Consider the following 57,187-nt stretch of genomic DNA (forward strand, 5'->3'; position numbering starts at 1 on the left):
GGGTTCCGTCGGGACGACCGCGGTGAGCGTCCGCCGTTCCGCCGTGACGACCGGGACGACCGTGGTGAGCGCCCCGCCTTCCGGCGCGACGACCGCAGGGACGACAGGCGTGACGACCGGCGTGATGACCGGCGTGGCGAACGGCGCGACGGCGACCGCGGTGGGTTCCCCCGCCGCGACGACCGGGACCGTGGCGGTTTCCGCCGCGAGGACAACCGCGACCGCGGCTTCCGCAGCGATGACCGGGACCGGCCGCGCGACGGCGACCGCGGCGACCGTGGCGGCTTCCGGCGCGACGACCGCGGTGGATTCCGGGCCCGTGACGACCGCCGTGACGAGCGCCGTGACGACCGCCGCGGGGATGACCGTCGTGGGGACGTTCGCCGCGGCGACGACCGTGGAGAGCGCGGCGGCTTCCGGCGCGACGACAGCGGCCGGGGCGGGCGTCCCGGATTCCGCCGCGAGGACGGCCCCCGTGGCGACCGCGGTGACTTCCGTCGGGACGACAACCGCGGCGACCGGGGCGACCGCGGTGGTTTCCGCGGCCGGGACGATCGCGGTGGGCGTGGTCCCCGGCGTGACGACCGCGGTGACCGTGGCTTCCGGCGTGACGGCGACCGCCGTGACGGCGACCGGGGTGGTTTCCGCGGCCGGGACGACCGGCGTGGTGCCCCCGGCCGGTTCCGTGAGGAGCGCGAGCGGGACAGGGAGCCGATCAAGCGGCTGCCGATCCCCGAGGACGTCACGGGTGACGAGATCGACAAGGACGTACGGCAGGAGCTGCAGAGCCTGCCCAAGACGCTCGCGGACGATGTCGCCAGGAACCTCGTGATGGTCGCGCGGCTCCTCGACGAGGACCCCGAGGGCGCGTACGGCTACTCCAGGGTGGCGCTGCGACTGGCGTCGCGTGTCGCCGCCGTGCGGGAAGCCGCCGGGTTCGCCGCGTACGCCAACCAGAAGTACAGCGAGGCGCTCGCCGAGTTCCGCGCCGCCAAGCGGATGACCGGGAACATCGACCTGTGGCCCGTCATGGCCGACTGCGAGCGTGGGCTCGGGCGGCCGGAGAAGGCGCTGGACATGGCCGGGGCGCCCGAGGTGCACAAGCTCGACAAGGCCGGTCAGGTCGAGATGCGGCTCGTCGCGGCCGGTGCCCGGCGGGACATGGGGCAGCTGGACGCGGCCATCGTGACGCTGCAGAGCCCCGAGCTGGCTGCGAACGCCGTGCAGCCGTGGACCGCGCGCCTGCGGTACGCCTACGCCGACGCGCTGCTCGCCGCCGGGCGGGAGAGCGAGGCGCGGGAGTGGTTCGCGAAGGCCGTCGAGGCCGACCGTGACGGCAGCACCGACGCTTCGGACCGGCTCGCCGAGCTGGACGGCGTGGAGTTCGTCGACGCCATGGTCGAGGACGAGGACGACGAGGCTCCGGTCTCGCCGAAGGCGGACGACATCGAGAACCAGAACGAGGTCGAGATCGAGAACCAGAACGAGGTCGAGGTCGAGAACGAGGTCGAGAACGACAAGGACTGACGTCCGTCCGAGAAGGGGCGGGACCCGGGCTGTGAGGCCTCGGGTCCCGCCCCTTCGTCATGTCGGTGCGTCATGTCGGCGTCGTGCCGGCGCCGGCTTACGTCCTGTCAGAGGTCCAGCGCCCGCAGTACCAGGCCCGTCGCCGGCTTCGGGCCGAACGACGTCGACTTGCGGGGCATCGTCACGCCCTGGCGGGCCAGCTCGCGGACGACCTCCTCGCGGACCGGGTGCATCAGGACGGCCGTACCGCCGTCGCGTTCCGCCTTCTCGACTGTCGCCGCCGTGTCGTGGATGTAGGCGATGTGGGCGGGGGAGTCCTCGGAGATGCGCCAGACGTGTTCGAGGAGCGTGGCGTGCAGGACCGTCGCGTCCAGGGTGCGCCAGGCCGCTGGACGGTCGGCGGGGATCGTACGGGCCAGCAGCTCCGGGTCCGGGTGGTCGACGAGATGGAAGGCGCCGTCGCCGGCCAGCAGGAACGCGTTGTCGGCGCAGGCGGCGTCGGCCAGTGTTTCCAGGGCCTCGGACAGCGGGACGTCGAGGCGGCGCACGCGGAAGTGGCCCTCGAGGGCGGCCACGGCATCGGCGACCGGCAGATCGTGCAGGAGGCGGTGGATGGCGCGGACCCGGAGGGGGTAGCGGGCCGTGTCGACGAGGAGGACCAGACCGTGGTCCCACGGGCTGGGGGAGGGGTGCTCCGCGCGGAGGCGGCGGTAGGTCGCCCAGCGGTGGTGGCCGTCGGCGATCAGGGCCTGGTGCCGACCGAGGTCCGTCTGGATCGTGGCCAGGTCCTCGGGGGCGGTGACCGACCACAGGCGGTGGTGGAAGCCGTCCTCGGTGGTGGTCGCCAGGAGCGGCGGCCGGTCGGCGGTGCGCTCTATCAGTTCCGCCGTGGCGGTCGTCGAGTCGTCGCCCCGGTAGGTGAGCAGGAGGGGTTCGAGGTTGGCCGAGGTGGCCCGCATGAGGGCCGCACGGTCGGCGACGACGTGCGGCATGACGTCCTCGTGCGGCAGCACGAGCTGCTCTGCCGGGTCCGACACGCGCAGGGCGCCGATGATGCCGCGTTGCAGCATGCCGTGGCCGTCCCGCTGCTCGTAGACATAGAGGCCCGGTTCCGGGTCGGTGGTCAGGACGCCCTCGGACAGCCAGCGGCGCAGGGTGTCGGCGGCCCGTTCGTTGCGGGCGCTGGGTGTGGCGGCCTGGGGGAGGATCAGACGGACGATGTTGTACGGGTCGGCCGACTCGAGGTGGTGCAGGCCGTCGGGGCGCACCACGACGTCGTACGGCGGAGATGTGACGGCGGCAAGGCTGCCGACCCGGTCGGGGTCGTAACGAAGGCCTCGGAACGGGGTGAGTTCCAGGCCTCGGTGCACCGTTGCCTCCGAGTGACCTGCTGAGTTCATCCCGGCATCGTACGGCTGTCGGTGCCATGGGGGATGATCGGGGGAAAGCCGTCGAACGAGGAGCGATGCGGGATGAGCCCAAGCGTCAGGACGAGGCCCGAGGCCAGTGGGCAGGCCCTGAGCGAGGCGTACGACACGGCGCTGCTCGATCTGGACGGTGTCGTGTACGCGGGCGGGAGCGCGATCGTGCACGCGGTCGAGTCGCTGGCCACGGCCCGGGAGGGCGGGATGCGCCTGGCGTACGTGACGAACAACGCGCTGCGGACCCCGGAGACCGTGGCCGGGCATCTGACGGAGCTGGGGATACCGACCGGCGCGGAGGACGTCATCACCTCGGCGCAGGCGGTCGCGCGGCTGATCAGCGAGCAGGTGCCGCCGGGCGCCCGGGTGCTGGTGATCGGCGGTGAGGGGCTGCGGGTGGCGCTGCGCGAGCGCGGGCTGGTGCCCGTGGAGTCGGCGGACGACGATCCGGCGGCGGTGGTGCAGGGGTTCGGCGGGCCCGATCTGCCGTGGGGCCGGTTCGCCGAGGCCTCCTACGCGGTGGCGCGGGGCGTGCCGTGGTTCGCCTCCAACACCGACCTGACGATTCCGAGCGGGCGCGGCATCGCGCCGGGCAACGGGGCCGCGGTGGAGGTCGTCCGGATCGCCACGGGTGCGGAGCCTCAGGTCGCGGGCAAGCCGTTGCCCCCGATGCACCGGGAGACCATTCTGCGGACCGGTGCGCAGCGGCCGTTGGTGGTCGGGGACCGGCTGGACACGGACATCGAGGGCGCGTTCAACGGGGAGGTCGACTCGCTGCTCGTCCTGACCGGTGTCACCGACGGCGCGCAGCTGCTGGCCGCGCCGCCGCAGCACCGGCCGACGTATGTGGACGCCGATCTGCGCGGGATGCTGACCGGTCAGCCGGAGGTCGTCGCGGCGGGCGAGGGCGGCTTCCGGTGCGGTGGCTGGACGGCGACGGCCGGTGCGGACCGGCTGGAGCTCGACGGGGAAGGTGACGCGCTGGACGGGCTGCGCGCGCTGTGTGCCGTGGCGTGGACGGCGGCCGGTGAGGGCGCGTGCGCACTGGACGGGGGGAAGGCGCTGGCACGGCTGGGCATCTGAGCGCCTGTCAGTGCCCGGGCCGGGTGTCCGAGGCGGCACGGGACACCGAATCTTGCCGGAATGCGAGGGTAGGCTAACCTAACTGCGTGTTGGTCGAGAGTCCCCCCGAACAGCGCGCGGAGACCGCCCCCGCGCCCCCGACCCGACGGGCGGTACGAGCCTTCGGGCTGCTCCTGTCCGTGGCGATCCTGGTGCTCGTCGCGCTGGCGAGTATCGCGATCGGAGCGAAAGAGCTGTCCCTCGGACAGGTGTGGCACGGCTTGTTCGAGGACTCGGGGAGCTACGGCGACGTCGTCGTGGCGGAGCGGCTGTCGCGGACCCTGCTGGGGCTGCTCGCCGGCGCCGCGCTCGGTCTGGCCGGGGCGGTCCTGCAGGCCCTCACGCGCAACCCGCTGGCCGATCCCGGACTGCTCGGCATCAACGCCGGCGCCTCCGCCGCGGTCGTCACGGCCATCACGTACTTCGGGGTCACCTCGCTCAGCGGCTACGTCTGGTTCGCCTTCTTCGGCGCGGCCGCGGTCGGGGCGCTGGTGTGGTTCCTCGGCGGCAGCCGGGGCGCCACGCCCGTGCGGCTGGCGCTCGCCGGTACGGCCGTCAGCGCCGCGCTGTACGGCTACCTCCAGGCCGTGATGATCATGGACGAGGCGGCGCTCGGCAAGATGCGCTTCTGGACGGTCGGTTCGCTGGCCTCGGCGACGAACTCGACCATCACGCAGGTTTTGCCGTTCCTGCTGACCGGTACGGTTCTGGCGCTCGTCCTGGCCCGGCCGCTGAACGCGATGGCCATGGGTGACGACACCGCCAAGGCGCTGGGCGCCAACCTCAACCGCACGCGTGCGCTGTCCATGCTGGCCGCGACCGTGCTGTGCGGGGCGGCGACCGCCGCCTGCGGGCCGATCGTGTTCGTCGGGCTGATGGTGCCGCACGTCGTGCGCTCCTTCACCGGGCCCGACCTGCGCTGGATCCTGCCGTACGCGGCGATCCTGTCGCCCGTGCTGCTGCTCGGAGCCGATGTCATCGGCCGGATCGTGGCCCGGCCCTCGGAGCTCCAGGTGGGCATCGTCACCGCGATCCTCGGCGGACCGGTGTTCATCTTTCTCGTACGACGGCGGAGGACGGCGCAGCTGTGAAGACCACCAACCGTGCCGTGCGGACCGGCGGGCTCTCGATACGCCTGGACGTGCGGGCCCTCACCGTCGTGCTCCTGCTGATCCTCGCGGCGCTCGTGGCGAGTGTCGTGCTCATCGGCACCGGCGACTTCCCGATCCCGGCCGCAGACGTGCTGCGGACGCTGGTCGGCGAGGGCAATCCGGGCCAGGAGTTCATCGTCAACGAGTTGCGGCTGCCGCGGGTCCTGGTGGGGCTGCTGGTCGGCGGCTCGCTCGGACTCGGCGGCGCGCTGTTCCAGGCCATCTCCCGCAACCCGCTGGGCAGTCCGGACGTGCTCGGCCTCGGGCAGGGGGCGACGGCCGGGGCGCTCGTGGTGATCGTGCTGACCTCCGGCAGTGCCAACCAGGTCGCCGCCGGGGCCCTGGTGGGTGGCCTGGTGACCGGCCTCGCCATCTACGTGCTCGCCTGGAAGCGGGGCGTGCACGGCTACCGGCTGGTCCTGGTCGGCATCGGCGTCTCCGCGATCGTCACGGCGGTCAACGGCTATCTGCTGACCAAGTCCGACATCGTGGACGCGGCCCGCGCGGTCGTGTGGATGACCGGGTCTCTCGACGGCCGGGACTGGGACCAGGTGTGGCCCCTGCTCGCGCTGACCGCCGTGCTGGTGCCGCTCGTCCTCGTCAACGCGCGCGGGCTGCGGATGATGGAGATGGGCGACGACGTGTCGTACGCCCTCGGGGTGCGGGTCGAGCGGGTGCGGCTGCTGCTCATGGTGGCGGCCGTGCTGCTCACCGCGTCCGCCACCGCCGCGGCCGGTCCCGTCAGCTTCGTCGCGCTCACCGCGCCGCAGCTGGCCCGGCGCCTGACCCGTTCGCCCGGGCCGAACCTGCTGCCGTCGCTGTGCATGGGCGCCGCCCTGCTGGTCGTCGCCGACTGGGTCTCGCAGCGGGCGTTCGGCTCCGAGCAGCTGCCCGTGGGTGTGGTCACCGGCGTGCTCGGCGGGGTCTACCTGCTGTGGCTGCTGGTCAGCGAGCGCCGGGCGGGCCGGATATGAGGGCGGGCATGCGCGCCGAGAGCAGTACCAGCAGCGGACTGAACAACCAAGGGAGCACCGTGAACCGCCTGTCCGCCGAGAACGTCACCCTCGCCTACGACCAGCGGGTCATCGCCGAGAAGCTGTCGGTGGAGATACCCGACCAGTCGTTCACGGTGATCGTCGGCCCCAACGCGTGCGGCAAGTCGACGCTGCTGCGGGCGCTGTCGCGGATGCTCAAGCCGAGCGAGGGCCGGGTGCTGCTCGACGGGCAGGTCATCCAGTCGATGCCCGCGAAGAAGGTCGCGCGCACCCTCGGCCTGCTGCCCCAGTCGTCCGTCGCGCCCGACGGCATCACCGTCGCCGACCTGGTCGGCCGCGGCCGCTACCCGCACCAGGGCATCCTGCGCCAGTGGTCCACCGAGGACGAGCGGGTCGTCCAGGAGTCCATGCGCCGGACCGGCGTGGCCGAACTCGGTGACCGCTACGTCGACGAGCTCTCGGGCGGTCAGCGCCAGCGCGTGTGGATCGCCATGGCCCTCGCCCAGCAGACGCCGCTGCTGCTGCTCGACGAGCCGACGACCTTCCTGGACATCCAGCACCAGATCGACGTCCTGGACCTGTGCGCGGAGCTGCACGAGGAGCAGGGGCGCACGCTCGTCGCCGTGCTGCACGACCTGAACCACGCCGCCCGTTACGCCACCCACCTCATCGCCCTGCGCGAGGGCCGGGTCATCGCCGAGGGCGCGCCGAAGGACATCGTCACGGCCGACCTGGTCGAGGAGGTCTTCGGGCTGCGCTGCCAGGTGATCGACGACCCGGAGACGGGCACACCGCTGGTCGTGCCGGCGGCCCGCAAGGCCCGGGTTCAGAGCACGGCAGGGAAGGCCGCGGCTACAGAAGCTTCCTGAGCTGGAGCAGGTCCCGCACCCCCGCGTACAGCTTGACCCGGCCGGAGCCCCAGGCCTTGGCGAAGTTCAGCTCGCCGCCCACCAGGGCCACCAGGTCGTCGCCCGTCATGGCGAGTCTGATCTCGGCCTTGCCGGGCGGCGGTCCCTGCACGGTGTCGTGCACCTCGATCCGCCCGCCCTGCATGCGGCCGACGAAGGTGACGTCCAGGTCCGTGATGTGGCAGCTCACCGAGCGGTCCAGGGCCGTGGCGTCGCGGACGTCCCCTTCGGCACGCTGCATGTTGTCCGAGAGCTTGTCGAGTGCGCTGCGGCACTCCTCGATCGTGGCCATCGCGGTCGACGGTACCGCAGCGGTTCGCGGTAGCGTCGGGGCATGGACGACGCAGTTCCCGAGCTCCCGCCGGCGGCGGAGGAAGAGCCGGCGTACGACCCCGCCGGCCCCGCTCCCCTGAACGTGCCCCGCACGCCCACCGGTGACGCCGAGGTGGACGCCGCACTGGACCGGCTCGGCGACGCGGACCACCTCGCCACGGACGGGCATCTCGAGGTGTACGAGGATGTACACCGGGGGCTGCGCGACGCGCTCACCGCGCTCGACGTACGCCCGGGACCTCCGGTTCCCGCCCGTCACCCGACCACCACCCCTCAACGAGACCCTTCGGGTCGCCCCCTCTGATCGCCGCACGCACCTAGGAGCTGAACCGAACGTGGCAGGAGTCGCACGTCGCCGTCTCGACGCGGAGCTGGTCCGCCGGAAGCTCGCGCGCTCGCGTGAGCACGCCGCGCAGCTGATCGCCGCGGGGCGGGTCTCCGTCGGCAAGACCGTCGCGACCAAACCCGCCACACAGGTGGAGACCGCGGCCGCGATCCTGGTGGCCCAGGACGACAGCGACCCCGACTACGTCTCGCGCGGCGGCCACAAGCTGGCCGGCGCGCTCGCGGTGTTCGGGCCGCAGGGGCTGGCCGTCGAGGGGCGCAGGGCGCTCGACGCGGGCGCGTCCACCGGCGGTTTCACCGACGTCCTGCTCCGGGCGGGCGCCGCCCACGTCGTCGCCGTGGACGTCGGATACGGACAACTCGCGTGGTCCCTGCAGAAGGATGAACGCGTCACCGTCAAGGACCGTACGAACGTACGCGAGTTGACGCTTGAAGCGATCGATGGGGAGCCAGTGGATCTTGTCGTGGGGGATTTGTCCTTCATCCCGCTCGGGCTGGTCCTGCCCGCCCTGGTGCGGTGCGTGAAGCCGGACGCCGACCTGGTGATGATGGTCAAGCCGCAGTTCGAGGTGGGCAAGGAGCGCCTCGGCAGCGGGGGAGTGGTGCGCAGCACCCAGCTGCGGGCCGAAGCGGTACGGGGGGTGGCCGAGAAGGCCTGGGGGCTGGGGCTCGGGGTGAAGGGCGTGACTGCCAGTCCGCTGCCCGGGCCGTCGGGGAATGTCGAATACTTTCTGTGGCTGCGGTCCGGGGCACCGGAACTGGACCCGGCAGAGGCAGACCGTGCAGTGGCGGAGGGGCCGCGTTGACCGAGAACCGAGCTCGTACTGTTTTCCTGCTGGCCCACACGGGCCGGCCCGCGGCCGTGCGCAGTGCCGAGCTCGTCGTGAAAGGGCTGCTGCGCTCCGGTCTCGGCGTGCGCGTCCTGGAGGCGGAGGCGCGTGACCTGCCGCTGCCGACGGAGGTGGAGCTGGTCAAGGAGGCCACTCCGCAGTGCCTCGACGGGTGTGAGCTGCTGATCGTGCTGGGCGGCGACGGCACGCTGCTGCGCGGCGCCGAGTTCGCCCGGGCCTCGGGCGTGCCGATGCTCGGTGTCAACCTCGGGCGCGTCGGGTTCCTCGCGGAGGCCGAGCGGGACGACCTCGACAAGGTTGTCGACCGGGTGGTGACCAAGGCGTACGAGGTCGAGGAGCGGATGACCGTCGACGTCGTGGTGCACCAGAACGGCGACATCGTGCACACGGACTGGGCGCTGAACGAGGCGGCCGTGCAGAAGGTGTCCGCCGAGCGGATGCTGGAGATCGTTCTGGAGATCGACGGACGGCCGGTCACGGGCTTCGGCTGTGACGGGATCGTGTGTGCCACGCCCACGGGGTCGACGGCGTACGCCTTCTCGGCGGGCGGGCCGGTGGTGTGGCCGGAGGTCGAGGCGCTGCTGATGGTGCCGATCAGTGCGCATGCGCTGTTCGCGAAGCCGCTCGTGACGTCGCCGGATTCTGTGTTGGCTGTGGAGGTTCTGCCACACATTCCGCCGGGCGTGCTGTGGTGCGACGGGCGGCGGACGGTGGAGTTGCCGGCCGGGGCCCGGGTGGAGGTGCGGCGGGGAGCCGTGCCGGTGCGGCTGGCGCGGCTGCATCACGCGTCCTTCACGGACCGGCTGGTGGCCAAGTTCGCGCTGCCGGTTTCCGGGTGGCGGGGGGCGCCTCACTAGCGGTTTGCGGGGGGTGGTTGCTGAGGGTCGGCGGGTGCGGGTGGATCGTGGTTGTTCGCGCAGTTCCCCGCGCCCCTGAAAAGGGGCGTTGCCACTCACGTGGGTGACAAAGGCAGGCCAGTCGCAATCCGCGGCCCCGACCTCGTAAGGTCGTGTCCGTGTTGGAGGAGATGCGGATACGGTCGCTGGGCGTGATCGACGACGCTGTCGTCGAGCTGTCGCCCGGGTTCACCGCGGTCACCGGTGAGACGGGTGCGGGCAAGACCATGGTGGTCACCAGCCTGGGGTTGCTGCTGGGCGGGCGGGCCGACCCCGCGCTCGTGCGGATCGGGGCCGGCAAGGCCGTCGTGGAGGGGCGGATCACCGTTCCCCGCGACGCCACGGCCGCGGTGCGCGCCGAGGAGGCCGGGGCCGAGCTGGACGACGGGGCCCTGTTGATCAGCCGTACCGTCTCGGCCGAGGGGCGCTCGCGGGCGCACCTGGGCGGGCGCAGCGTGCCCGTGGGCGTGCTCGCCGAGCTCGCGGACGAGCTGGTGGCCGTGCACGGGCAGACCGACCAGCAGGGGCTGCTCAAGCTGTCCCGGCAGCGCCAGGCGCTCGACCGGTACGCGGGCGACGCGGTCGCCGGGCCGCTGGCCAAGTACGGCGAGGCGTACAAGCGGCTGCGGGCGGTGGCAGCCGAGCTCGACGAGATCACCACCCGGGCGCGGGAACGTGCCCAGGAGGCCGACCTGCTGCGCTTCGGGCTCGACGAGATCGCCGCCGTCGAACCCCGGGCCGGTGAGGACGTGGAGCTGGCCGAGGAGGCCGAGCGGCTCGGGCATGCCGAGGCGCTGGCATCCGCCGCAGCGGCCGCGCACGCCGCCCTCGCGGGCAACCCGGAGGACCCGGAAGGCGTCGACGCCGGGACGCTCGTGGCGGGCGCCCAGCGGGCCCTGGACGCCGTACGGTCTCACGACTCGGCGCTGGCCGCGCTCGCCGACCGCGTCGGGGAGATCGGGATCCTGCTGCGCGACGCGGCGGGGGACCTGGCGGGGTACGCCGACGACCTGGACGCCGATCCGCTGCGGCTCGCGGCCGTCGAGGAGCGGCGGGCCGCGCTCACCGGGCTGACCCGGAAGTACGGCGAGGACATCGCCACCGTGCTGGCCTGGGCCGAGCAGAGTGCCGCGAGACTCACCGAACTCGACGGCGACGACGAGCGGATCGGGGAGCTGACCGCCGAGCGTGACGCCCTGCGGTCCGAACTGGGCGGTCTGGCACAGGCGTTGACGGATGCCCGGACAGAGGCCGCCGAGCGGTTCGCCGCCGCCGTGACCGCCGAGCTGGCCTCGCTCGCCATGCCGCACGCGCGCGTGTCGTTCGACATCCGGCAGACCGAGGACCCCGACGGCGTGGAGGTCGGGGGCCGTCCGGTCGCCTACGGTCCGGCGGGCGCCGACGAGGTCGAGCTGTTGCTGGCCCCGCACCCGGGCGCGCCGCCCCGGCCGATCGCCAAGGGCGCGTCCGGCGGTGAGCTGTCGCGGGTGATGCTGGCCGTGGAGGTCGTGTTCGCGGGGACGGATCCCGTGCCGACGTACCTCTTCGACGAGGTCGACGCAGGGGTCGGCGGCAAGGCGGCGGTCGAGATCGGCCGGCGGCTCGCGCGGCTGGCGAAGACCGCGCAGGTCGTGGTCGTGACGCATCTGCCGCAGGTGGCCGCCTTCGCCGACCGGCAGTTGCTGGTCGAGAAGACCAACGACGGGTCCGTGACCCGCTCCGGCGTCAAGGTCCTGGAAGGTGAAGACCGGGTCCGGGAGCTGTCCCGCATGCTTGCCGGTCAGGAGGACTCCGAGACGGCCCGGGCGCACGCGGAGGAGCTGCTCGCGGCGGCCCGGGCGGACGCCTAGTCGGGAGCGGTGCACCGACGGTGGTGCGGGAAGGGCCGGGCGGGTCACCCGATTTCACTCGTGTGGGTGACCCGGCCCGGCGCACACCCCCGGTGCCGCGCCCCGCTGCCGCGTCACGGGGGCTTCGGCGTTCCCGGAACCCCCGTATGTCCTGGCATCCTTGGCGGAGTACGCGTCGTGACCGCCCGACCCGAACCAGGAGCCCGGCCACGTGACCCCCGTGAGCAGCCACTCACCGCACGGCCAGTTGCCGCTGCGCACCGTGCAGGTGCTGGGCGGAGGCAATGCCGCCAGCAGTGCGCATGTGCGCTCGCTGGCCGCGGGGCTCGTCGCGCGGGGCGTGAAAGTCACGGTGTGCGCCCCTTACGAGGCCGATCGCGCCTATGACTTCAGCGGAGTCGGCGCCGACCACGTGCACGTGCCGCGCAGCAGCGACCCGGTGTCGGTGGCGGCCCTGCGCGCGGCCTGCGCCCATGCCGATCTGGTGCACGCGCACGGGCTGCACGCCTCCTTCCGTACGGTCCTCGCCCTCAGTGGGCGGCGCGTGCGCACACCGCTGGTGGTGACGTGGCACGACCGGGCGCACGCCGACGGGGCCCGAGCCCACATGCTGCGGGTGCTGGAGCGCAGGGTCGTGAAGGCGGCCACCGTGGTGCTGGGGACGACCTCGCCGCTCGTGGACCGGGCCCGGCTCACCGGCGCGCGGGACGCCCGGCTCGCGGCCGTCGCGCTGCCCGGCCCCCGCAGTCCCCGCGAACCCGACGACCCCGACCGGCTGCGGCCCAAGGTGCGCGCCGAACTGGGCGCCATCGGCAGGCCGTTGCTGATGGCCGTCGGCTCCCTGGAACGGCACCGCGGGTACGACGTGCTGCTGGACGCCGCGCGTGCCTGGCGCCGGCTCGATCCCGTGCCGCTGGTCGTGATCGCCGGGGAAGGGCCGCTGCGCGGTGAACTCCAGGGCCGGATCGAGGAGGAAGGGCTGCCGGTCCGGCTCCTCGGGCGGCGCGACGACATCTCCGACCTGCTCGCCGCCGCCGACCTCGCCCTGCTCCCGAGCCGCTGGGAGGCCCGCTCCGTCCTTGCCCAGGAGGCCCTCCACGCGCGCGTGCCGCTCGTCGCGACGGAGGTCGGCGGCATCCCCGAACTCGTCGGCGACGCGGCCGAACTCGTCCCGTACGGCGACGCGAAGGCCTTCGCCGACGCCGTCGTACGGTTGCTCGACGACCCGGCGCGCCGGGAACTGCTGACCGCCAAGGGCGCCCGGCAGGCCGCCACCTGGCCGACCGAGGACGAGACGGTCGCCCAGGTCCTCAGTGTGTACGACGAGCTGACGCAACCCCGCCCCCTCGCCTAGAGACGCCCGGCCCCTAGAGGACGTGCCTGCGGGCCCGCAGGGCCAGGCTCAGGGCGAGGACCGTCTGCGGGTCGTCGAGGTCCGTGCCCAGCAACTCCCCGATGCGGGCCAGGCGGTTGTACAGGGTCTGCCGGTTCAGGTGCAGCTCCCGGGCCGTCTCCGCCTTGCGTCCCGCATGGGCGAGGTAGGTCGTCAACGTGGGCAGCAGCGCCGGCCGGGAACGGCGGTCGTGTTCCAGCAGCGGGCCGAGGGCGCGGTCGACGAAGGCCGCCAGGTCCGGATGGTCGCGCAGCCGCCACAGCAGCAGGTCGATGTCCAGCCGACGGGCGTCGTACCAGGGCCGGTCCGCAAGCCCCTGCGCCGCCGTGGCCGTCTCGGCCGCGTGCCGCAGGCCCGAGGCCGCCGCCGGCCAGCCACCGGCCGTACCCACGACCACCACGGGTGGCTGCCCGCCCGGCCGCGGTATCCCGGCCCGGCCCACACCCGCCCGCAGCGCCGCCGCGACCCGGTCCGCGACCGCCGCCCGCTCCGACTCCGCACGCAGCCCGAGCAGCACCAGCACCCGGCCCTCCAGCGGCCGCACGCCGAGCAGTACCGGCACGCCCACCGAGGCCAGCTCCTCCGAGACGGCCCGGGCCGGAACGGCCCAGCCTCCCCCACCCGGGGACAGGGCTTCCCCGAGCCGCATGACCACCGGCAGCAGCGGCCCCTCGCCCGGCCGGAAGCCCAGCACGCGGGCCTGTGCCGGGGCGTCCTCGGCCGTCACCCGGCCCTCGGCGAGGTCGGTGAGGAAGTCGCCCCGCCCGCGGGCCGCCAGCTCCTCCTCCTGGCGGGCCTGCATCAGCACCACGGCCAGGATGCCCGCGGCCCGTTCGGCCGCCATCCGGTGCACCGGCGCCAGGGGAGTGCGCACCGGCAGCAGGACGAGACGCGCCCGGACGCCCCCGCTGCCGGGTCCGCCGCCCGGCACGTCCACCAGGACCGACCCCGCGAGCGGCGGCTCGTCCTTGTGCTGGCCGCGCAGCCCCTCCCACACCTGGAGCGGGTCCGCGCCCTCGGGACCGGCCCCGGCGGCGTACAGCAACTGTCCGTCCGCCGTCTCCAGGAACACGGGGTTGGCGGCGAAGTCGGCCAGGATGCCGAGGACCTGGGGCACACCGCCGCCGCCCAGTACGGCCTGCGTGCACCGCCGGTGCACCTCCTCGGCCCGCTGCAGCAGGGCGTAGTGGCCGTTGACGATCTCGGTGTGGACCTCTTCCGTGACCGTGACGAACGCCACCTCGCGGTGCAGTTGGACCAGCGGCAGCCCGGCCGCGCGTGCGGTGTCGACGAGGGCCGCGGGCAGCCGGGTGAAGCGTGGCCCGAGCTCCACGACGAGGGCCGCGATGCCGCGCTCGGCCAGGGTGCGCACGAACGCCCGCTGTTCGGCGGGCCGGGTGCCGAGACCGTAGCCCGTGGTCAGCAGCAGCTCTCCGCCCTTGAGCAGCGAGGCGATGTGCGGCACCTCGCCCGCGTGCACCCAGCGCACGGTCCGCCCGAGCCGCTCGGCGCCCGCCAGCACCTCCGGCAGCCCGCTGCGCAGCCCCGGCAGCTCCAGCGCCCGCCGCACGGTGATCCCGGCGCCCTGGGTGTCGTGCGCGCTGTCCGTCCCGCTGTCCATGTGCCGGACGCTACCCGCGTGGGTGCGTCCCGGACATCTCCGGCGGGGCTCCGAAACGATCACCTTCCGGATCCCGCGGGGGGATCTCCCCGGATTAGCGCGTGATCGACCGGGTACGGCGCCGTCATGGACATGAGCGTGGTGGCGGTAGGCCGGGAGGACGACAGTCCGGTCGAGGAGCCGTTGCGGGTCGCGGTGCTCGCCGACCGGCTCGGGTACCGGGAGGTCTGGGCGGGCGAGGGACCCACGTGGGATTCGTTCGTTCTGGCGGCGGGGATCGGAGCGGCCACCGAGCGGGTCGCGCTGACCGCCGGACCCGTGCCGGTGTCGGTGCGCGATCCGCTCACCATCGTCCGGGGCGCCGCCTCCACCGCGGCCGTCACCGGCCGGCCCGTCGGCGTGGCCCTGGGCACCTCCAGCAAGCGGGTCGTCGAGGGCGTGCACGGCCGGCCGCGGACCCGGCCCGCGGCGGCCCTCGCGGAGTCGGCAGCGGCCGTACGGGCGCTGATGGACAGCGTGCCGGGCGAGCCTGTCGTGCCCGGCAGCGGTTTCCCGCGCCGGCTGCCCCCGCCCGGAGGCACGGTCACCGTCGCGGCGTTCGGGGAGCGGGCGGTCGCCGCCGCCGTCGCGTACTCCGACCGGATGCTGCTCGACCTCGTCTCGCCCGAGCAGGTCCGGATGCTGCGCGGCCGGATGCTCGCGGCCGCGGAGAAGGCGGGCCGTACGCCGCCGCGGCTGGCCGCCTGGCTCCCCGCCGCGGTCGATCCGGAGCCGGAGACGCTCACGCAGGTCCTGCGCAGCGTCGTCGGCTACCTCGCGGTGCCGGGCTACAGCGACGTGTTCGTCGACGCGGGGTTCGCGGAGGTCGTCGAGCTGGCCGCCAAGGGCGCCGACGCCGACACGCTGCTGCGGGCCCTACCGGCCGAGGCCGCCGGCACGGTCGCCCTCGTCGGCGACGCCGACACCGTGCGCGCCCGTATCGCCGCCTACGCCGAGGCCGGACTGGACGAGATAGCCCTCGTCCCGGCCACGGCCGGCGACCCCGCGGGTGAGCGCACGCTCATGGCCCTCAGGCCGGAGTGACATCCGCTGGGGCACGCTCACGGTCCTCAGGTCGCAGTGACATCCGCTGGGGCACGCTCATGGCCCTCAGGCCGCAGTGACATCCGCGGGGGCACGCTCACGGTCCTCAGGTCGCAGTGACATCCGCTGGGGCACGCTCATGGCCCTCAGGCCGCAGTGACACCCCGGGGCCGCCCCGCTCAGCCGCCGTAGGCGCCCGAAGCGGTCAGACGCAGAGCCGTGTCGATCAGCGGCACGTGGCTGAACGCCTGCGGGAAGTTGCCGACCTGGCGCTGCAGGCGCGGGTCCCACTCCTCGGCCAGCAGACCGAGGTCGTTGCGCAGCGACAGCAGCTTCTCGAACAGCTTGCGGGCCTCGTCCACGCGGCCGATCATCGCCAGGTCGTCGGCCATCCAGAACGAGCAGGCCAGGAACGCGCCCTCGTCGCCGGGCAGACCGTCGACGTTCTCGTCCCCGCTGGTGGTCGGGTAGCGCAGGATGAAGCCGTCCGACGTGGACAGCTCACGCTGGATCGCCTCGATCGTGCCGATGACCCGCTTGTCGTCCGGCGGCAGGAAGCCCATCTGCGGGATCAGCAGCAGCGAGGCGTCCAGCTCCTTCGAGCCGTACGACTGCGTGAAGGTGTTGCGCTCCTTGTCGTAGCCCCGCTCGCACACGTCCCGGTGGATGTCGTCGCGCAGCTCCCGCCAGCGCTCCAGCGGGCCGTCCGCGTCGCCGGACTCGATCAGCTTGATCGTGCGGTCGACCGCCACCCAGGCCATCACCTTGGAGTGCACGAAGTGGCGGCGCGGTCCGCGCACCTCCCAGATGCCCTCGTCCGGCTCCTGCCAGTGGTCCTCCAGGTAGCGGATCAGCTTCAGCTGGAGCAGCGAGGCGTAGTCGTTGCGCGCGAGGCCCGTCATGTGGGCCAGGTGCAGGGCCTCGGTGACCTCGCCGTACACGTCCAGCTGGAGCTGGTGGGCCGCGCCGTTGCCGACCCGGACCGGGGTGGAGTTCTCGTAGCCCGGCAGCCAGTCCAGCTCCGCCTCGCCGAGCTCGCGCTCGCCGGCGATGCCGTACATGATCTGCAGGTTCTCCGGGTCGCCGGCCACCGCCCGCAGCAGCCACTCGCGCCAGGCACGGGCCTCCTCGCGGTAGCCGGTGCGCAGCAGCGAGGACAGGGTGATCGCCGCGTCGCGCAGCCAGGTGTAGCGGTAGTCCCAGTTGCGGACGCCGCCGATGTCCTCCGGCAGGGAGGTGGTGGGCGCTGCGACGATGCCGCCGGTCGGGGCGTAGGTCAGGGCCTTCAGCGTGATCAGCGAGCGCACCACGGCCTCGCGGTAGGGGCCGTGGTACGTACAGTGGTCGACCCACTCGCGCCAGAAGTCCTCCGTCGCCTCCAGCGACTGCTCCGGCTCGGGCAGCGGCGGCGGCTCCTTGTGCGAGGGCTCCCAGGAGATCGTGAACGCGATCCGGTCACCCGGCGCGACCGTGAAGTCCGCGTACGTCGTCAGCGACTTGCCGTACGTCTCCGCGGATGTGTCGAACCACACGGAGTCGGGGCCCGCGACGGCCACCGTGCGCCCCTCGTGCTTGTGCACCCACGGCACCACCCGCCCGTAGGAGAACCGCATCCGCAGCGCCGAGCGCATCGGCACGCGGCCCGAGACGCCCTCCACGATCCGGATCAGCTGCGGGGCACCGTCACGCGGCGGCATGAAGTCCGTCACCCGGACCGTGCCCCGCTGGGTGTCCCACTCGGACTCCAGGATCAGCGAGTCGCCCCGGTAGCTGCGCCGCGCGGCGGTGGGGGGCTGCTGGTCGGAGGCGTAGGCGGGTCCGAGCCGCCAGAAGCCGTGCTCCTCGTTGCCCAGCAGGCCGGCGAAGATGGCGTGCGAGTCGAAGCGGGGCAGGCACAGCCAGTCGACTGTCCCGTCCCGGCAGACCAGGGCAGCGGTCTGCATGTCTCCGATGAGTGCGTAGTCTTCGATGCGCCCGGCCACGTGCAACTCCAGTCGAACGGCCACGTCACCCCACGAGGGGGCTGTCGCTAGTGCGGTCAAGGGGGGTTTTCAGCAGGTCTTGCAATGCGTCATTGAGCGATGAAGCAAAACAGGTCGCTCAGCCGTGATGCAAAGCGCCAATTGTTGCTCAACGAACTGACGAGCTCACGTTGTTCCGGTGTTCACGGGCGGGGGGTGGTGCCGTTGGGCCGGACGGGCTCGGCAGCGAGTGTCCGAGCAGGATACGACGCACGCGGATGATCCGGGTGCCCGTCCGGACAAGGGGAGTACGTCGAACGAGTGAGCAACGGGTGAGGAAGCGGTGAGGGTGGCCGCCTCCGTGTCGGGATGTGTGCGGAGCGTGGCCGGAAGCCACCGTCCCGCGGCGCTGATACGCTGGTAGCCCGTGGACCGGTGGGCCCCTTCCCGACAGGGAACCCCCGAACCGCAGCGACGGCACCCCGGAGTTTTCCGGCGGGCAGCCGTACCGCACCCCCAGACCGCGACCACGGGAGCCCCGTCTTGGCCATGCCGCCCGCCGCTTTTCGTAATTCGACGACCAAGCACATCTTCGTCACCGGGGGTGTCGCCTCCTCGCTCGGCAAGGGCCTGACGGCCTCCAGCCTCGGCATGCTGCTCAAGGCCCGCGGTCTGCGCGTCGTGATGCAGAAGCTCGACCCGTACCTGAACGTGGACCCGGGCACGATGAACCCCTTCCAGCACGGTGAGGTGTTCGTCACCAACGACGGCGCCGAGACCGACCTGGACATCGGCCACTACGAGCGCTTCCTCGACCGCGACCTCGACGGCTCCGCGAACGTCACCACCGGCCAGGTCTACAACACCGTGATCGCCAAGGAGCGGCGCGGCGAGTACCTGGGCGACACCGTGCAGGTCATCCCGCACATCACCAACGAGATCAAGCACCGCATCCGCCGCATGGCGACGGACGAGGTCGACGTCGTGATCACCGAGGTCGGCGGCACGGTCGGCGACATCGAGTCGCTGCCGTTCCTGGAGACCGTCCGCCAGGTCCGTCACGAGGTCGGCCGTGACAACGTCTTCGTCGTCCATATCTCGCTCCTGCCGTACATCGGCCCCTCGGGTGAGCTGAAGACGAAGCCCACCCAGCACTCGGTTGCGGCCCTGCGCAACATCGGTATCCAGCCGGACGCGATCGTGCTGCGCTGCGACCGCGAGGTGCCCACCGCGATCAAGCGCAAGATCTCCCTGATGTGCGACGTCGACGAGGCCGCCGTCGTGGCCTGCCCCGACGCCCGCTCGATCTACGACATCCCGAAGACGGTGCACGGCGAGGGCCTGGACGCCTACGTCGTCCGCAAGCTGGACCTGCCCTTCCGTGACGTCGACTGGACGACCTGGGACGACCTGCTCGACCGCGTCCACAACCCCGACCACGAGATCACCCTCGCCCTGGTCGGCAAGTACATCGACCTGCCCGACGCCTACCTGTCGGTCACCGAGGCGCTGCGCGCCGGCGGCTTCGCCAACCGCGCCCGCGTGAAGATCAAGTGGGTCACCTCCGACGACTGCAAGACCCCGGCCGGTGCCGCCCAGCAGCTCGGCGACGTCGACGGCATCTGCATCCCCGGCGGCTTCGGCGACCGCGGTGTGCTCGGCAAGGTCGGTGCGATCAAGTACGCCCGCGAGAACAAGATCCCGCTGCTCGGCCTCTGTCTCGGCCTGCAGTGCATCGTGATCGAGGCCGCGCGCAACCTGGCCGACGTCACCGACGCGAACTCCACCGAGTTCGACCCGGCCACCTCCCACCCGGTCATCTCCACCATGGCCGAACAGCTCGACATCGTCGCCGGTGAGGGCGACATGGGCGGCACCATGCGGCTCGGCATGTACCCGGCGAAGCTGGCCGAGGGGTCGATCGTGCGCGAGGTGTACGACGGCAAGGAGTACGTCGAGGAGCGCCACCGGCACCGCTACGAGGTGAACAACGCCTACCGCGCCGAGCTGGAGAAGAAGGCGGGCATCCTGTTCTCCGGCACCTCGCCGGACGGCAAGCTCGTCGAGTACGTCGAGTACCCGCGCGACGTCCACCCGTACCTGGTCGCCACGCAGGCCCACCCGGAGCTGCGCTCGCGTCCGACGCGTCCGCACCCGCTGTTCGCCGGGCTCGTCAAGGCCTCGGTCGAACGGAAGATTTCGAAGTAACACACCAGTTGTACGGTGGCCGGGGTGCATCCCTTCAAAGGGTGTGCACCCCGGTTTCGTTTCGGCAGGTCGTGGCACGTGGAAGGACAGGCATGACGATCAAGGACATCCCGGAGGAATGGGAGATCCGGGCGACGGAGACCCCCTTCACGGGCAACAAGACCTCCGTCCGCACCGACGACGTGGTCATGCCCGACGGCACCGTGGTCGGCCGTGACTACCAGGTCCACCCCGGCTCCGTGGCCGTCCTCGCCCTCGACGAGGCCGACCGTGTGCTCGTCCTGCGCCAGTACCGCCACCCCGTGCGCCACAAGCTGTGGGAGATCCCGGCCGGTCTGCTCGACGTCCCCGGCGAGAACCCGCTGCACGCCGCGCAGCGCGAGCTGTACGAAGAAGCGCACGTCAAGGCCGAGGACTGGCGGGTGCTGACCGACGTCTACACCACGCCCGGCGGCTGCGACGAGGCCGTCCGGATCTTCCTCGCGCGGGACCTGTCCGAGGCCGAGGGGGAGCGGTTCGCGGTCGCGGAGGAAGAGGCCGACATGGAACTCGACCGGGTGCCGGTCGAGGATCTCGTGCGGGGTGTGCTGGCCGGCGAGCTCCACAACAACTGCCTCGTCGTGGGCGTCCTCTCCTTGGTCGCCGCGCGGGCCGGTGACGGGCTGGACGCCCTGCGCCCGGCCCAGGCTCCCTGGCCGGCGCGTCCGTTCGAGGCGTAGCGCTCCGCTGGGAGGGCCGTGACAGGCGGGTGCCGCGAAGGTCGTCGGTCGGGTGCGGCGTCGCCGTGGCCGGTCGCGCAGTTCCCCGCGCCCCTTTGAGGCGCGGCGTGGTTGGTCGCGCGGTTCCCCGCGCCCTTTTGAGGTGCGGCGTGGTTGGTCGCGCGGTTCCCCGCGCCCTTTTGAGGTGCGGCGTGGTTGGTCGCGCGGTTCCCCGCGCCCCTTTGAGGCGCGACCCCGAAGCCGGTCAGTCCTACGATCTGCTGATCCGATCGGGGGATGCGGGCGCCGTGCCCGCCGTGCTCTTCCGGGGGCGTTGCAGAGCGTGAACTAGGCTCTGGGGCACGCCCGAACCGGAGTCCCGGCGGGCTTGCGTGTGCGGTGGGACGGGAGTGTGGCCCGTGACGGATCAGGTCGTGGAGACAGGCGACGTGCGGCCGGCCGGGCCCGCTGCCGGGGCGAGCGAGTTCCTCGGCCGCACGCGGGAGTTGAAGGAACTGTGCGCCGACATCGAGCGCGCCGGACTGGACACCCTGGCCGGCCGCAAGGCGCCCCGCGCACGCGTGCTGCTCATCGCCGGCCGGCCCGGTTCGGGCCGCACCGCACTCGCCGAGGAACTCGTCCGGCAGGTCGCGCACCGTTACCCCGACGGGGTACTGCGCGCCGGCCTCACCGAACCCGACGGCACCCCCGTCCCCGCCGGACGCGCCGCCCGGGACCTCCTCACCGCCCTGGACGAGCAGGCACCGGCCGGGGCCTGCGAGGAGGACCTCACCCACGCTCTGCGCACCGCCCTGGCCGACCGCCGGGCGCTGCTCCTGCTGGACGACGCGGCCGACGCCGAGCAGGTCGACGCCCTGCTGCCCGACACCCCCGACTGCCTGGTCGTCGCGGTCTCCGAGGGCCCGCTCACCGGCATCTCCGACGTCCGCCCCTGCACCCTGGGCGGACTGGACGCCAAGTCCGGAGTGGAACTGCTGACCCGGCACACCGGCTCGGTCCGCATCACCGTCGACCCCCGGGCCGCCGAGGGCCTCGCCGAGGAGTGCCAGGGGCAGCCCGCCGCGCTGATGCTGGCGGGCGGCTGGCTCGCGGCACGCCCCAAGGCCGCCGTCTCCGACCTGGCCAAGCAGCTGCGCGCCGACGACTCCGAGGGCACCGCCCTGACCCGGGTCTTCCGGCTCGCCCACGCCGCCCTGAACCCGACCGCCGCCCGGATGCTGCGCCTGCTCGCCCTCGCCCCGGCCGGCCTCGTCGACCCGCAGACCGCGTCGGCGCTCGTCGGCTGCTCGGTCGACAGCGCCCGCACCACCCTCGACGACTTCGTCGCCCTGGGCTTCCTGCACGCGGTGGACTCCCCGCTGCCGCAGTACGAGGTGCCCGGCTGTCTGCACCCGCAGCTGCGGATCCTCGCCGAGCACCACGAACGCCCGGCCGATCTCCAGCTGGCCCGCGCCCGCATGCTGGAGCGCACCGTCCGACTGCTCCAGGCCTGCCGGGCGATCACCGAGACCGACAGCCCGCAGGCCCGCCAGAAGCTCCTCGACATGCCACGCGCGCTGCGCTTCCCCACTCCGCGGGCGGCCGCCGACTGGCTGCGCCTGACCCGCCCCGCCCTGCTGGCCTCGGCCCGGCTCGCGGTCGCCGACGGGGAGCTGGACACCCTGGCCCGACGGCTGATGTCCCAGCTGGTCCGGGCGATGGCGGCGCACATCGGCACCCAGGCCGCCGCGCCCGACCTCTACGACATCCACGGCATGGTCCTCGACGTCGCCGAGCGCCGGAACCTGCCCCGCGAGCGGGCCGCCGCCCTGCTGAACCTCGGCGACCTCGACGCCCGCACCGGCCGCACGGCCGACGCCCTGGTGCGCTACCGGGCCGCGCTGGACGCCGGGCGCGAGGTGAACGACCCGTACGCGACCGGCCGCGCGATGGAATCCGTAGGCGGCGCGCACCTGGAGCTCGGCGACTTCGACCGGGCCGCCGACTGGTTCGGCCGTGCCCTGGTCGAGCGACTCGCCCGGGGCGAGCGCGGCGAGGCCGCCCGGCTCTACGGGCGCATCGCCGCCGCACACACCCATGCGGGCCGCTACGGCGAAGCCCTGCGGAACTGGCGCGCGGCGATCGCCGGGCACCGCAAGAACGGCGACGTGGCCGCCCAGGCCCGGGCCCTGAGCGAGCTGGCACGGGTCCAGGGGTACGCGGGCCGTCCCGAGGAGTCGCTGCGCACCTGCCGGGAGGCCGTGGAGTGGGCGCGGCGCGCCGAGGACCCGCGGCTGCAGGCGGCCCTGCACCTGCGGGTCGCCGACACCCTCGAACGCCTGGGTGATCCCGCGTCGGCGGGGCTGCACCGGGGCGCCGCCGAGCGGATTCTCGGCGACTCAAACCTTCAAAACGACCCTGACGCCTGCGAAATCCGTACCACATCAGCTGAAGATTGATGCAATGAAAGGCTAGACAGCGAGAACACCTTCATTAGACTGGCTCTGCCGCACGTTCTCCTGCGGTCTCTCCCGGTGTGCCCGTGCGTGCCCGGGTATGTCTAAGTAAGACCCCCCGTACCCTCTGAGCCAAGGACCGTGATCGACGTGAAGGTCGGCATCCCCCGCGAGGTCAAGAACAACGAGTTCCGGGTGGCCATCACCCCCGCCGGCGTGCACGAGCTGGTGCGCCACGGCCACCAGGTCGTCATCGAGCGCGACGCCGGCGTCGGCTCCTCGATCATGAACGAGGAGTACGTCGCCGCGGGTGCGCAGATCCTCGGCACCGCCGACGAGGTGTGGGCCACCGCCGACCTGCTGCTGAAGGTCAAGGAGCCCATCGCCGAGGAGTACCACCGCCTCCGCAAGGACCAGACGCTCTTCACCTACCTGCACCTGGCCGCCTCCAAGGAGTGCACGGACGCCCTGCTGGAGTCCGGCACCACGGCCATCGCCTACGAGACCGTCGAGCTGCCGAGCCGCGCGCTGCCGCTGCTCGCCCCGATGTCCGAGGTCGCGGGCCGGCTGGCCCCGCAGGTCGGCGCCTACCACCTGATGCGCGCCAACGGCGGCCGCGGCGTGCTGCCCGGCGGTGTCCCCGGCGTGCTGGCCGGCCGCGCCGTCGTGATCGGCGGCGGTGTCTCCGGCTGGAACGCCGCGCAGATCGCCATCGGCATGGGCTTCCACGTGACCTTGCTCGACAAGGACATCAACAAGCTCCGCGAGGCCGACAAGGTCTTCGGTACGAAGATCCAGACCGTCGTCTCGAACGCCTTCGAACTGGAGAAGGCCTGCCTGGAGGCCGACCTCGTCATCGGCGCGGTGCTGATCCCCGGCGCCAAGGCCCCGAAGCTGGTCACCAACGAGCTCGTCTCGCGCATGAAGCCCGGGAGTGTCCTTGTCGACATCGCGATCGACCAGGGCGGCTGCTTCGAGGACTCCCGTCCGACCACCCACGCCGAGCCGGCCTTCCAGGTCCACAACTCGGTCTTCTACTGCGTCGCCAACATGCCCGGCGCGGTGCCCAACACCTCCACCTACGCGCTGACCAACGCGACGCTGCCGTACATCGTCGAACTGGCCAACCACGGCTGGGCGGACGCGCTGCGCCGCGACCCGGCGCTGGCCAAGGGTCTCAACACCCACGATGGCAAGGTCGTTTACCGCGAGGTCGCCGAGGCGCACGGCGTGGAGCACGTGGAGCTGACCTCGCTGCTCGGCTGAGCCGCCCGCCGCCCCTAGCCGGTAAGTCGGCTAAGTAACCAACCGGCAAAGGCGATACGTCAACACAGGTCGTCAACGCCGCGCACCCGGCCGGACCTTGCCCGACAAGGTCCGGCCGGATGTGTGTATGGTCACTTCGCGATTCTCGAGCAACTCGCCTCGAACGTAACCCTTCAACCGATTCGCACACCGGTGAAACCTGCCGTGCGACGGCCGTACGCCCTTGACAGCGGGATGTTTCATTGCCGACACATCGGGCCGGGTCCGGCGGATTGTGTTGCTGCGGACGCCCGACACGCCATAGAGTCGCCAGCTGTCGGCATGGTGCCACGCTGACCTGTCTAGAAGTTTCCTGGTCACCAAGGAGGTAAGACGACTTGTGAATGAGTCGACATTTACTCCCGGGGGTGGCCAACCAGGAATGCCTGCACGGGACCAGGAGCCCGCGGGGTTCGCGGCTGTCGGCTCCGTCGCTGTGCGCACCTTCGCAGCCCACCAGAGTCAGCAGGCGACTCACACTGCACACCAGAAGATGGATGGCCATCACGTGAACGCCATGGCCGGCGACGGAAGTGGCGCGCCCCACAACCACTTCGCCGACTACGACGAACTGCCCGAGGGGCACTTCTACGACCCCGACGCGGAGTACGAGCCCGACCCCGAGTACGCGGCCACTCTCGCGCCCGACGCGGCCAGACAGCGCCGGGAGCGTGTGGGCCCGACCGGGCGGCCGCTGCCGTACTTCCCGATCCCGGGACCGCTGCCCGAACACGGCCCCGCGAAGATCATCGCGATGTGCAACCAGAAGGGCGGCGTCGGCAAGACCACGTCGACCATCAACCTGGGTGCCGCGCTCGCGGAGTACGGACGCCGGGTCCTGCTCGTGGACTTCGACCCGCAGGGCGCGCTGTCGGTCGGACTCGGCGTCAACCCGATGGAGCTCGACCTCACCGTCTACAACCTGCTCATGGAGCGGGGGATGGCGGCCGACGAGGTGCTGCTGAAGACGGCGGTCCCCAACATGGACCTGCTGCCCAGCAACATCGACCTGTCGGCGGCCGAGGTCCAGCTGGTCTCCGAGGTCGCCCGCGAGTCGACGCTGCAGCGCGCTCTGAAGCCGCTGCTGCCCGACTACGACTTCATCGTCATCGACTGCCAGCCCTCGCTCGGCCTGCTCACGGTGAACGCCCTGACGGCCGCGCACAAGGTGATAGTGCCGCTGGAGTGCGAGTTCTTCGCGCTGCGCGGTGTGGCCCTGCTGACGGAGACCATCGAGAAGGTCCAGGAACGGCTCAACCCGGAGCTGGAGCTCGACGGCATCCTCGCCACCATGTACGACTCGCGCACGGTGCACAGCCGTGAGGTGCTCGCGCGGGTGGTCGAGGCCTTCGACGACCACGTCTACCACACGGTCATCGGGCGCACGGTCCGCTTCCCGGAGACCACGGTCGCCGGCGAGCCGATCACCACGTACGCCTCCAACTCCGTCGGTGCCGCCGCCTACCGCCAGCTCGCCAGGGAGGTGCTCGCCCGGTGTCACGCCGAGTGAGTCTGCCGGGGGCCGACGAACTCTTCCGTACGACAGGGGGTATGGCGCTTCAGTCGTCCCAGCCCAGGCGTCAGGCCAACGGCGACGCCAGGGTGCCCGCTCCGGCGGGGGAGGGCGACGCGGCGGCCGCCGCTGCGGAGGACGCGCCGCAGGCGGTGCCCGCGCAGGGCGGTGACGGCGAGGGTCCGGAGCATGTCGCGGCGGACGCGGAGCCGGCCGAGGCCGGGGAGGGCCACAGCCGTTCCGCGGCCGCCGAGCGCTCCGGCGCCGCCCGTCGGCAGGCGGCGCAGGAAGGTTCTGCCGCCGGTGCGGCAGCGGCCGCGCCCCGCAAGCGTGGGCGGAACCCCTCGCGCCGCCCCAGCGGTCGTGAGCGGCACGACGAGAAGATCACGGTCTACGTGTCGGCCGAGGAGCTCATGGACCTCGAACACGCCCGTCTCGTCCTCCGCGGCGAGCACGGTCTGGCCGTGGACCGCGGGCGCATCGTCCGCGAGGCGGTCGCGGTGGTCCTCGCCGACCTGGAGACCCGCGGAGACGCCAGCATCCTCGTACGGCGACTGCGCGGGCGGTAGCGGTAGCCTGCGGGGGCCATGACCTCGAACGCTTCCCCACCTCCCCCCGGCGGCCGGCCCGGCCGCCGGCGTGCGCTGGGGCGGGGAGCGGCGGCCCCGGCGACCGAGCAGCCCGGGGCTCCCGCGGCGGCGGACCGTGCGGGTCCGCCGGTTGAGCAGCGTGGGCCGGTAGTGGAGGCGGACCGTGCGGGTCCGCCGGTTGAGCAGCGTGGGCCGGTTGTGGCGGCGGACTCTGCAGTTCCGTCGGTCGGGCAGCGTGGGCCGGTTGTGGATGTGGACCGTGCGGGTCTGTCGGTCGGGCAGCCGAAGGAGGCGGTCCCGGCCGGGGTGGCGCCTGCGGGCGCCGCGGCCGGGCCGGGCGAGGCTTCCGGAGGCGCCCCGGGCTCGCAGCCCCCGGCCGACGACGCCGAAGCTGCGGACGGCGGGGTCTTCAAAGTCCGGCTCGCCAACTTCGAGGGGCCCTTCGATCTGCTGTTGCAGTTGATCTCGCGGCACAAGCTGGACGTCACCGAGGTCGCGCTGTCGAAGGTGACCGACGAGTTCATGGCGTACATCCGGGCGATGGGGCCGGACTGGGACCTGGACGAGACGACCGAGTTCCTGGTCGTCGCCGCCACCCTGCTCGACCTGAAGGCCGCGCGGCTGCTGCCCGCCGCCGAGGTGGAGGACGAGGGCGATCTCGCCCTGCTCGAAGCACGGGACCTGCTGTTCGCCCGGCTGCTGCAGTACCGCGCGTACAAGCAGATCGCCGACATCTTCAGCGGGCGGCTCGACGACGAGGCCCGGCGCTACCCCCGGACCGTCGGACTCGAAGCACACCACGCCGAGCTGCTGCCCGACGTCGTCATCAGCATCGGCGCGGAGGGCTTCGCCAAACTCGCCGTGAAGGCGATGCAGCCCCGACCCAAGCCGCAGGTCTACGTCGACCACATCCACGCCCCGCTGGTCAGCGTGCAGGAGCAGGCGCAGATCGTCGTCGCCCGGCTCAGGGAGCTCGGCGAGGCCGGCTTCCGGTCCCTCGTGGCGGACACCGACGACACCCTGACCGTCGTGGCGAGGTTCCTCGCCCTGCTGGAGCTGTACCGCGAGAAGGCCGTGGCCCTGGAGCAGGAGACCGCGCTCGGGGAGCTGCGCGTGCGGTGGACCGGCGGGGACGGGGACGAGGCACCGACCGTCACCGACGAGTTCGACCGGCCGCCCGAGCCGCCGAAGGAGGAGAAGAAGGCGTGAGCGAGCGAACGACCGACCTGCCGGCCGGACTGCGTACCGTCGCCGATCTCGACCTCAAGCCCGCCCTGGAGGCCGTCCTCATGGTCGTGGACGAGCCCGCGACCGAGGAGCACCTCGCGAAGATACTGGAGCGGCCGAGGCGCCAGATCGCGGACGCCCTGCGCGAGCTGGCCGACGAGTACACCGTCCAGGGCCGCGGTTTCGAGCTGCGCTATGTCGCCAACGGCTGGCGCTTCTACACCCGGGCCGCCTTCGCGCCGGCCGTCGAGCGCTTCGTCCTGGACGGGCAGCAGGCCCGCCTCACCCAGGCCGCCCTGGAGACCCTGGCCGTCGTCGCCTACCGCCAGCCGGTCAGCCGCAGCAGGGTCTCGGCGGTACGCGGAGTGAACTGCGACGGCGTCATGCGCACCCTCCTCCAGCGGGGACTGACAGAGGAGGCGGGCACGGAACCCGAAACAGGTGCGATCCTGTACAGGACGACGAACTACTTCCTGGAGCGGATGGGCCTGCGCGGTCTGGACGAGCTCCCGGAGCTCGCGCCCTTCCTCCCCGAGGCGGAGGCGATCGAGGCCGAGACCCAGGAGGGCGTACCGTCGTTCGACCCGGACGCGCCTGACGACGACGCCCCGGGCAGCCCGGTGAGCCCGGGGACCCACGACGAAGACGACCAGACGGAACTTTGATGCGAAGCAGCAGCGGCAGGAACAGCAGCGGAAACAACGGCGGGAGCCGTGGTGGCAACAGCGGCGGCCGCGGCGGGAGTGGTGGTGGTCGCGGCAACTTCCGCGGCGCCGGCAACAACCGCGACGACAAGCAGGGCAGTGGCCGTCCGAAGAAGCCGCGCCCGGAGGAGCGCCGCTACGACGTGGGCCCCGGGGCGACCAAGGACGGCCCCAAGGCCGGGCGTGGCGGCGCGGCCCGCGGTGGCGCCAAGGGCGGCCCCAAGCAGCCCCAGAAGCAGGGGCGTACGGCCCCGGCGCGCCCGCGTGAGTACGAGGCGCAGGTCGAGGAGCGCAACCGCGACCGGTACGCCGGGAAGAAGGAGGTCAAGCTCCCGAAGACCTTCCCCGGCGCCGAGCAGGAGGGTGAGCGGCTGCAGAAGGTCCTCGCCCGCGCGGGCTTCGGCTCCCGGCGCTCCTGCGAGGAGCTGATCGAGCAGGCCCGGGTCGAGATCAACGGCGAGATCGTCCTGGAGCAGGGGCGGCGCGTCGACCCGGAGAAGGACGAGATCAAGGTCGACGGCCTGACCGTCGCGACGCAGAGCTACCAGTTCTTCTCGCTCAACAAGCCCGCCGGTGTCGTGTCCACGATGGAGGACCCGGAGGGCCGGCAGTGCCTCGGTGACTACGTCACCAACCGCGAGACCCGGCTCTTCCACGTCGGCCGGCTCGACACCGAGACCGAGGGCGTCATCCTGCTCACCAACCACGGCGAGCTGGCCCACCGGCTGACGCACCCGAAGTACGGCGTGAAGAAGACCTACCTCGCACACATCGTCGGTCCCATCCCGCGCGACCTGGGCAAGCAGCTCAAGGACGGCATCCAGCTGGAGGACGGCTACGCCCGCGCGGACCACTTCCGGGTCGTCCAGCAGACCGGCAAGAACTACCTCGTCGAGGTCACCCTCCACGAGGGCCGCAAGCACATCGTGCGCCGGATGCTCGCGGAGGCCGGCTTCCCGGTCGACAAGCTGGTCCGGGTCGCCTTCGGGCCGATCACCCTGGGCGACCAGAAGTCGGGCTGGCTGCGGCGGCTGTCCAACACGGAGGTCGGGATGCTGATGCAGGAGGTCGACCTCTAGAGTCCGCGTCGCCCCGAGGGCTTGTGAGCGACCCGCACCCCCTTTTATAGTCGTGCTGACTATTAAAGGGGGTGTTGGTGTTCGCCATGGACGGCTACGACGAGTACGCCCACGAACCCTTCGCGGTGACCGTCGACCTCGCAGTGTTCACCCTCCGGGAGGGCGCGCTGCACGTGCTGCTCGTCGAGCGCGGGCAGGAGCCGTACGCCGGGCGTTGGGCCCTGCCCGGCGGGTTCGTGCAGCCGGACGAGTCCGCGGAGACGGCCGCCCGGCGTGAACTCGCCGAGGAGACCGGCCTGTCCGACGTCTCCGGGCTGCATCTGGAGCAGCTGCGGACCTACAGCGAGCCCGGCCGCGATCCCCGGATGCGGGTCGTGTCGGTCGCCTTCGCCGCACTGCTGCCCGACGCACCCGAGGCGCACGGCGGCAGTGACGCCGCGCAGGCCCGCTGGATGCCGTACGGGACGGCCGGGCCGCTCGCCTTCGACCACGACCGCATCCTGGCCGACGCCCACGACCGCGTCGGCGCCAAGTTCGAGTACACCTGCCTCGCCACCGCCTTCTGCCCGCCCGAGTTCACCCTCGGCGAGCTCCAGCAGGTCTACGAGACGGTATGGGGCACCGAGCTCGACCGGCCCAATTTCCGGCGCAAGGTGCTCGCCACCCCCGGCTTCGTCGAAGCCGTCCCGGGCGCCGCGCGACTGACCGGCGGCCGCGGCAAGCCCGCCGCGCTGTACCGCGCCGGGACCGCCACCGCCCTCCACCCACCCCTCCTCCGGCCCACCCGGGAAGGACGCCCCGCATGACCACGCTCGTCCACAAGCAGGCCGCCACCGGAGCGCTCACGGGCCTGGCCCTCGGGGATGCGCTGGGATACCCGACCGAGTTCCACGACGTACCGTCGATCCTCGCCACGTTCGGACCGTGGCGGCAGCTGGAGTTGCCGCAGCGCGCCACCGTCTCGGACGACACCCAGATGACGCTGGCGCTGGGCCGCGCGGTGCGGACGGCGATGGACCGGGGCGTGCTCGCCCCGCTGCGGCTGGTGCGGCCCCTGCGTGAGGAGTTCGTGGACTGGTACCAGTCCCCTGAGAACAACCGGGCTCCGGGCCGCACCTGCATGAAGGCCTGCTGTCTGTTGAAGGACGAGTCCCGCCCCTGGCAGGACGCCAGCCAGACCGAATCCAAGGGCTGCGGCGCCAACATGCGCGTCGCGCCGCTGGGCCTGGTGTCCGGCCTGAGTGACGAACAGCGCGCGGGCGCCGCCCAGTTGCAGTCCGCCCTCACCCACGGGCACCCCACCGCGCTCGCCGCGTCCGACCTCACCGCGCACGCCGTACGCCTGCTCGCGCAGGGCGCCGAGCCGACCGGGCTGATCGGCCTGCTCCGCTCGTACGCCCTGGAGAACCGCAGTCGCTACCACGAGCGCTGGCTCGGTGACCTGTGGCGGCGGGCCGGGGACCCGAGCCCCGAGCAGTTCATGTCCCGCGGCTGGGACGAGTGCCTGGAGGTCCTCGAACGGCTCCGGCACGCCGTGGGCACCGTCTCGCCGGAGACCGACCCGTGTCTGGCCACAGGCGAGGGCTGGATCGCCGAGGAGGCCCTGGCGACCGGGCTGCTGTGCTTCCTGCTCTTCGTCGACGAGCCGGTGACGGCCCTGCGCCGCGCCGCCTGCACGGCCGGCGACTCGGACTCGATCGCCTGCCTGACGGGCGCCTTCGCGGGCGCGTACCTGGGCGCGGAGGCCTGGCCCACCGAGTGGGCCGACCGCGTCGAGTACCGGAGCGACCTGCTCACCCTCGGGGCCCTGTGGGACGCGTGACGGCCCGGTGCCGGGTGCGGGCCCTCAGGCCAGACGGATCGAGTTCCCCTCCACGGTGATCTGCTCGGCGGGCAGCGGCTGGGTCGCCGGGCCGTGGGTCACCGCGCCGTCGGCGATCTTGAACTTGCTGCCGTGGCAGGGGCAGTTGATCGTGCCGCCTGAGACGGACCCCACGGTGCAGCGCTGATGGGTGCAGATCGCCGAGAAGGCTTTGAACCGGCCCTGCTCCGGCTGGGTGACCACGACCTCCTCGTCCTTGAAGATCTTCCCGCCGCCGACCGGGATCTCGTCGATGTTGGCCAGGACCTGCCCGGCGGGGCCGGCCGTCGTGTCCTGGCCGGTGGGGGAGCCCGTCGACGCGGAACCGCTGTCGTCGCCGCCCCCGCCGCAGGCCGCGACGAGTGCCGCGGCACCCGTGGCGCCGGTCGCGAGGAGAACCGTGCGGCGCGTGGTCTCGTGGGTCATGTCGTCACTCCGAACGTGCAAAAGGCTTGAATCGGAATTCATGTCATCTAGGCACTGAACTTACCCAAAGGTGTCGTTCCCGGCGTCTCACCGGGCGGGCGCCGCGCACCCGCGTCGCGCGGGCTGACTAGGCTGGTCGGACGTAGAGCGACACGCACGTCAGCAAGGAGCATCGCCGTGGCGGTACGAGCGGTCCGGGGCGCCGTCCAACTGGAACGGGACGAGGCCGGGCACATGGACGAGCAGGTCGGAGCCCTGCTCACGGAGATCCTGGAGCGCAACGATCTCGCCGCCGACGACCTGATCAGCATCTGGTTCACGGCCACGCCCGATCTGCGCAGCGACTTCCCGGCCGCGGCCGCCCGCAAGCTGGGCATCGTCGACGTGCCGCTGATCTGCGCCCAGGAACTGGACATCGAGGGCGCCATGCCCCGAGTCGTCCGCGTCCTCGCGCACATCGAGTCCGACCGGCCCCGGGCCGGCATCGCCCACGTCTACCTCGGCGCCGCGGCCGCCCTGCGCAAGGACATCGCCCAGTGAGGACCGCACTCGTCATCGGCACCGGCCTCATCGGCACGTCCGCCGCCCTGGCCCTGTCTCAGCGGGGCGTCACCGTGCACCTCGCCGACCCGGATCCCGAGCAGGCCCGTACGGCGGCCGCGCTCGGCGCCGGCACGGACGAGGCGCCGGACGGGCCCGTGGACCTCGTGATCGTCGCCGCCCCGCCCGCGCACGTGGCCGACGTCCTCGCCGACGCCATGCGCCGCGGTGCGGGACGCGGCTACCTCGACGTCGCCAGCGTCAAGGGGGGGCCGCGCCGCGAGCTGGAGGCACGCGGCCTCGACCTGTCCGCGTACATCGGCTCGCACCCCATGTCGGGCCGGGAGAAGTCCGGCCCGCTGGCCGCGACCGGCGACCTCTTCGAGGGCCGTCCCTGGGTGCTCACCCCGACCCGGGACACCGACACCGAGGTGCTGAACCTCGCCCTGGAACTCGTCTCACACTGCCGTGCCGTGCCGGTGGTGATGGACGCCGACGCCCACGACCGTGCCGTCGCCCTCGTCTCGCACATGCCCCACCTGGTCTCCAGCCTGGTCGCCGCGCGCCTGGAGCACGCCGAGGAGGCCGCCGTACGGCTGTGCGGGCAGGGCATCCGGGATGTGACGAGGATCGCCGCCTCCGACCCCCGGATGTGGATCGACATCCTCTCCGCGAACCCCGCGCCGGTCGCCGACCTGCTCACGGACGTCGCCGCGGATCTGGAGGAGACCGTGCGGGCCCTGCGTGCCCTGCAGTCCTCCGACGACCACAAGCGCCGCGAGGGCGCCGGCGGGGTCGAGGACCTGCTGCGGCGCGGCAACGCCGGCCAGGTCCGCGTCCCGGGAAAGCACGGGTCCGCGCCACGGGCCTACGAGGTCGTGGCCGTGCTCATCGACGACCAGCCGGGGCAGTTGGCCAGGATCTTCGCCGATGCGGGTATGGCCGGCGTCAACATCGAGGACGTGCGCATCGAGCACGCGACGGGGCAGCAGGCCGGTCTGGTGCAGCTGATGGTGGAGCCGAAGGCGGCCCCGGTGCTGAGCGCCGCGCTGCGGGAACGGGGCTGGGCTCTCCGGCAGTAGGCAGGTCACCCGGTCCGGCCGGGCGGGCTGCCGCCCGGCCGGACCGGGCGGGCTGCCGCCCGCGTCCTCCAGCGCCGGACGGGCAGGAGGGCGGGTGGGTGCCGTCGCCGGGCGCGGCCGGGTGTCGTCGTCGAGTGCGGGCCGGGTCTGCCGGAGCGGGCGGAGCGTCGCCGTGGGGCGCCGGCGGTGGGCGGGTGACGGGCGTGGCAGGGTGGCCGTGGTTGGCGGGTGGCTGCGCCGTGGACGCGCGGCCGGACGAGTGACCCGCACCCAGTAACCTTGTGCGGGGCACTCGCGCCCTCACCCCCGCCGAGCCCGGTTCAGGAAGGTCCCCACTGTGGAAAGCGCCACGCCAGTGATTGTCGCCATCGACGGCCCCGCCGGCACCGGCAAGTCGAGCACCTCGAAGGCCGTGGCGGCCCAGCTGGGGCTGAGCTACCTGGACACCGGCGCCCAGTACCGGGCGATCACCTGGTGGATGGTGAGCAACGGCATCGACATAGACGACCCGTCCGCCGTCGCCGCCGTGGCGGGCAAGCCCGAGATCGTCTCCGGCACCGACCCGGAAGGGCCCGCCATCACGGTCGACGGTGTGGACGTCTCGGCTCCGATCCGCACCCAGGAGGTCTCCTCCAAGGTCAGCGCGGTCAGCGCGGTGCCCGAGGTGCGCGCCCGGATCACCGAGCTGCAGCGCTCGATCGCCGCCTCCGCGGAGCAGGGCATCGTCGTCGAGGGCCGGGACATCGGCACGACCGTGCTGCCCGACGCCGACCTCAAGATCTTCCTCACCGCCTCCCCGGAGGCGCGCGCCGCCCGCCGCAGCGGTGAGCTGAAGGGCTCCGACGTCCACTCCACCCGCGAGGCCCTGATCAAGCGGGACGCCGCCGACTCCAGCCGCAAGACCTCCCCGCTCGCCAAGGCGGACGACGCCGTCGAGGTGGACACCACCGAGCTCACGCTGGCCCAGGTCATCGAGTGCGTCGTCACCCTCGTCGAGGAGAAGCGGGCCGGAAAGTGACCGAGCTTCCTTCGGCGCGGGGTGCCGAGGTCGGGCGGCGCATCGGCGTCGGTCTGATGTACGGGCTGTGGAAGCCGCGCGTGCTGGGCGCCTGGCGGGTGCCCGCGAGCGGCCCGGTGATCCTCGCGGTCAACCACTCCCACAACATCGACGGCCCCATGGTCATGGGCGTGGCGCCCCGGCCGACGCACTTCCTGATCAAGAAGGAAGCCTTCATCGGTCCGCTGGACCCCTTCCTGCTCGGCATCGGGCAGGTCAAGGTCGACCGCGACACCACCGACCGCACGGCGATCACCCAGGCGCTCGGCGTCCTGGCCGAGGGCGGCGTGCTCGGCATCTTCCCGGAGGGCACCCGGGGCGAGGGCGACTTCGCCTCGCTGCGCGCCGGCCTGGCGTACTTCGCGGTGCGCAGCGGCGCCCCGATCGTGCCGGTGGCCGTGCTGGGAAGTTCCGAGAGGCGGGGACGGTTGATAAAGGGGCTGCCTCCGTTGCGCTCCCGCGTCGACGTCGTCTTCGGCGAGCCCTTCGAGGCGGGCGACGGCAGCGGCCGCCGGACGCGCAAGGCGCTGGACGAGGCGACCGGGCGGATCCAGAAGCAGCTGGCGGCCCACCTGGAAAACGCCAGGCACCTCACCAGGCGCTAGGCGACACTGAGTAGTGGACAAGCCCGGAACACACCGGGTACTCCACCGACCACCACGAATGAACGACGAGGTACGGACTTCATGAACGACCACATCCAGCCCGACGGCTCGGACGCGTCCGAGGGCGCCCACGAGCACGACCACGGGGCGCTCGGCGACGCCGAGTTCGCGGAGTTCATGGAGCTCGCCGCGGAGGAGGGCTTCGACCTCGAGGACGTCGAGGGCGCCATCGAGGAGGCGGGTCACGGCCCGCTTCCCGTGCTCGCCGTCGTCGGCCGCCCCAATGTCGGCAAGTCGACTCTGGTGAACCGCATCATCGGGCGCCGAGAGGCGGTCGTCGAGGACAAGCCCGGAGTCACCCGCGACCGTGTGACCTACGAGGCCGAGTGGGCGGGCCGCCGCTTCAAGGTCGTCGACACCGGCGGCTGGGAGCAGGACGTCCTCGGTATCGACGCCTCCGTGGCCGCCCAGGCCGAGTACGCGATCGAGGCCGCCGACGCGGTCGTCTTCGTCGTCGACGCCAAGGTCGGCGCCACCGACACCGACGAGGCCGTCGTCCGGCTGCTGCGCAAGGCCGGCAAGCCGGTCGTGCTGTGCGCCAACAAGGTGGACGGCCCGAGCGGCGAGGCCGACGCCTCCTACCTGTGGTCGCTGGGCCTGGGGGAGCCGCACCCGGTGTCCGCGCTGCACGGCCGGGGCACCGGCGACATGCTCGACCAGGTCCTGGAGGTGCTCCCCGACGCGCCGCGCCAGACCTTCGGCGGGGGCGGCATCGGCGGCCCGCGCCGCATCGCCCTGATCGGCCGCCCGAACGTCGGCAAGTCCTCCCTGCTGAACAAGGTGGCGGGCGAGGAGCGCGTCGTCGTCAACGAGCTGGCGGGCACCACCCGCGACCCCGTCGACGAGCTGATCGAACTCGGCGGCGTCACCTGGAAGTTCGTCGACACGGCGGGCATCCGCAAGCGCGTCCACCTCCAGCAGGGCGCCGACTACTACGCCTCGCTGCGCACCGCCGCCGCCGTCGAGAAGGCGGAGGTCGCGGTCATCCTGATCGACGGCTCCGAGTCCATCTCGGTGCAGGACCAGCGGATCGTCACCATGGCCGTCGAGGCGGGCCGCGCGATCGTCCTCGCGTACAACAAGTGGGACACCCTCGACGAGGAGCGCCGCTACTACCTGGAGCGGGAGATCGAGACCGAGCTCGGCCAGGTCGCGTGGGCGCCGCGGGTCAACGTCTCGGCGCGCACCGGCCGGCACATGGAGAAGCTCGTCCCGGCGATCGAGACCGCCCTTGCGGGCTGGGAGACCAGGGTCCCGACGGGACGGCTGAACGCCTTCCTCGGTGAGCTGGTCGCCGCCCACCCGCACCCGGTGCGGGGTGGCAAGCAGCCGCGCATCCTGTTCGGCACGCAGGCGGGCACCAAGCCGCCGCGGTTCGTCCTGTTCGCCTCCGGCTTCATCGAGGCGGGCTACCGGCGCTTCATCGAGCGCCGCCTGCGCGAGGAGTTCGGCTTCGACGGGACGCCGATCCACATCTCCGTGCGCGTGCGCGAGAAGCGCGGCAAGAAGAAGTAGCGCGAAGCACCGGAAAGGGCGGCCCCGAACGGGGCCGCCCTTTCCGGTGCTTCCGTGCTCGCTCAGCTGCCGCGCCGTCCCGGCGGCAGCGCGGCCGGGACGTAGTGCATCCATGTGCCGTGCGCGCCCGTGCCGTGCGAGCCGGCGGTCCCGACGCGCTGCCACTGCGGCTGCTGCCCGGCGGCGTGGCGGGCGCTCTGGGCACCCGCGCTGTAGGCACTGTACGAGCCGCCGTACGTCCCTCCGTACGAGCCCGAACCGTGCGGAGTGTTCCCGAAGGCGGTGAAGCCCAGCTTCTCCTCGCCGCTGCGGTCGCCTGGCAGTGCGCGGAAGGACCTGACGTACTCGGCGTAGAGCGCGTCGTAGATCGGCGTGGCCGATGGGCCGCCCTGGGAGTCCTGAGCCGATCGCGCGGACGGGATCGGCGAGAAGGACTGGCGGCGGGGAACGTCGTATGCGTGCACGTATGTCCAAACGACCCCGCGGGTCAAGGGATGCGGCCCGGGTACGGCTTTCGCAGGTGGGTGGCGTGGATGGGTGACGTGCGGTTCAGGTACCGGCCAGCGGCAGCGCCGAGGCGACCAGCAGTCCGTTCGCCGCCGCCTTGTCCAGTGCGTCCCGCAGCAGGTCCTCGCGCGGCTGGCGGCCGATCGAGCCGGCCGGCGCGGCGAACATCAGCACCTGCTGGTGCTTGTTGGCGGCCGCGCGCCACCCCTCGGTCACCTGGAGCGGCTGGTGCGCCTGCCACCAGGCCACCGGCTGGCCGCCGCCCACGCCCGGCTGGAGCACCGCGTGCAGCTGGCCCACGGCGAGCAGCACCGACCAGCCGTGCAGCACCGGCGGTACGGCGGACAGCTCCGTGAGCGGCATGAAGCCCTGCTCGATGAGCAGCGGCAGGAACTCGTCGCCGCCGCCGGTCGTACCGGCCCGGGCGATGGGCCCGGTCGGCTCGACCACCAGGGCCGGATGCAGCTCCCCGCCGATCAGGACGAGCCCACTGGTCACGCCGAGCACCGCCTGCTCGGGCACTGCCTTGTCGGGCTCCAGGTCGACCGTGTCGCCGGTGATGGACTTCACGGCGCCCCGCAGCTGCTCCTCGGTGACCTGCACGACCTGCGAGGGCAGGCAGCCGGCGTGGGCGAAGGCGAGGACGGCGGTCTCGTCCCCGATGAACAGGACGGTGCTGGTGCGCTCCTGCGCGGAGTCGCCCGGAGTGCGGCAGGACGTGCAGTCGTAACTGCCCGGGGCGGTCTCTCCGGCGAGCAGGCGGTCTGCTTCTTCGTCGCCGATCTCGGCGCGTACCTCGTCGCTGACGTCGAGCATGCGCGGCACGGGTGGCTCCCTCGGGGATGCGGTGTGTGGCAAAGCCGGGTGGCTCCCGGCCCGTGGTCCGGGTAGGTCCCGGCTCATGCAGAAGACAACGGGCGATCTGTGGCGGGAGTCACGCCCCAGGGCGAACGGAATCGAACCATCCAGCGCACGGAGTCACGCTTCGCGCGGAATCGCGTACTCACCGTCAACTCGCCGTGCCGCAAAGGGCGTTGGGTGGGTGAAGTGGGTCACAGATCGCCAGGGGGGTTGGTCGATAAATCCGGAAATCCGCGAATGAAGTGGGTGTCCGGAAATTGCCGTTACCCGAGGTATCGGTCAACTGGCCTGCCCGGACGGGCGACTGGTTGATGCCGGCCGCCCACCTCCTTAGATTCCTCCGCCGTGTGCAACGAGCACCGCTCGGGTACGTCCACCGGCCGCCGGGTTCCCAGGAACCGGGCACGGCACCGCTCCGGTGGACGGGGTGAGCGCGACCCTCGCGTCCCATGGCGCGGGAGCCGCGCTCCGCCTTGGGGGATCCCGGGTGTTTCGAAAGGGACCTACATGTCCGAATGTGCCGATACCACTCGCTCCACCGCCCGGAAGCACCAGGTTCGTACGACGGCGGTCCTCGCCGGGGCGGCACTGCTCGCGCCCCTCGGACTGCTGGCCGCGACCGGAAACGCCGCGGCGGCCGACAGCGGAGTGTGGGACCGCATCGCCCAGTGCGAGAGCGGCGGCGACTGGCACATCAACACCGGCAACGGCTACTACGGCGGACTCCAGTTCGCCCCCTCGACCTGGAACGCCTACGGCGGCACGGCCTACGCGCCGACCGCCGACCGGGCGAGCAGGTCCCAGCAGATCGCCGTCGCCACCAAGGTCCAGCGCGCCCAGGGGTGGGGCGCCTGGCCCGTCTGCTCGGCACGCGCCGGGGCGAGCGGTGGCGCACCCGCCGCAGACCCGGTCACCTCCACCGAGCCCTCGGCGGCGAAGCCGTCGAAGGCCCCCGCGCGCGCCGCGGAACACGCGGACCGCGGTTCCTCCCGCGGTGACTACACCGTCCGCCGGGGCGACACACTGAGCGGCGTCGCCGCCCGGCACGGGACCACCTGGCAGCGCCTCTACGCCGCCAACAAGACCGTCATCGGGGCGGACCCCGACGTGATCGTGCCCGGCCTGCGCCTCAGGTTCTGAGCCGCTGCTCCCCCTCGCCGGGACACGGGCCCCGTCCGGTCGACCGACCGGACGGGGCCCAGGCGTGGTGCCACCCGCTCCACCGCCCCACGACGCCTGGCACGCGGGCGTTCCGGGTCAGCCCGCGAGCTCACCCGCCTCCCCGGCGAAGACGACGGCCCCGCGGCGCAGTTCGTAGACGACGGCGGGCCGCTCCCGCAGGGCGGGCGGCATCCGCTGCTCGGCGATCACCACACAGGCGTCGAGCGCGCCCAGCAGCTCGTACGTCCGGGCCGCGACCGGGGGAGACATGCCCTGGGCGGGCTCGTCGACGAGCACCACGCGCGCGCGTGCGAGCAGCGCCCGGGAGAGGGCGAGCATGCGCTGCTCCCCTCCGGAGAGGGTGCCTGCGCGCCGCTCCAGCAGGGGCCGCAGCTGCGGGTAGGCGTCGAGGGCCACGGTGTGGTCGCGGGCGGCGAGTTCGAGGTTCTCGCGCACGGTGAGCGAGCCGAAGACGGCCCGCCGCTCCGGCACCAGGCACAACCCGCGCCGGGCGCGTTCGTAGGCCGGGACGCGGGTCACGTCCGTGTCGTCCCACACCACTGCGCCGCTCGACAGGGGCAGCGTGCCGGCCAGGGCGTTCAGGGCGGTGGTGCGGCCGGAGCCGTTGCGGCCCAGCAGCACGGTGAGGCCCGGGCCGGAGGCGGCGAGGGTGATGCCGTGCAGGGCCTCCAGGGGGCCGTAGCGCACGCGTGCGTGGCGCAGGGAGAGCGTCGTCATCGGCCGGCCCCCGGGTCCAGGGCGTCCAGGACGTGCCCGGGCGGACCGGAGGCAACGATGCGGCCCGCGGTCATCACCTGCACGACGTCGGCGATACCGGCCACCAGGTCCAGGTCGTGCTCGACGACGAGGAGGGCCGTGCCGTCGGCGGCCAGGGCCTTCAGGACCCGGGCCAGGGCGGTCACTTCGGCGGTGTCGAGACCGGCGGCGGGCTCGTCCAGGAGCAGGACGCGGGGGCTGCCCGCGAGGACCCGGGCCAGCTCGACGCGGCGCAGAGTCCCGGTGGGCAGTGAGGCGGCGGGCCGTGCCCGTACGGGCCCGTCGAGCCCGAACAGTCTGAGGGTGCGCTCGACCGCGCCCGGGTCGGCCACCCGGCCCTGCTCGGCGCCCACCCGGACGTTCTCGGCCACGGTCAGCGAGGGGAAGACGGCCAGTTGCTGGAAGGTCCGCGCGACACCGAGCCGGGTGCGGGCGTGGGCGGGCAGCGCGGTGATGTCCCGCCCGGCGAGCCGCACCGTCCCGCGCCCCGGGCGCAGCGTCCCGGCCAGACAGTGGAACAGGGTGCTCTTCCCCGCCCCGTTGGGCCCCACGACAGCGGTGATCCGGCCGGGGGAGAGGCTCAGGTCCACCCCGTCGAGAGCGGTGAAGCCGCCATAGCGGACGTGGAGGTCCCGGGCGGTGAGGAGGGGCGCGGCGGCGGGGGCCGTGGCCATCGGGCGGCGTTGCGGACGGCCCTGGCTGTATCGGCGCTCGCCCCGACCGACAGATCCCCCCGCGCCCGCGTCCTTCGCCCTGAGCACCAGGCCCGTCGCCCCCGTCGGCACCGGTGCCCGCCGCGCCGGCTGCGGTTCCGCCGGGTGCAGCCGCGCGCGGGCCCGCATGCCCGCCTCCGTCAGCGCCGGGTTACGGCGCGGCCGCAGGCGTTCCGCCGTTGTGCGCAGGGCCTCGTACGGGCCGCCCGGGAAGCGCCCCACCAGGATCGCCAGGATGCCGACGAGGGCCGCCGCGACCCCGCCACGGCTGCCCGCGTCCAGCCCGACCAGGAGGGCCGCGGCGGCGAGGGCGCCGAGCGTGCTGTCGGCGCCCAGCACCACCACCGCCGCGAACCACAGCAGGCCCCGCACCGGGTCGTAGGCGCCCGCGTCGAAGGCACGCAGCCCCATGCCGAGCATGGCGCCGCCCAGCGCGGCCAGCGCGGCGCCCGCGACGAACGCCAGCAGCTTCAGGGACGGCACCCGGACGCCCGCCGCCTGCGCGCCCCGCTCGTGGTCCCGCATGGCGGCGAGGGCCCGGCCCGTCCGCCCCCGGCGCAGCGCGTGCGTCGCCAGCAGCGCGACCGCCAGCAGGAGCAGCTCCAGGACGTAGTACGCCCGGTCCCCGTCGAAGCCCGCCGGGCGGCCGAGCGTGAGGCCCGCCGTGGCGTACGGCTGGGCGAACACGAAGCGGCTCACCCCCACTCCGACCGCGAACGTCGCCAGCGCCAGGGCCAGGCCCCGGCGGCCGATCGCCGGCCGGCCCGTCAGCAGGCCGAGCGGCGCCACCAGCCCGACCGCCACCGCGAGGGCCGCCAGTTCCGGCAGGCGGGGCAGGCCCGGGAAGCGGCCCGACGCCAGCAGCGCCGTGAACAGGGCGCCCAGCCCCGCGTACGCGGACTGCCCCAGGGAGATCTGGCCGCCGCGTCCGGTGACCACCACCAGGGACAGCAGGATCACGGCCAGCGCCGGCACCTGGACCGAGGTGTGCAGGTCCCGGCCCGCGAGACCCAGCGGCAGCAGGAACAGCACCAGCACCACGATCCAGGCGCCCGGCGGGGTCGGCACGCGCGCCGTGGCCGTGCGCGGCAGCGCGTCCCGCTCCCCGATGCCCGGCAGCACCAGCGCCGCGACCAGCAGCGCGACGACGAACAGGTTCGTGCCGACCGCCTGGGGCAGTGGTTCGGCCCAGCCCGACGGATGCAGCCGCGTCAGCTGGCTCTGCGCCACCCCGATGCCCAGGGCCACCACCACCGCGACCGGCAGGCTCCGCATGCGCGCGGCCACCGCGACCGCCACGACCTCCATCACGAGCAGCGAGAGACCGTACGGGTCGAGCCGCACGTACGGCGCCAGCAGCACACCCGTCAGCCCTGCCGTGAACGAACCGAACGCCCAGCCGGTGGCCGCGACCCGGTCCGCGTCGATACCGCCCAGCACGGCGAGCCGCCGGTCGTCCACCACCGCCCGCAGCTCCCGCCCGAACCGCGTCCGGCGGACCACCGCCGCGACTCCCGCGGCCAGCACCAGCACCACCGCCAGCTGCCCCCACGGCTCGTCCGGCACCAGCACCGGCGCGTCGTCCCGTGCCCCTTGCCCCCACAGCAGCGCCGCGCCGCCCACCAGCAGGACGAACACCCCGATGGACGCCACCAGCGTCTGCGCAGGATCACCGCCCAGGACCGCCAGGGGCCGGAAGACGAACCGTTCCAGGACCACCCCCAAGCCCGGCGCCAGCACCAGCAGCGTCACCGCGGCCCCGAGCCACAGCGGCCAGCCCCACTCGACCACGCACTGCCGCAGCACGTACGCGCACACCATGGCGATCGCGCCGTGCGCGAAGTTGAGCACCCCGGTCGCGCGGTACGTCACGATCAGGCCGATCCCGGTGAGCGCCGCGGCGCTGCCCACCGAGAGCCCGGCGAGCGTGAGGTCGTACGTCAGCGACGACATCAGTCGGCTTCTTCGGCCGGCTCGCAGATCGGGCAGGCGTCCAGCTCACCGCTCGCCACCAGCTTGGAGTCCACCGGGACCGCCTCCGTCCTGCCGGCGACCAGCGGGCAGTCGGCGCGGTGCCACAGTGTGCCGCCCGGCACCATCAGCAGGTCGCCGCTGACCGCGAGGGGCGCGAGCGCCGCCCGGCCGGTCTCCTCAGTCCCGGCCGGCTCGGCCGCCACCAGCAGGCCGTACAGCTCCTCCACCCGCGCGGCGGCGACCGAACCCCTGCCCTGGGCCAGCAGCACCGCCCCGGCGATGATCAGCGCCGCCCCGGGGATCGTGCAGGAGGCGAGGTAGGGCAGCTGCCGTTCGGCGTAGCGCTCGCCTGAGACTCCGTACCAGCCCACGGCGCACAGCACCGCGCCGGCGGCCAGGGCGGCCCAGCCGGCCCACAGGACGGGATGCACGGTCCGCAGTCGGCTGGTCCGCATCGCTGGCTCCCACACGTCGGATTCGGCTGTGCGTGCGTCGGGCTGCCTGTTCAAGTCGGCCGATCGCTTGCACTATGCCCTGTGGAAGCTGACCCTGAAAGCACCGGCCGCACATGGCCCGGACCGACACCCGGTGGTGAGCCAGATGGTTCTCGGCAGCGACCTCAGGCGGGGGAACGCGACAGGGGGTCCACGCACCGCGGGACGGGGCACGGCGATCACCGCCGCCCTGGTCCTGGCCCTCGCACCGGCCCTCGCGGCATGCAGCGACGACAGCGGCGGCGGCAGCGAGTCCACGCCTCCCACCCCGACCGCGGAGCGGACCACGAGTGCGCCGGCCAGTGCACCGGCGGACCGGGCCGCGGCGGAGGCGGAGGTCAGGCAGAACTGGGAGAAGTTCTTCGATCCGAAGACCTCGACCGAGGAGAAGCAGGCCATCCTGGAGAACGGCGACCGGATGGGGCCGGTTCTCCAGGCCTTCAGCGGTGACGAGCGCGGCGGACAGGTCCAGGCGAAGGTCACCAAGGTCGAGTTCACCTCGGCGACCGAGGCGGACGTGACATACACGCTCACCCTGAAGGGCGCCACCGCTCTGCCGAACGCCTCGGGGACAGCCGTCGAGGAGGAGGGCACCTGGAAGGTGTCCGTCAAGGCGCTGTGCTCGCTGGTGCAGATGAGCGGCAATGGGTCGCCGGTTCCGGGTTGCTGAGATCCTCGTCGCGGTCCTGCTGCTCGCCCTGAGCGCTGCCTGCGGCAGCCGGCTCCCGGAGAGCGACTTCGAGCACGACGACCGCACCCCCGCGCCCCGCGACGCCGCACCCCTGCGGGTCGGCATCGTCACCAGCGCCACCAGCCCCGTCGGCGGCAGCGCCTTCACCGGCCCGCGCGACGGCGCGGTGGCCTTCTTCGAGCGGCTCAACGCGCGCGGCGGCATCGACGGGCGCCGGGTCGAGGTACGCCGTTGCGACGACGGCGGCAGCGGAGTCGGCAACAACGAGTGCGTGCACAAGCTCGTCGAGGAGGACGAGGTCGTCGCCCTGGTCGCCACCACCGCGCTCGACTACGCGGGCGCCTCCCGCGTCGCACGCGCGCGCGTGCCCGACATCGGCGGCCAGCCCATCGGCGCCGCCTACGACACCTACCCGCACCTCTACGGCATCTACGGCAGCCTCGCGCCCCGCGACGGCACCCCCGGCTGGGACGGCATGCTGTACGGCGGCACCGAGGTCTACCGCTACTTCGCACGCGAACACGGCGCCCGCACCGCCGCCGTCGTCTCCTACAACCAGTCCGCCTCGGCCGCCTACGCCCGGCTGGTCGAGCGGGGCCTGCGCGCCGAGGGCTACAAGGTCGTCACCGAGCAGGTCGACTTCGCCCTGCCCAACTTCCGCGCCGTCGCCGCCGATCTGAAGGAGCAGGGCGTCGACCTGGTGTTCGACGCCATCGACGGGCACGGCAACGCGCGGCTCTGCCAGGCCATGGACGAAGCCGGCGCCGATGTCACCGCCAAGGTGACCAATGTGCAGAACTGGACGTCCACCGTCACCGACGACTACAAGGACGCCCCGCGCTGCCGCAACGCCCTCTGGGCGACGGGCGCCAGCCGCAACTTCGACGACACCGGCCACCCGGCCGTACGGGAGTTCCGCGAGGCGACGAGGGAGCTGACGGCGCACTCCCAGTGGCAGCTGGAGGGGTGGGCGGCCGCGCGGTGGTTCACCGACGCCGCGACGTCCTGCGCGGCGACGGGGATCACGCGCGCGTGCGTCGACTCGTTCATGGACCGCAGCCAGGGATACACCGCCGGTGGGCTGCTGCTCCCCGTCCGCTTCGACCGCCTGCCCGAGCCTCCGAAGACCAGCCGGACCTGCCTGTCGGTGGCCCGCTGGCAGGACGGCAAGGGGTGGGTGGGGCAGGGGGACATGAACCGCACCTGCTTCACCGTCCCGCAACTGGCCTACGCGCCTTGAGGACAGTGCCTGTCCGCAAGGCCTGACAGACTCGCCCCATGTTGGAGACCTCGGCCCGCCTGCTGCGTCTGCTGTCCCTGCTCCAGGCCCACCGCGAGTGGTCCGGCGCCGACCTGGCCGGCCGGCTCGGCGTCAGCGCCCGCACCCTGCGCCGGGACGTCGACCGGCTGCGCGAACTCGGCTACCCGGTCAACGCCAGCCCCGGCACCGGCGGCGGCTACCAGCTGGGCGCCGGCGCCGAACTGCCGCCGCTGCTCCTGGACGACGACGAGGCCGTCGCCGTGGCGGTCGGACTGCGCACGGCCGCCGGACAGGGCATCGACGGCATCGGGGAGACCTCGGTCCGGGCCCTCGCCAAGCTGGAACAGGTGCTCCCGAACCGGCTGCGCCGCCGCGTGGGAGCCCTGAACGCCGTCACCGTGCCGATGCTGCGCAGCACGCTGCCCTCCTCGGTCGACCCGGCCGTGCTCACCGAACTCGCCCATCTGTGCCGGGACGCCGAGCGGCTGCGCTTCGAGTACCGCGGTCACGACGGCACCCCCTCCCGCCGCACCGTCGAACCGCACCGGCTGGTGTGCACCGAACGCCGCTGGTACCTGGTCGCCTGGGACCTCGACCGGGACGACTGGCGCACGTTCCGCGTGGACCGTGTCACGCCCAGGCCGCCGCACGGCCCGCGCTTCGCTCCCCGCGAGCCCCCCGCGGAGGACCTCGCCGCCTACGTCTCCCAGGGCGTCTCCACGCGCGCGTACGCCACCCACGCCGTCGTGCGGCTCCTGGTACCCCTGGAGGAGGCCACCGAGCACATCTCGCCCTCGGCCGGCGTGCTGGAGGCCGAAGGCCCCGACAGCTGCCTGCTGCGCTGCGGCGCCGGCAGCCTCGACGTGATGGTCATCCACGTCGTCATGCTGGGCTTCGAGTTCGAGGTGCTGGAGCCCGACGGGCTGATCGAGGCGATCAGGAGGACCCGGGACCGGCTTGATGGCGCTCTGGCTCGGGCTGCGCAGTCACCGCCGCGTACTCAGGATGGTGCAGGTCGAACGCCGGAGACTCGGAGCGGATCCGGGGCAGCGTCGTGAAGTTGTGCCGCGGCGGCGGACACGAGGTCGCCCACTCCAGGGAGCGGCCGTAGCCCCAGGGGTCGTCGACCTCGACCTTCTCGCCGTACTTGGCGGTCTTCCACGCGTTGTAGAGGAACGGCAGCGTCGACATGCCGAGCAGGAACGCGCCGATCGTCGACACCGTGTTGAGCGCCGTGAACCCGTCCGCGGCGAGGTAGTCGGCGTACCGGCGGGGCATGCCCTCGGCGCCCAGCCAGTGCTGCACCAGGAACGTGGTGTGGAAGCCGACGAACAGCGTCCAGAACTGGATCTTGCCGAGCCGTTCGTCGAGCATCTTCCCGGTGAACTTCGGCCACCAGAAGTAGAAGCCAGCGAAGATCGCGAAGACGACCGTGCCGAAGACGACGTAGTGGAAGTGCGCGACCACGAAGTACGTGTCCGTCACGTGGAAGTCCATCGGCGGCGACGCGAGGATCACCCCGGTCAGCCCGCCGAACAGGAACGTCACCAGGAACCCCGTCGCCCACAGCATCGGCGTCTCGAACGACAGCGAGCCCTTGAGCATGGTGCCGGCCCAGTTGAAGAACTTCACACCCGTCGGCACCGCGATCAGGAAGCTCATGAAGGAGAAGAACGGCAGCAGCACCGCTCCCGTGGCGAACATGTGGTGCGCCCACACGATCATCGACAGGCCGGTGATCGCCATCGTCGCGCCGACCAGCGTCAGATAGCCGAACAACGGCTTGCGGCTGAAGACCGGGATGATCTCCGTGATGATGCCGAAGAACGGCAGCGCGATGATGTACACCTCGGGATGGCCGAAGAACCAGAACAGGTGCTGCCACAGGATCGCGCCGCCGTTGGCCGCGTCGAAGACCTGCGCACCGAACCGCCGGTCCGCCTCCAGCACCAGCAGCGCCGCCGCCAGCACCGGGAACGCCATCAGGATCAGGATCGACGTGAACAGGGTGTTCCACACGAAGATCGGCATCCGGAACATCGTCATGCCCGGGGCGCGCATCCCGATGATCGTGGTGATGAAGTTGACCGCGCCGAGGATCGTGCCGAAGCCCGACAGGGCGAGCCCCATGATCCACAGATCGGGCCCGACACCCGGCGAACGCTCCGCGCTGTTGAGCGGGGCGTAGGCGAACCAGCCGAAGTCGGCGGGCCCGGAGGGCACGAGCAGCGAGCCGAGCACGATCAGCCCGCCGAACAGGAACAGCCAGTACGAGAACATGTTCAGCCGCGGGAAGGCGACATCGGGCGCGCCGATCTGCAGCGGCATCAGCTCGTTCGCGAAGCCCGCGAAGCTCGGCGTCGCGAACAGCAGCAGCATGATCGTGCCGTGCATCGTGAACGCCTGGTTGAACTGTTCGTTGTCGATGATCTGCAGGCCCGGCCGGGCGAGCTCGGCGCGCATCAGCAGGGCCATCACCCCGGCGATCAGGAAGAACCCGAACGACGTGACCAGGTAGAGATGGCCGATCTTCTTGTGGTCCGTCGTCGTCAGCCAGTCGACCACCACCCGTCCGTGCCGTGTGCGCGGCTCGGGCGGCGTCACCGCCTGTACGGTCTGCGTCCCCATCGCTCGCTCGCCCCTTCGCTCATCGCGTACCGGGCCCGCCGTAGCCCGCGCCTCACGTGCCCGCGAGCTCACGCCATGATGCTCGCGCCGTCGTGCGCTCCGACAGGGGGCGTACCGGCCTCTTCGTGCCGGAGCCATGCATTTCCTGTATCGCGCCGACTTCACCGGGCCGGTCCGGCAGCGGAAAGGAACGGAGCTCGGAAGGCGCTTCTCCCGGCACTTTCCGCCGGGCTTTTCCATGAGCTCATGGGACACGCGGTAATGACGATCGAATGCCTGCGGAAGGCGTACGGAACCGCTCGTCCGTGTGACGGACAGCTCCCGAAACCCCTGTCGTGATCTTGTGACAGAAGCGTGACGGGAGGCGGACAGTGACCGGCCGCGACCCGGATCCGCGTGGTCGCCGCCCGGACTTCCGTGGTCGCCGGGCAGGACATAGCGTGGCGGCATGGCACCGACTCCGACACCTTCCGCGGAACCCGACGACAGCCCGGACACCTATGTCGGCCTGGAGGCCGACCGGGCCGAACGCCTCGCGCGTGAGCGCGGCTGGCCGACGGTCCGCGCGCTGCCACCGGGGGCGATCATCACGATGGAGTACCGCGTGGGCCGGCTGAACTTCGAGGTCAAGGGCGGCCGGGTGGCGCGGGCCTGGAAGGGCTGAGATCCGGCGAAGGCCCCGGTTCCGTTCCGGAACCGGGGCCTTCGCCATGCCGTGCGGGGAGGCGTACCGGCCGGTGGTCAGCCGCCCGTCACGGGCCGGGCCGACGAGGCGGAACCGCGCGGGTGGCGCTCGGCGTGCGGCGGGCGGCGGCTGCCGGCCGGGGTGACCGGCGAGCGCTCCGAGCGGACCGAGTGCGGGCCCGGCGCCAGATGGACCGGGGCCCGCGACGAGCGGGCCGCGACGTCGTCACGGTCGGGCAAGGGCGTGACCACGACGGGCGGCGCGCCGACCGGGACTGCCGAGGTACGGGCCCTGCGAGCTCGCAGACGGTCGCGCAGGTCGAAGATCGCGTCCTCGGCGCGGGCGATCAGCGGCTCGAACCACGGCAGCCCGAGCAGGATCAGCAGACCCGCGGTCCAGCCGAGGAGCACGTCGCTCAGCCAGTGCGTACCGAGGTAGACGGTGGCCATCCCGACACCGAGCGAGGTCACCGCGGACACGGCGGACAGCCAGCGCTGCGCTCTCGCGCTGGACGCCAGGTAGGCCAGGATTCCCCAGGTCACCACGGCATTGGCGGTGTGACCGCTCGGAAATATATCGCCGCCGAGCCACATCTCGTTCGCGCCGATGGTGGTCGCGTAGTGCGGCCCCAGACGGCCCATGCCGTACTTGGCGGCGCCGACCGTGATGTTCAGCAGCAGCAGCGACACGCCGAGTGCGAGCAGGGGCCGCAGGGTGTGCTGCCGCCAGGAGCGCCAGCCCAGCCAGGCCGCGACCATCACGGCGGTCGGGCCGCGCTGTCCGAGGACCACGTAGTAGTCGACGAACCAGTGGATCTCCGACCACTGCTGGTAGGGGCGGAAGAACATGACCTGCCAGTCCAGCCGGACCAGCCAGGACGTGATCACCACGGCCCACACGATCGCGCCGTAGAAGGCAAGGGTCGCCGCGAAGAGCACGATGCGGTGCCTGCTCATCTTCGGCACATCGATGTGGGCCGGTCGTTCCGGCTCACGGTCCAGCCGGGCGAAGACCCGGTCCAGACGGGTGAGCTTCGGTTCGGTACGCACCCAATCGACGTTACAGCGAGTGAGCTGAGATCCCGGGCGAATCAACGGCTTTGTGATGACGATGTGATGTGGGATTCCTCTCAGGAGGAGGTTTATTTCCAGTGATTCTGCAATGGTCGGGCGCTGTGGCCTTCAATTCCTTTGATCGTTTCGGATGGGGGTTTTATTGCGCTTTTGAATTCGTTCACCGGGGCATGGCGCCGAATTCCCCTCTCGCTCACAGCGGGTCAGGGTGGACCGGAACCGTTCAGCCAGAACGCCCCGTACACCGCGGAAGCCACCGCCACGCACCCCAGAACCGCCGCTGACCTGCCCAAACGCGCCTTGGCCAAGGCCAGGGCGAGAGGCAGCAGCAGGGGGAAGGCGGGCAGCAGCAGCCGAGGTTTCGAGCCGAAGTAGCTCGACGCGCACAGGGCGAGCGCGGTCACGACCCCCGTGTAGACCAGCAACGGCAGCGGCTGGCGCTGACGTACTCCGGTCACATACAGCCAGACGACTGACGCGACCCCGAGGATCAGCCCCACGCCGGCCAGGATCGCCGGGAACGACGCGAACTTCTCGGCGACGAACCGGGCGAAGGCGTACCCGCCGTCGAAGCCGTTGCGCCATCCGGCCTGAACGTCCAGATATCCCAGCGGACCCCTGCCCGTGCGGTGCCCGACCCAGAGCACGTAGCCGGCGGTGCCGAGGGGAGCCAGCAGCATGGCGAGAACGCGCCGGGTCCGGGCCCTGCGGTCGGCCGGGGCGCCCGTGACGTCAGGACCGGACGTGCGGCGCTCCCGCACGAAGGCGGCCGCCGCCGTCACCCACACCGCCGCCGCCACGGCCAGGCCCACCGGGCGGGTCAGTCCCGCGAGCAGGGCCAGCGTGCCCGCCGTCACCCACCGGCCGGTCAGCACCGCGTACAGCGACCAGGCCGCGAGCGCCGTGAACAGGGACTCGCTGTACGCCATCGACTGCACGATCCCGACCGGCAGGACGGCCCACAGCAACACCGCGCACACGCCCGCCCGGCGGCCGTACACATGGTCCGCCACCGCGAAGATCCCCCACGCCGCCGCGAGCGAGGCGAGCAGGCTGACGAGGAAGCCCCCGTCCGCGTACGACAGCGGCGAGCCCGCCGCCACCAGCCGCTCCAGCCAGGGCAGCAGCGGGAAGAACGCCAGGTTCGAGTGCACGTCCCCGTTCGGCAGCCGTACCTCGTAGCCGTAACCGAGCTCGGCGACCCTGACGTACCAGAGTGCGTCCCAGCGGGCGGTCAACAGCGTGTACGCGCTCTTGTCCCGCGCCTCGCTCCACAGGAACAGGGCGAGCAGGCCCAGGGCGCGGACGGCCGCGTACCCGGCGAGCGCCGGGGCCGCCCGGCGCAGCGCCCCGGCGCGGGACGGGGCCGCACGCGTCTCAAGATCGGTCACGCGCCCGATTATCGACCCGGGCCGGAACCACCCGGCCGGCCAGGGCGTCGACGACACGGGAGGAAGTGGCGTATGCCACATCCATCCGCCGGAGGTGTGAGAGGTCCGCCACTGGTCTCCGCCGGGGACTCGCGTACGCTGACGTGTCACTCGCTTTTCGTTTGCGCCGGCCGGATACCGCCGCTCCTCTCCGGCCGAGTCGCGGGGGCGTCCCCCACCCCGCGAGCCCGCCGATCGCGAGGGAACATCTGGGAGGTACGTACATGTCCGGGACGACCACGGCCGCCGCTGCGCTGCGCCGTCGGGCGGCCGGGGCCGGTGCCAACCGCTGGGTGGTCCTCGTCGTCCTCTGCGTCAGCCTGCTGCTGGTCGCCGTCGACGCCACCGTGCTGCACGTGGCGGTTCCCGCCGTCACCGAGGACCTGAAGCCCGGCGGGATGGAGCTGCTCTGGATCGTCGACGTCTACCCGCTGGTCTGCGCCTCGCTGCTGATCCTGTTCGGCACGCTGGGCGACCGCATCGGCCGCCGGAGAGTCCTGCTCCTCGGATACGCGCTGTTCGGCGTCGCCTCCGGCCTCGCGGCCCTGGCCGACAGCGCCCACGTCCTGATCGTGGCGCGGGCGCTGCTCGGCGTGGGCGGCGCGATGATCATGCCCGCAACCCTGTCGATCCTGCGGCAGGTCTTTCCGGACCGGCGGGAGCGGGCACTCGCGATCGGCATCTGGAGTGCGGTGGCCGCGGTGGGCGCGGCCGTCGGGCCGCTGCTCGGTGGCTTCCTGCTGGAGCACTTCTGGTGGGGCTCGGTGTTCCTCGTCAACATACCGTTGATGCTGGTCAGCCTCCCGGTGGGCCGACTGCTGCTGCCCGAGTCGAAGGGGGACGGCAAGGGCCCCTGGGACGTGGTCGGTGCGCTGATGGCGGCGGCCGGGCTGTTCGGTGTCGTGCTGGGCGTGAAGCGGCTCGGCAGCGGGGGGTCGGTGGGCAGCCTGCTCACCGTGCTGCCCTTGGTGGTGGGCGCCGCGCTCATGGTCGGTTTCGTGCGGCGGCAGCGCCGGCGGAGGTATCCGCTGGTGGACCTCAAGATGTTCGCGCGGCCGGCGTTCAGCACGTCCGTCGGGTGCATCGTGCTGGCGATGCTCGCGCTGGTGGGTCTGGAACTGATCGCGGCGCAGTATCTGCAGCTGGTGCTCGGTCTGTCGCCGCTGGAGACCGGGCTGCGGCTGCTGCCGCTGACGTTCGCGGCGATGGCGGCCGGGCTGGCCGGGGCGCGGATGCTGCGGCGGTTCGGGCCGCGCAGGATGGTGTGTGCCGGGTTCTGCCTCACGGCGCTCGCCGTGGTGCTGCTGACGGCGCTGGGGCGGACGGACGACTGTGCGCTGATGCTGAGCGGGTTCGTGCTGCTGGGCTTCGGACTGGAGACGACGCTGTTCGGGGCGTACGAGTCGATGCTGAGCGAGGCGCCGCAGGAGCAGGCCGGTGGGGCGGCGGCCATCGGGGAGACGTCGTACCAGCTCGGGGCGGGCATCGGGATCGCGCTGCTCGGCACGGTGATGAACGCGGCGTACGCGCCCGGGCTGTCGGGCGTGCCCGGGGTTCCGGCGTCGGCGTCCGCGTCCGCGGGGCATTCGCTGGGGGAGGCGTACGAGGTTGCCGCGCAGCTGGGCGGGTCCGCCGGTGCCGCTCTGCGGCATGCGGCCCGGGACGCGTTCGTGCACGGGCTGCATGTGACGCTGCTGGTGAGCGCGGGGTTGTTGCTGCTGGGCGCGGCGATGGCGCTGCGGTTGCCGCGGGTGATGCAGTGTGAGCCGGAGAAGGTGGAGCTGCCCGCTCCCAGGGACGCGGACTCACGCGTCTCGGTGTGAGGGCCCTCCGCGTTCCCTCTTTGTGGGCAGCCATGGGTGGTGCGTGGGTGGGCCGACGTCGTAGCGTCTTGATTAGCAGTGCTAGTTAAAGAGCTTCGGAGGGTGTCGATCATGTCCGGTTCGTCCAAGCTGCCTCCCTTCGATCCCGGCGATCCGCTCGGCCTGGACGACCTGCTGGAGCCCGAGGACCTCGGGATCAGGGACACCGTGCGGGCCTGGGCCGCGGACCGGGTGCTGCCCTATGTCGCCGAGTGGTACGAGAAGGGGGAGCTGCCGGGGATCCGGGAGCTGGCCAGGGAACTCGGCGGCATCGGAGCCCTCGGGATGTCCTTGGACGGGTACGGGTGTGCCGGTGCGTCCGCCGTGCAGTACGGGCTCGCCTGCCTGGAGCTGGAGGCCGCCGACTCCGGCATCCGCTCCCTCGTCTCCGTGCAGGGCTCCCTGGCCATGTACGCGATCCACCGCTTCGGCAGCGAGGAGCAGAAGCAGCAGTGGCTGCCGCGTATGGCCGCCGGCGAGGTCATCGGCTGCTTCGGGCTCACCGAGCCCGACCACGGCTCCGACCCCGCCGCCATGCGGACGCACGCCAAGCGCGACGGCTCCGACTGGATTCTCAACGGCCGCAAGATGTGGATCACCAACGGGTCGGTCGCCGGTGTCGCCGTCGTATGGGCGCAGACCGAGGAGGGGATCCGCGGGTTCGCGGTGCCCACCGACAGCGGCGGGTTCTCCGCCCCCGAGATCAAGCACAAGTGGTCCCTCAGGGCCTCCGTCACCAGCGAGCTCGTGCTCGACGACGTGCGGCTGCCCGCCGACGCCGTCCTCCCGGAGGTCACCGGCCTGCGCGGGCCCCTCAGCTGTCTGTCGCACGCCCGGTACGGAATCGTCTGGGGTGCCATGGGCGCGGCCCGTGCCAGTTTCGAGGCCGCGGTCGACTACGCGAAGTCCCGGGAGCAGTTCGGACGGCCCATCGGCGGCTTCCAGCTCACCCAGGCCAAACTCGCCGACATGGCGGTCGAACTGCACAAGGGGATTCTGCTGGCCCATCATCTGGGGCGGCGTATGGATGCCGGCCGCCTGCGTCCCGAGCAGGTCAGCTTCGGCAAGCTCAACAACGTCCGGGAGGCGATCGAGATCTGCCGCACGGCCCGGACGATTCTCGGGGCCAACGGGATCTCGCTCGAATATCCCGTGATGCGGCACGCGACCAACCTCGAGTCGGTGCTCACGTATGAGGGCACCGTCGAGATGCACCAGCTCGTGCTGGGCAAGGCGCTCACCGGACTCGATGCCTTCCGGTAGGCCGGTCCGGTAACCCTGCGCGGGGGCAGGGCCGGTGAGCGGCCCTGCCTCAGCTCTGGTTGAAGAAGCCGTCCGTGCGGTGTCCGGCCGGGTCGCCGTTGACGATCTCCGTGTGGGCCGGGGTCAGCAGGAACACGCGGGTCGAGACTCTCTCGATCGAACCGCGCAGGCCGAAGATCAGCCCGGCCGCGAAATCCACCACGCGCTTGGCGTCGGAGGCCTCCATGGCCGTGAGGTTCATGATGACCGGCACACCCTCGCGGAACAGTTCGCCGATGGCGCGTGCGTCCCGGAAGCTGTCCGGGGTCACCGTGCCGATGCGGCGGCCCTTCTCCTCGGCGACGTCCGAGGCCACCTTGACGCGCGGATCGGTGACCCAGGCTTCCCCGGGCTCGTTTCCGTCGGAGTAGTCGTCGTCGTCGTAGTAACGCTCGTCTTCGTTGTCGTCGACGAGGCCAAGCCAGGCACTTGCCTTGCGTACCGATCCCATGGACGCCTCCTCTCACAGCGGTCTTTCTGCTTTCCGCATCCCTATGGTCGTCCATGATGCGGATGGCGCGCCAAGTGGATAGACGCCGCACGGGGGGTTTGTGACGGTACTGGTGCACAGCGATTCCGTCGAGAGTCCGTGTGTCCCAAGGGCCGTTTCCCAAACGGCTGCTGACTGTGAGTGAAATATGATTCTTCCCGGCGTACGGGTGATGGCCGGGGCGTACGGGTGAATGCCGCGGCGATACGATGCCGCAGCTCAGCGTCGTCACGAGTTCGGGGGAGCGTTGTGTTCGGAATCGTCAGGCCTTGCAGACACCGGCTCGGAGACAGGCTCGCCGACCAGTGGATGGCGCATTTGTGCGGGCTCTGCCTCGCTCTGCGCGGTGATCACGGGCAGTTCGCCCGGATAGTCACGAGTTATGACGGGCTGCTTCTCTCGGTTTTGACAGAGGCTCAGACGGAGAGCGGGGGCGGGGCCGCCGGTCGGCGTACGGCCGGCCCGTGCCCGCTGCGCGGCATGCGCACCGCCTCCGTCGCGGACGGCGAGGGAGCCCGGCTCGCGGCGGCCGTTTCCCTGGTGCTGGCCTCGGCGAAGGTGCGTGATCACGTCACAGACGGTGACGGGCTGTTGGCCCGCAGGCCGGTGGCGCGCGCCGCGCGCCGGGTCGCCGCGAGCTGGGACACCGCCGGTGCCCGGACCGGCACCGCTGTGGGATTCGACACCTCGCTCCTGGTCGACGCGGTGGACCGGCAGGTCGGGATCGAGCTACTGGCCGGGCCCGGGACACCGATCCTGACGGTCACCGAGCCGACCGAAACCGCCACCGCCGCCGCCTTCGCGCACACGGCGGTCCTCGCCGGCCGGCCGCACAACGCCGGACCGCTCTCCGAGGCCGGGCGGCTCTTCGGACGCCTCGCCCACCTGCTGGACGCCGTGGAAGACCTGCACACTGACGCCGCGTCAGGCACCTGGAACCCGATCGCTGCGACCGGCACCTCCCTGGCGGAGGCCAGACGGCTCGCCGACGACGCGGTGCAAGGGGTGCGGCTCGCGCTGCGCGACGCCGAGTTCACCGACGCGCAGCTCGTGCATCTGCTGCTCGTGCACGAACTGCGGCGCTCGGTGGACCGGGCGTTCGGCACGGTGCCGGTGTGCGCCTCCCACCAGGGCGGCGGGCCCTACGGACCGCAGGGGCCCTACGGACCGCAGGGGACCCACGGACAGCAGCCGCCGGGGCCCTACGGCTCCCCGCAGCACCCGTACGCGGGCGGTGGCGGGAACCCGTACGCCGGCGGCGGCGGGGCGTACGGCGGGGACGGTTTCGGCGGCGGTTTCGGCGGCGGTCTCGGTGGGGGCGCTCCGGTGCCGCAGCCGCCCCGCCGGCGCGGATTCTGGGCCGGCTGCGGGATGTTCTGGCTGCTGTGCTGCACCTGCAAGCTGTGCTGTGCCAAGGAGTACGAGGGGCCGTGGTCCCGTAAGAAGCGCGAGGGCGTCTGCCGGGACTGCGACTGCGACGGGTGCGACTGCTGCTGCCCCTGCGACGGCTGACCTGCCCCGTGCGGCAGGGTCGTCCGTACGACGACGGACGCGTCCGAGGACCGGCAGTGGTGGCACGAGCGGCGTGTCGCGACGGTCTCGGCGCCGTACGGGCCGCTCGCGCTCATCGGCACGCTCCCCCAGTGCCCGAATGGCGCCCGGGGGCACCCCCAGGCTCAAGGATCATCCGGACGGTCGACTTCCTGACCTGGTGTGAGGTGCGGCCGGAGGGGGTGAAAGGCGGCCGCGGCGCTGCTTCGTGAAGATCCATCAAAGGCGGGAGTCCGAAAGGCACTCTTGCGCCGACCGGCCGTTCGGCCGAATACTCCCCCTCAGCGCTTGTCAGGGGCACGGCGTGTTCGGAATCCGGACGGCCGGTCCCAGGCTGCGCCTCACGGGCCCGAAACCCCACGAGGGCCCCCTACTTCCTTTGTGGAGGAACGAAAAGTGAGGATCAAGCGCACCACCCCCCGCAGTGGCATTTCGAGACGGACCCGGCTGATCGCCGTTTCCACCGGCCTCGTTGCCGCCGCAGCGATCGCGATCCCCAGCGCGAACGCGTCCGACGCCCCCACCACCTTCAGCGCCGCCGAGCTCAAGAGCGCCAGCGGCTCGTTGCTGAAGGCCGACATCCCGGGTACCGCCTGGGCCGTCGACAGCAAGACCAACCGCGTGCTCCTGACCGTGGACAGCACGGTCACGCAGGCCGAGATAGCGAAGATCAAGCAGCAGGCCGGCGGCAACGCCGACGCGCTCACGATCAAGCGCACCCCGGGCAAGTTCAACAAGCTCATCCAGGGCGGCGACGCCATCTATGCGAGTAGCTGGCGCTGCTCCCTCGGCTTCAACGTCCGTGCCAGCAACGGCACCGAGTACTTCCTGACCGCCGGTCACTGCACCGACGGCGCGGGCACCTGGTACTCCAACTCCGGCCGCACCACGGTCATCGGCTCGACCGCCGGCTCCAGCTTCCCGGGCAACGACTACGGCCTCGTGCGCTACAGCGGGTCCGTCAGCCGCCCCGGCACCGCGAACGGCGTGGACATCACGCGTGCGGCCACCCCGAGCGTGGGCACCACCGTCATCCGCGACGGCTCCACGACCGGTACGCACAGCGGCCGTGTCACCGCCCTCAACGCCACCGTCAACTACGGCGGCGGGGACATCGTCTCCGGCCTGATCCAGACCACCGTCTGCGCCGAGCCCGGTGACTCCGGCGGTTCGCTCTACGGCAGCAACGGCACGGCGTACGGTCTGACCTCGGGCGGCAGCGGCAACTGCTCGTCCGGTGGCACGACGTTCTTCCAGCCCGTCACGGAGGCCCTGAGCGCCTACGGCGTCAGCGTCTACTAGGCCCCCGGCGGCAGTTCGCGGCACTCTCTTCGCAGCACTTCT

At 72.3% G+C, this 57,187-nt stretch carries 49 protein-coding genes and 1 pseudogene; 36 read left to right on the forward strand and 14 right to left on the reverse strand.

Features of this window, described 5'->3' with window-relative positions; genetic code table 11:
• The first annotated feature begins 723 nt into the window (after positions 1-723).
• Positions 724-1,527: a tetratricopeptide repeat protein gene (locus tag ACZ7EG_RS30345; protein ID WP_471086470.1), complete on the forward strand. Its 804-nt coding sequence runs from the start codon at positions 724-726 to the stop codon at positions 1,525-1,527.
• Between the two features lie 107 nt (positions 1,528-1,634).
• On the opposite strand, the gene ACZ7EG_RS30350 is transcribed toward ACZ7EG_RS30345, so the two are convergent.
• Positions 1,635-2,927 (reverse strand): DUF1015 domain-containing protein, encoded by a 1,293-nt coding sequence (locus tag ACZ7EG_RS30350; RefSeq protein WP_471085748.1) that lies wholly within the window; start codon positions 2,925-2,927, stop codon positions 1,635-1,637.
• Between the two features lie 72 nt (positions 2,928-2,999).
• On the opposite strand from ACZ7EG_RS30350, the gene ACZ7EG_RS30355 reads away from it, so the two are divergent.
• The 4 genes from ACZ7EG_RS30355 to ACZ7EG_RS30370 all read left to right on the forward strand — a co-directional run bounded on the left by ACZ7EG_RS30355 (position 3,000) and on the right by ACZ7EG_RS30370 (position 7,085).
• The gene (locus ACZ7EG_RS30355) at positions 3,000-4,031 is read left to right on the forward strand and encodes an HAD hydrolase-like protein (protein ID WP_471085751.1); all 1,032 of its coding nucleotides are present in this window, start codon (positions 3,000-3,002) and stop codon (positions 4,029-4,031) included.
• An 86-nt stretch (positions 4,032-4,117) separates the two neighbouring features.
• The gene (locus ACZ7EG_RS30360) at positions 4,118-5,161 is read left to right on the forward strand and encodes a FecCD family ABC transporter permease (protein ID WP_471085754.1); all 1,044 of its coding nucleotides are present in this window, start codon (positions 4,118-4,120) and stop codon (positions 5,159-5,161) included.
• Complete coding sequence (locus tag ACZ7EG_RS30365) at positions 5,158-6,195, forward strand: FecCD family ABC transporter permease (RefSeq protein WP_471085757.1); 1,038 nt, start codon at positions 5,158-5,160, stop codon at positions 6,193-6,195. Before ACZ7EG_RS30360 ends, ACZ7EG_RS30365 begins: the two co-directional genes overlap by 4 nt.
• An 8-nt stretch (positions 6,196-6,203) precedes the next feature.
• Positions 6,204-7,085, forward strand: a complete 882-nt coding sequence (locus ACZ7EG_RS30370) for an ABC transporter ATP-binding protein (protein ID WP_471085760.1) — start codon at positions 6,204-6,206, stop codon at positions 7,083-7,085.
• On the opposite strand, the gene ACZ7EG_RS30375 is transcribed toward ACZ7EG_RS30370, so the two are convergent.
• The gene (locus ACZ7EG_RS30375; protein WP_471085763.1) at positions 7,069-7,416 is read right to left on the reverse strand and encodes an SCP2 sterol-binding domain-containing protein; all 348 of its coding nucleotides are present in this window, start codon (positions 7,414-7,416) and stop codon (positions 7,069-7,071) included. The two genes, ACZ7EG_RS30370 and ACZ7EG_RS30375, sit on opposite strands and share 17 nt — an antisense overlap.
• Positions 7,417-7,458: 42 nt before the next feature.
• On the opposite strand from ACZ7EG_RS30375, the gene ACZ7EG_RS30380 reads away from it, so the two are divergent.
• From ACZ7EG_RS30380 to ACZ7EG_RS30400, 5 genes are all read left to right on the forward strand, one after another.
• Positions 7,459-7,761, forward strand: a complete 303-nt coding sequence (locus ACZ7EG_RS30380) for a hypothetical protein (protein ID WP_471085766.1) — start codon at positions 7,459-7,461, stop codon at positions 7,759-7,761.
• 31 nt (positions 7,762-7,792) lie between these two features.
• On the forward strand, positions 7,793-8,608 hold the full coding sequence (locus ACZ7EG_RS30385; RefSeq protein WP_053672289.1) for a TlyA family RNA methyltransferase: 816 nt from the start codon (positions 7,793-7,795) through the stop codon (positions 8,606-8,608).
• Entirely contained in the window at positions 8,605-9,510 is a 906-nt protein-coding gene (locus tag ACZ7EG_RS30390; RefSeq protein ID WP_366715251.1) for an NAD kinase, read from the forward strand. Before ACZ7EG_RS30385 ends, ACZ7EG_RS30390 begins: the two co-directional genes overlap by 4 nt.
• A 170-nt stretch (positions 9,511-9,680) precedes the next feature.
• Positions 9,681-11,399 carry a DNA repair protein RecN gene (gene recN / locus ACZ7EG_RS30395; RefSeq protein ID WP_344462129.1) on the forward strand — a complete coding sequence of 573 codons (1,719 nt, stop codon included), beginning with the start codon at positions 9,681-9,683 and terminating at the stop codon, positions 11,397-11,399.
• A 211-nt stretch (positions 11,400-11,610) separates the two neighbouring features.
• On the forward strand, positions 11,611-12,753 hold the full coding sequence (locus tag ACZ7EG_RS30400; protein WP_471085771.1) for a glycosyltransferase family 4 protein: 1,143 nt from the start codon (positions 11,611-11,613) through the stop codon (positions 12,751-12,753).
• 13 nt (positions 12,754-12,766) lie between these two features.
• Here the strand turns inward: ACZ7EG_RS30400 and ACZ7EG_RS30405 are convergent, their stop codons facing one another.
• Entirely contained in the window at positions 12,767-14,413 is a 1,647-nt protein-coding gene (locus ACZ7EG_RS30405; RefSeq protein WP_471085774.1) for a PucR family transcriptional regulator, read from the reverse strand.
• 126 nt (positions 14,414-14,539) lie between these two features.
• On the opposite strand from ACZ7EG_RS30405, the gene ACZ7EG_RS30410 reads away from it, so the two are divergent.
• On the forward strand, positions 14,540-15,496 hold the full coding sequence (locus tag ACZ7EG_RS30410) for an LLM class F420-dependent oxidoreductase (RefSeq protein ID WP_471085777.1): 957 nt from the start codon (positions 14,540-14,542) through the stop codon (positions 15,494-15,496).
• A gap of 179 nt (positions 15,497-15,675) precedes the next feature.
• Here ACZ7EG_RS30410 and ACZ7EG_RS30415 read toward each other — a convergent pair whose 3' ends face one another.
• Positions 15,676-17,478, reverse strand: coding sequence for a glycoside hydrolase family 15 protein (locus tag ACZ7EG_RS30415; RefSeq protein WP_471086474.1), 1,803 nt, complete (start codon positions 17,476-17,478; stop codon positions 15,676-15,678).
• Between the two features lie 528 nt (positions 17,479-18,006).
• Between ACZ7EG_RS30415 and ACZ7EG_RS30420 the strand changes: the two genes are divergently transcribed.
• The 11 genes from ACZ7EG_RS30420 to ACZ7EG_RS30470 all read left to right on the forward strand — a co-directional run bounded on the left by ACZ7EG_RS30420 (position 18,007) and on the right by ACZ7EG_RS30470 (position 31,059).
• Entirely contained in the window at positions 18,007-19,665 is a 1,659-nt protein-coding gene (locus tag ACZ7EG_RS30420; RefSeq protein ID WP_471086477.1) for a CTP synthase, read from the forward strand.
• Positions 19,666-19,757: 92 nt separating this feature from the next.
• On the forward strand, positions 19,758-20,384 hold the full coding sequence (locus ACZ7EG_RS30425; RefSeq protein ID WP_471085780.1) for an NUDIX domain-containing protein: 627 nt from the start codon (positions 19,758-19,760) through the stop codon (positions 20,382-20,384).
• Between the two features lie 398 nt (positions 20,385-20,782).
• On the forward strand, positions 20,783-22,822 hold the full coding sequence (locus tag ACZ7EG_RS30430; RefSeq protein ID WP_471085783.1) for a tetratricopeptide repeat protein: 2,040 nt from the start codon (positions 20,783-20,785) through the stop codon (positions 22,820-22,822).
• Between the two features lie 138 nt (positions 22,823-22,960).
• A complete protein-coding gene (ald, locus tag ACZ7EG_RS30435) occupies positions 22,961-24,085 on the forward strand; it encodes an alanine dehydrogenase (RefSeq protein ID WP_471085786.1) in 1,125 nt (374 codons plus the stop codon).
• 421 nt (positions 24,086-24,506) lie between these two features.
• Positions 24,507-25,634, forward strand: coding sequence for a ParA family protein (locus ACZ7EG_RS30440; protein WP_078625596.1), 1,128 nt, complete (start codon positions 24,507-24,509; stop codon positions 25,632-25,634).
• Complete coding sequence (locus tag ACZ7EG_RS30445; RefSeq protein ID WP_344461934.1) at positions 25,619-26,206, forward strand: hypothetical protein; 588 nt, start codon at positions 25,619-25,621, stop codon at positions 26,204-26,206. Before ACZ7EG_RS30440 ends, ACZ7EG_RS30445 begins: the two co-directional genes overlap by 16 nt.
• A gap of 18 nt (positions 26,207-26,224) precedes the next feature.
• Positions 26,225-27,436, forward strand: coding sequence for a segregation and condensation protein A (locus ACZ7EG_RS30450; RefSeq protein WP_471085791.1), 1,212 nt, complete (start codon positions 26,225-26,227; stop codon positions 27,434-27,436).
• Complete coding sequence (gene scpB / locus ACZ7EG_RS30455) at positions 27,433-28,119, forward strand: SMC-Scp complex subunit ScpB (RefSeq protein WP_471085794.1); 687 nt, start codon at positions 27,433-27,435, stop codon at positions 28,117-28,119. Before ACZ7EG_RS30450 ends, scpB begins: the two co-directional genes overlap by 4 nt.
• Positions 28,119-29,237 carry a pseudouridine synthase gene (locus tag ACZ7EG_RS30460; RefSeq protein WP_471085797.1) on the forward strand — a complete coding sequence of 373 codons (1,119 nt, stop codon included), beginning with the start codon at positions 28,119-28,121 and terminating at the stop codon, positions 29,235-29,237. The genes scpB and ACZ7EG_RS30460 overlap by 1 nt, the downstream gene beginning before the upstream one ends.
• 86 nt (positions 29,238-29,323) lie before the next feature.
• A complete protein-coding gene (locus ACZ7EG_RS30465) occupies positions 29,324-30,043 on the forward strand; it encodes an NUDIX hydrolase (RefSeq protein ID WP_471086480.1) in 720 nt (239 codons plus the stop codon).
• A complete protein-coding gene (locus tag ACZ7EG_RS30470; RefSeq protein WP_471085800.1) occupies positions 30,040-31,059 on the forward strand; it encodes an ADP-ribosylglycohydrolase family protein in 1,020 nt (339 codons plus the stop codon). Before ACZ7EG_RS30465 ends, ACZ7EG_RS30470 begins: the two co-directional genes overlap by 4 nt.
• Positions 31,060-31,083: 24 nt before the next feature.
• On the opposite strand, the gene ACZ7EG_RS30475 is transcribed toward ACZ7EG_RS30470, so the two are convergent.
• Positions 31,084-31,524 carry a Rieske (2Fe-2S) protein gene (locus ACZ7EG_RS30475; protein WP_471085803.1) on the reverse strand — a complete coding sequence of 147 codons (441 nt, stop codon included), beginning with the start codon at positions 31,522-31,524 and terminating at the stop codon, positions 31,084-31,086.
• 177 nt (positions 31,525-31,701) lie between these two features.
• Here ACZ7EG_RS30475 and aroH point away from each other — a divergent pair, with 177 nt between their 5' ends.
• From aroH to der, 5 genes are all read left to right on the forward strand, one after another.
• Entirely contained in the window at positions 31,702-32,064 is a 363-nt protein-coding gene (gene aroH, locus ACZ7EG_RS30480) for a chorismate mutase (protein WP_471085805.1), read from the forward strand.
• Positions 32,061-33,146, forward strand: a complete 1,086-nt coding sequence (locus ACZ7EG_RS30485) for a prephenate dehydrogenase (protein ID WP_471085808.1) — start codon at positions 32,061-32,063, stop codon at positions 33,144-33,146. The genes aroH and ACZ7EG_RS30485 overlap by 4 nt, the downstream gene beginning before the upstream one ends.
• Positions 33,147-33,501: 355 nt before the next feature.
• A complete protein-coding gene (gene cmk / locus ACZ7EG_RS30490; RefSeq protein ID WP_471085811.1) occupies positions 33,502-34,164 on the forward strand; it encodes a (d)CMP kinase in 663 nt (220 codons plus the stop codon).
• The gene (locus ACZ7EG_RS30495) at positions 34,161-34,808 is read left to right on the forward strand and encodes a lysophospholipid acyltransferase family protein (RefSeq protein WP_471085814.1); all 648 of its coding nucleotides are present in this window, start codon (positions 34,161-34,163) and stop codon (positions 34,806-34,808) included. The genes cmk and ACZ7EG_RS30495 overlap by 4 nt, the downstream gene beginning before the upstream one ends.
• An 81-nt stretch (positions 34,809-34,889) precedes the next feature.
• Positions 34,890-36,383 (forward strand): ribosome biogenesis GTPase Der, encoded by a 1,494-nt coding sequence (gene der / locus ACZ7EG_RS30500; protein WP_471085817.1) that lies wholly within the window; start codon positions 34,890-34,892, stop codon positions 36,381-36,383.
• Between the two features lie 62 nt (positions 36,384-36,445).
• Here der and ACZ7EG_RS30505 read toward each other — a convergent pair whose 3' ends face one another.
• Positions 36,446-36,847 (reverse strand): hypothetical protein, encoded by a 402-nt coding sequence (locus ACZ7EG_RS30505; protein ID WP_471085819.1) that lies wholly within the window; start codon positions 36,845-36,847, stop codon positions 36,446-36,448.
• Between the two features lie 85 nt (positions 36,848-36,932).
• A complete protein-coding gene (locus ACZ7EG_RS30510; RefSeq protein ID WP_471085822.1) occupies positions 36,933-37,715 on the reverse strand; it encodes a hypothetical protein in 783 nt (260 codons plus the stop codon).
• A gap of 543 nt (positions 37,716-38,258) precedes the next feature.
• Between ACZ7EG_RS30510 and ACZ7EG_RS30515 the strand changes: the two genes are divergently transcribed.
• Positions 38,259-38,891 carry a LysM peptidoglycan-binding domain-containing protein gene (locus ACZ7EG_RS30515; RefSeq protein WP_471085825.1) on the forward strand — a complete coding sequence of 211 codons (633 nt, stop codon included), beginning with the start codon at positions 38,259-38,261 and terminating at the stop codon, positions 38,889-38,891.
• Between the two features lie 117 nt (positions 38,892-39,008).
• Here the strand turns inward: ACZ7EG_RS30515 and ACZ7EG_RS30520 are convergent, their stop codons facing one another.
• Genes ACZ7EG_RS30520 through ACZ7EG_RS30530 form a run of 3 tightly spaced genes read right to left on the reverse strand, consistent with a single transcriptional unit; the run spans position 39,009 to position 42,831 of the window.
• A complete protein-coding gene (locus tag ACZ7EG_RS30520; protein ID WP_471085828.1) occupies positions 39,009-39,650 on the reverse strand; it encodes an ABC transporter ATP-binding protein in 642 nt (213 codons plus the stop codon).
• Positions 39,647-42,355 (reverse strand): branched-chain amino acid ABC transporter permease/ATP-binding protein, encoded by a 2,709-nt coding sequence (locus tag ACZ7EG_RS30525; RefSeq protein WP_471085831.1) that lies wholly within the window; start codon positions 42,353-42,355, stop codon positions 39,647-39,649. The genes ACZ7EG_RS30520 and ACZ7EG_RS30525 overlap by 4 nt, the downstream gene beginning before the upstream one ends.
• Positions 42,355-42,831: a hypothetical protein gene (locus ACZ7EG_RS30530; protein WP_471085834.1), complete on the reverse strand. Its 477-nt coding sequence runs from the start codon at positions 42,829-42,831 to the stop codon at positions 42,355-42,357. Before ACZ7EG_RS30530 ends, ACZ7EG_RS30525 begins: the two co-directional genes overlap by 1 nt.
• A gap of 145 nt (positions 42,832-42,976) precedes the next feature.
• Here ACZ7EG_RS30530 and ACZ7EG_RS30535 point away from each other — a divergent pair, with 145 nt between their 5' ends.
• The 3 genes from ACZ7EG_RS30535 to ACZ7EG_RS30545 are packed head-to-tail and all read left to right on the forward strand — an operon-like array spanning position 42,977 to position 45,880.
• Entirely contained in the window at positions 42,977-43,540 is a 564-nt protein-coding gene (locus ACZ7EG_RS30535) for an MTB12 C-terminal domain-containing protein (protein ID WP_471085836.1), read from the forward strand.
• Positions 43,515-44,801: an ABC transporter substrate-binding protein gene (locus tag ACZ7EG_RS30540; RefSeq protein WP_471085839.1), complete on the forward strand. Its 1,287-nt coding sequence runs from the start codon at positions 43,515-43,517 to the stop codon at positions 44,799-44,801. The genes ACZ7EG_RS30535 and ACZ7EG_RS30540 overlap by 26 nt, the downstream gene beginning before the upstream one ends.
• Before the next feature lie 38 nt (positions 44,802-44,839).
• Positions 44,840-45,880 (forward strand): helix-turn-helix transcriptional regulator, encoded by a 1,041-nt coding sequence (locus tag ACZ7EG_RS30545; RefSeq protein ID WP_471085842.1) that lies wholly within the window; start codon positions 44,840-44,842, stop codon positions 45,878-45,880.
• Here ACZ7EG_RS30545 and ctaD read toward each other — a convergent pair.
• Positions 45,774-47,450 (reverse strand): annotated as a pseudogene (gene ctaD / locus ACZ7EG_RS30550) (aa3-type cytochrome oxidase subunit I); the annotation flags it as partial. The gene ACZ7EG_RS30545 and the pseudogene ctaD overlap by 107 nt on opposite strands.
• A gap of 448 nt (positions 47,451-47,898) precedes the next feature.
• Here ctaD and ACZ7EG_RS30555 point away from each other — a divergent pair.
• Positions 47,899-48,114 (forward strand): I78 family peptidase inhibitor, encoded by a 216-nt coding sequence (locus ACZ7EG_RS30555; RefSeq protein ID WP_388137572.1) that lies wholly within the window; start codon positions 47,899-47,901, stop codon positions 48,112-48,114.
• A gap of 77 nt (positions 48,115-48,191) precedes the next feature.
• On the opposite strand, the gene ACZ7EG_RS30560 is transcribed toward ACZ7EG_RS30555, so the two are convergent.
• Complete coding sequence (locus ACZ7EG_RS30560; RefSeq protein ID WP_471085845.1) at positions 48,192-49,184, reverse strand: phosphatase PAP2 family protein; 993 nt, start codon at positions 49,182-49,184, stop codon at positions 48,192-48,194.
• A 227-nt stretch (positions 49,185-49,411) separates the two neighbouring features.
• Positions 49,412-50,599: a mannosyltransferase family protein gene (locus ACZ7EG_RS30565; RefSeq protein ID WP_471085848.1), complete on the reverse strand. Its 1,188-nt coding sequence runs from the start codon at positions 50,597-50,599 to the stop codon at positions 49,412-49,414.
• A 263-nt stretch (positions 50,600-50,862) separates the two neighbouring features.
• Between ACZ7EG_RS30565 and ACZ7EG_RS30570 the strand changes: the two genes are divergently transcribed.
• Both ACZ7EG_RS30570 and ACZ7EG_RS30575 read left to right on the forward strand, forming a co-directional pair.
• Positions 50,863-52,461, forward strand: a complete 1,599-nt coding sequence (locus tag ACZ7EG_RS30570; RefSeq protein WP_471085851.1) for an MFS transporter — start codon at positions 50,863-50,865, stop codon at positions 52,459-52,461.
• A gap of 111 nt (positions 52,462-52,572) precedes the next feature.
• A complete protein-coding gene (locus tag ACZ7EG_RS30575; protein WP_471085854.1) occupies positions 52,573-53,763 on the forward strand; it encodes an acyl-CoA dehydrogenase family protein in 1,191 nt (396 codons plus the stop codon).
• 49 nt (positions 53,764-53,812) lie between these two features.
• On the opposite strand, the gene ACZ7EG_RS30580 is transcribed toward ACZ7EG_RS30575, so the two are convergent.
• Positions 53,813-54,253: a cell division protein SepF gene (locus ACZ7EG_RS30580; protein WP_053672325.1), complete on the reverse strand. Its 441-nt coding sequence runs from the start codon at positions 54,251-54,253 to the stop codon at positions 53,813-53,815.
• Positions 54,254-54,541: 288 nt separating this feature from the next.
• Here ACZ7EG_RS30580 and ACZ7EG_RS30585 point away from each other — a divergent pair, with 288 nt between their 5' ends.
• Positions 54,542-55,804, forward strand: a complete 1,263-nt coding sequence (locus ACZ7EG_RS30585) for a DUF5685 family protein (RefSeq protein ID WP_471085857.1) — start codon at positions 54,542-54,544, stop codon at positions 55,802-55,804.
• 435 nt (positions 55,805-56,239) lie between these two features.
• Positions 56,240-57,145, forward strand: coding sequence for a S1 family peptidase (locus ACZ7EG_RS30590; RefSeq protein WP_031109251.1), 906 nt, complete (start codon positions 56,240-56,242; stop codon positions 57,143-57,145).
• Positions 57,146-57,187 lie beyond the last annotated feature (42 nt).

This window comes from Streptomyces sp. NPDC037100 (assembly GCF_055606225.1).

Bases quoted from the DNA above. Each gene is read 5' to 3' on its own strand.
- ACZ7EG_RS30350 (WP_471085748.1), bottom strand. From the start codon at position 2,927: ATGAACTCAGCAGGTCACTCGGAGGCAACGGTGCACCGAGGCCTGGAA.
- ACZ7EG_RS30355 (WP_471085751.1), top strand. From the start codon at position 3,000: ATGAGCCCAAGCGTCAGGACGAGGCCCGAGGCCAGTGGGCAGGCCCTG.
- ACZ7EG_RS30370 (WP_471085760.1), top strand. From the start codon at position 6,204: ATGCGCGCCGAGAGCAGTACCAGCAGCGGACTGAACAACCAAGGGAGC.
- ACZ7EG_RS30375 (WP_471085763.1), bottom strand. From the start codon at position 7,416: ATGGCCACGATCGAGGAGTGCCGCAGCGCACTCGACAAGCTCTCGGAC.
- ACZ7EG_RS30380 (WP_471085766.1), top strand. From the start codon at position 7,459: ATGGACGACGCAGTTCCCGAGCTCCCGCCGGCGGCGGAGGAAGAGCCG.
- recN (WP_344462129.1), top strand. From the start codon at position 9,681: ATGCGGATACGGTCGCTGGGCGTGATCGACGACGCTGTCGTCGAGCTG.
- ACZ7EG_RS30405 (WP_471085774.1), bottom strand. From the start codon at position 14,413: ATGGACAGCGGGACGGACAGCGCGCACGACACCCAGGGCGCCGGGATC.
- ACZ7EG_RS30410 (WP_471085777.1), top strand. From the start codon at position 14,540: ATGGACATGAGCGTGGTGGCGGTAGGCCGGGAGGACGACAGTCCGGTC.
- ACZ7EG_RS30420 (WP_471086477.1), top strand. From the start codon at position 18,007: ATGCCGCCCGCCGCTTTTCGTAATTCGACGACCAAGCACATCTTCGTC.
- ACZ7EG_RS30425 (WP_471085780.1), top strand. From the start codon at position 19,758: ATGACGATCAAGGACATCCCGGAGGAATGGGAGATCCGGGCGACGGAG.
- ACZ7EG_RS30440 (WP_078625596.1), top strand. From the start codon at position 24,507: ATGCCTGCACGGGACCAGGAGCCCGCGGGGTTCGCGGCTGTCGGCTCC.
- ACZ7EG_RS30450 (WP_471085791.1), top strand. From the start codon at position 26,225: ATGACCTCGAACGCTTCCCCACCTCCCCCCGGCGGCCGGCCCGGCCGC.
- ACZ7EG_RS30460 (WP_471085797.1), top strand. From the start codon at position 28,119: ATGCGAAGCAGCAGCGGCAGGAACAGCAGCGGAAACAACGGCGGGAGC.
- ACZ7EG_RS30465 (WP_471086480.1), top strand. From the start codon at position 29,324: ATGGACGGCTACGACGAGTACGCCCACGAACCCTTCGCGGTGACCGTC.
- ACZ7EG_RS30470 (WP_471085800.1), top strand. From the start codon at position 30,040: ATGACCACGCTCGTCCACAAGCAGGCCGCCACCGGAGCGCTCACGGGC.
- ACZ7EG_RS30475 (WP_471085803.1), bottom strand. From the start codon at position 31,524: ATGACCCACGAGACCACGCGCCGCACGGTTCTCCTCGCGACCGGCGCC.
- der (WP_471085817.1), top strand. From the start codon at position 34,890: ATGAACGACCACATCCAGCCCGACGGCTCGGACGCGTCCGAGGGCGCC.
- ACZ7EG_RS30515 (WP_471085825.1), top strand. From the start codon at position 38,259: ATGTCCGAATGTGCCGATACCACTCGCTCCACCGCCCGGAAGCACCAG.
- ACZ7EG_RS30520 (WP_471085828.1), bottom strand. From the start codon at position 39,650: ATGACGACGCTCTCCCTGCGCCACGCACGCGTGCGCTACGGCCCCCTG.
- ACZ7EG_RS30525 (WP_471085831.1), bottom strand. From the start codon at position 42,355: ATGTCGTCGCTGACGTACGACCTCACGCTCGCCGGGCTCTCGGTGGGC.
- ACZ7EG_RS30530 (WP_471085834.1), bottom strand. From the start codon at position 42,831: ATGCGGACCAGCCGACTGCGGACCGTGCATCCCGTCCTGTGGGCCGGC.
- ACZ7EG_RS30535 (WP_471085836.1), top strand. From the start codon at position 42,977: ATGGTTCTCGGCAGCGACCTCAGGCGGGGGAACGCGACAGGGGGTCCA.
- ACZ7EG_RS30540 (WP_471085839.1), top strand. From the start codon at position 43,515: ATGGGTCGCCGGTTCCGGGTTGCTGAGATCCTCGTCGCGGTCCTGCTG.
- ACZ7EG_RS30545 (WP_471085842.1), top strand. From the start codon at position 44,840: ATGTTGGAGACCTCGGCCCGCCTGCTGCGTCTGCTGTCCCTGCTCCAG.
- ACZ7EG_RS30555 (WP_388137572.1), top strand. From the start codon at position 47,899: ATGGCACCGACTCCGACACCTTCCGCGGAACCCGACGACAGCCCGGAC.
- ACZ7EG_RS30570 (WP_471085851.1), top strand. From the start codon at position 50,863: ATGTCCGGGACGACCACGGCCGCCGCTGCGCTGCGCCGTCGGGCGGCC.
- ACZ7EG_RS30575 (WP_471085854.1), top strand. From the start codon at position 52,573: ATGTCCGGTTCGTCCAAGCTGCCTCCCTTCGATCCCGGCGATCCGCTC.
- ACZ7EG_RS30580 (WP_053672325.1), bottom strand. From the start codon at position 54,253: ATGGGATCGGTACGCAAGGCAAGTGCCTGGCTTGGCCTCGTCGACGAC.